The sequence below is a fragment of the Enterobacter cloacae complex sp. P47BA genome (assembly GCF_014930485.1).
Classification (GTDB): Bacteria; Pseudomonadota; Gammaproteobacteria; order Enterobacterales; family Enterobacteriaceae; genus Enterobacter; species Enterobacter bugandensis.
The window spans coordinates 286,105-342,230 of record NZ_JADBRF010000001.1 but is presented as its reverse complement, the minus strand read 5'-3'; the positions used below and the strand labels follow the sequence as shown (position 1 = coordinate 342,230).

At 56.4% G+C, this 56,126-nt stretch carries 57 protein-coding genes and 2 pseudogenes (2 of these 59 only partly in view); 32 read left to right on the top strand and 27 right to left on the bottom strand.

Going from position 1 to position 56,126, the window contains the following annotated elements; translation table 11 throughout:
- From IM299_RS01645 to IM299_RS01635, 3 genes and pseudogenes are all read right to left on the bottom strand, one after another.
- Positions 1-289: pseudogene (locus IM299_RS01645) on the bottom strand (GyrI-like domain-containing protein) (it extends 573 nt beyond the left edge of the window).
- A gap of 137 nt (positions 290-426) precedes the next feature.
- Positions 427-930, bottom strand: a complete 504-nt coding sequence (locus IM299_RS01640; protein WP_048958153.1) for a YbjP/YqhG family protein — start codon at positions 928-930, stop codon at positions 427-429.
- Positions 930-1,298, bottom strand: a pseudogene (locus IM299_RS01635) (hypothetical protein). The gene IM299_RS01640 and the pseudogene IM299_RS01635 overlap by 1 nt, the downstream one beginning before the upstream one ends.
- 603 nt (positions 1,299-1,901) lie before the next feature.
- Between IM299_RS01635 and IM299_RS01630 the strand changes: the two are divergent.
- The 4 genes from IM299_RS01630 to IM299_RS01615 all read left to right on the top strand — a co-directional run bounded on the left by IM299_RS01630 (position 1,902) and on the right by IM299_RS01615 (position 6,164).
- Positions 1,902-2,750: a hypothetical protein gene (locus IM299_RS01630; protein WP_193356913.1), complete on the top strand. Its 849-nt coding sequence runs from the start codon at positions 1,902-1,904 to the stop codon at positions 2,748-2,750.
- 133 nt (positions 2,751-2,883) lie between these two features.
- Entirely contained in the window at positions 2,884-3,159 is a 276-nt protein-coding gene (locus IM299_RS01625; RefSeq protein WP_028013093.1) for a metal/formaldehyde-sensitive transcriptional repressor, read from the top strand.
- A 31-nt stretch (positions 3,160-3,190) separates the two neighbouring features.
- A complete protein-coding gene (locus IM299_RS01620; RefSeq protein ID WP_041910069.1) occupies positions 3,191-4,309 on the top strand; it encodes an S-(hydroxymethyl)glutathione dehydrogenase/class III alcohol dehydrogenase in 1,119 nt (372 codons plus the stop codon).
- Between the two features lie 160 nt (positions 4,310-4,469).
- A complete protein-coding gene (locus IM299_RS01615; protein ID WP_047365213.1) occupies positions 4,470-6,164 on the top strand; it encodes a methyl-accepting chemotaxis protein in 1,695 nt (564 codons plus the stop codon).
- Between the two features lie 76 nt (positions 6,165-6,240).
- On the opposite strand, the gene IM299_RS01610 is transcribed toward IM299_RS01615, so the two are convergent.
- The 4 genes from IM299_RS01610 to IM299_RS01595 all read right to left on the bottom strand — a co-directional run bounded on the left by IM299_RS01610 (position 6,241) and on the right by IM299_RS01595 (position 11,322).
- Positions 6,241-8,622: a glucose/quinate/shikimate family membrane-bound PQQ-dependent dehydrogenase gene (locus IM299_RS01610; RefSeq protein ID WP_193356912.1), complete on the bottom strand. Its 2,382-nt coding sequence runs from the start codon at positions 8,620-8,622 to the stop codon at positions 6,241-6,243.
- A 255-nt stretch (positions 8,623-8,877) separates the two neighbouring features.
- A complete protein-coding gene (locus IM299_RS01605) occupies positions 8,878-9,801 on the bottom strand; it encodes a LysR substrate-binding domain-containing protein (RefSeq protein WP_048958165.1) in 924 nt (307 codons plus the stop codon).
- 182 nt (positions 9,802-9,983) lie between these two features.
- Positions 9,984-10,868 carry an SDR family oxidoreductase gene (locus IM299_RS01600; RefSeq protein ID WP_193356911.1) on the bottom strand — a complete coding sequence of 295 codons (885 nt, stop codon included), beginning with the start codon at positions 10,866-10,868 and terminating at the stop codon, positions 9,984-9,986.
- 64 nt (positions 10,869-10,932) lie between these two features.
- Positions 10,933-11,322: a YdeI family stress tolerance OB fold protein gene (locus IM299_RS01595; RefSeq protein ID WP_193356910.1), complete on the bottom strand. Its 390-nt coding sequence runs from the start codon at positions 11,320-11,322 to the stop codon at positions 10,933-10,935.
- 139 nt (positions 11,323-11,461) lie between these two features.
- On the opposite strand from IM299_RS01595, the gene IM299_RS01590 reads away from it, so the two are divergent.
- Genes IM299_RS01590 through IM299_RS01575 form a run of 4 tightly spaced genes read left to right on the top strand, consistent with a single transcriptional unit; the run spans position 11,462 to position 13,955 of the window.
- Positions 11,462-11,965, top strand: a complete 504-nt coding sequence (locus IM299_RS01590) for a hypothetical protein (protein WP_041912012.1) — start codon at positions 11,462-11,464, stop codon at positions 11,963-11,965.
- Positions 11,966-11,974: 9 nt separating this feature from the next.
- A complete protein-coding gene (locus IM299_RS01585; RefSeq protein WP_028013100.1) occupies positions 11,975-12,421 on the top strand; it encodes a DUF421 domain-containing protein in 447 nt (148 codons plus the stop codon).
- A gap of 11 nt (positions 12,422-12,432) precedes the next feature.
- On the top strand, positions 12,433-12,951 hold the full coding sequence (locus IM299_RS01580) for a 2-oxo-tetronate isomerase (protein ID WP_193356909.1): 519 nt from the start codon (positions 12,433-12,435) through the stop codon (positions 12,949-12,951).
- Positions 12,952-12,968: 17 nt separating this feature from the next.
- Positions 12,969-13,955 carry an SDR family oxidoreductase gene (locus IM299_RS01575; protein WP_028013102.1) on the top strand — a complete coding sequence of 329 codons (987 nt, stop codon included), beginning with the start codon at positions 12,969-12,971 and terminating at the stop codon, positions 13,953-13,955.
- Here IM299_RS01575 and IM299_RS01570 read toward each other — a convergent pair whose 3' ends face one another.
- The 8 genes from IM299_RS01570 to IM299_RS01535 all read right to left on the bottom strand — a co-directional run bounded on the left by IM299_RS01570 (position 13,956) and on the right by IM299_RS01535 (position 20,494).
- Positions 13,956-15,581 carry an alpha-amylase family protein gene (locus tag IM299_RS01570; RefSeq protein WP_193356908.1) on the bottom strand — a complete coding sequence of 542 codons (1,626 nt, stop codon included), beginning with the start codon at positions 15,579-15,581 and terminating at the stop codon, positions 13,956-13,958.
- Between the two features lie 8 nt (positions 15,582-15,589).
- Complete coding sequence (cydB, locus tag IM299_RS01565; protein ID WP_048958168.1) at positions 15,590-16,600, bottom strand: cytochrome d ubiquinol oxidase subunit II; 1,011 nt, start codon at positions 16,598-16,600, stop codon at positions 15,590-15,592.
- Positions 16,600-18,003: a cytochrome ubiquinol oxidase subunit I gene (locus tag IM299_RS01560; RefSeq protein ID WP_028013105.1), complete on the bottom strand. Its 1,404-nt coding sequence runs from the start codon at positions 18,001-18,003 to the stop codon at positions 16,600-16,602. The genes cydB and IM299_RS01560 overlap by 1 nt, the downstream gene beginning before the upstream one ends.
- Positions 18,004-18,070: 67 nt before the next feature.
- The gene (locus IM299_RS01555; RefSeq protein ID WP_193356907.1) at positions 18,071-18,943 is read right to left on the bottom strand and encodes a manganese catalase family protein; all 873 of its coding nucleotides are present in this window, start codon (positions 18,941-18,943) and stop codon (positions 18,071-18,073) included.
- A 17-nt stretch (positions 18,944-18,960) separates the two neighbouring features.
- A complete protein-coding gene (locus tag IM299_RS01550) occupies positions 18,961-19,467 on the bottom strand; it encodes a ferritin-like domain-containing protein (RefSeq protein ID WP_028013107.1) in 507 nt (168 codons plus the stop codon).
- A gap of 25 nt (positions 19,468-19,492) precedes the next feature.
- Complete coding sequence (locus tag IM299_RS01545; RefSeq protein ID WP_008502273.1) at positions 19,493-19,696, bottom strand: hypothetical protein; 204 nt, start codon at positions 19,694-19,696, stop codon at positions 19,493-19,495.
- Positions 19,697-19,719: 23 nt separating this feature from the next.
- On the bottom strand, positions 19,720-20,214 hold the full coding sequence (locus tag IM299_RS01540; RefSeq protein WP_008502272.1) for a ferritin-like domain-containing protein: 495 nt from the start codon (positions 20,212-20,214) through the stop codon (positions 19,720-19,722).
- 94 nt (positions 20,215-20,308) lie between these two features.
- Positions 20,309-20,494 carry a general stress protein gene (locus tag IM299_RS01535; RefSeq protein ID WP_004150795.1) on the bottom strand — a complete coding sequence of 62 codons (186 nt, stop codon included), beginning with the start codon at positions 20,492-20,494 and terminating at the stop codon, positions 20,309-20,311.
- 506 nt (positions 20,495-21,000) lie between these two features.
- Here IM299_RS01535 and IM299_RS01530 point away from each other — a divergent pair.
- Together IM299_RS01530 and IM299_RS01525 are read left to right on the top strand one after the other, a co-directional pair.
- Positions 21,001-22,344, top strand: a complete 1,344-nt coding sequence (locus IM299_RS01530) for a VOC family protein (protein ID WP_028013108.1) — start codon at positions 21,001-21,003, stop codon at positions 22,342-22,344.
- A gap of 43 nt (positions 22,345-22,387) precedes the next feature.
- On the top strand, positions 22,388-23,893 hold the full coding sequence (locus IM299_RS01525; RefSeq protein WP_193356906.1) for a carboxylesterase/lipase family protein: 1,506 nt from the start codon (positions 22,388-22,390) through the stop codon (positions 23,891-23,893).
- On the opposite strand, the gene IM299_RS01520 is transcribed toward IM299_RS01525, so the two are convergent.
- The gene (locus IM299_RS01520) at positions 23,880-24,722 is read right to left on the bottom strand and encodes a LysR family transcriptional regulator (protein ID WP_193356905.1); all 843 of its coding nucleotides are present in this window, start codon (positions 24,720-24,722) and stop codon (positions 23,880-23,882) included. The genes IM299_RS01525 and IM299_RS01520 overlap by 14 nt on opposite strands.
- A 114-nt stretch (positions 24,723-24,836) precedes the next feature.
- On the opposite strand from IM299_RS01520, the gene IM299_RS01515 reads away from it, so the two are divergent.
- The 4 genes from IM299_RS01515 to rimL all read left to right on the top strand — a co-directional run bounded on the left by IM299_RS01515 (position 24,837) and on the right by rimL (position 29,294).
- Entirely contained in the window at positions 24,837-26,006 is a 1,170-nt protein-coding gene (locus IM299_RS01515) for a pyridoxal phosphate-dependent aminotransferase (protein ID WP_193356904.1), read from the top strand.
- Positions 26,007-26,028: 22 nt separating this feature from the next.
- Positions 26,029-26,802, top strand: a complete 774-nt coding sequence (locus tag IM299_RS01510; protein ID WP_193356903.1) for a transporter substrate-binding domain-containing protein — start codon at positions 26,029-26,031, stop codon at positions 26,800-26,802.
- Between the two features lie 242 nt (positions 26,803-27,044).
- A complete protein-coding gene (locus IM299_RS01505; RefSeq protein ID WP_045260490.1) occupies positions 27,045-28,700 on the top strand; it encodes a glucan biosynthesis protein D in 1,656 nt (551 codons plus the stop codon).
- A gap of 54 nt (positions 28,701-28,754) precedes the next feature.
- Complete coding sequence (gene rimL / locus IM299_RS01500) at positions 28,755-29,294, top strand: 50S ribosomal protein L7/L12-serine acetyltransferase (RefSeq protein WP_048958342.1); 540 nt, start codon at positions 28,755-28,757, stop codon at positions 29,292-29,294.
- Here the strand turns inward: rimL and ydcK are convergent.
- Positions 29,289-30,269, bottom strand: coding sequence for a YdcK family protein (gene ydcK, locus IM299_RS01495; RefSeq protein WP_193356902.1), 981 nt, complete (start codon positions 30,267-30,269; stop codon positions 29,289-29,291). The genes rimL and ydcK overlap by 6 nt on opposite strands.
- A 122-nt stretch (positions 30,270-30,391) precedes the next feature.
- On the opposite strand from ydcK, the gene tehA reads away from it, so the two are divergent.
- Together tehA and tehB are read left to right on the top strand one after the other, a co-directional pair.
- Entirely contained in the window at positions 30,392-31,393 is a 1,002-nt protein-coding gene (gene tehA / locus IM299_RS01490) for a dicarboxylate transporter/tellurite-resistance protein TehA (protein ID WP_041910036.1), read from the top strand.
- Complete coding sequence (tehB, locus tag IM299_RS01485) at positions 31,393-31,986, top strand: tellurite resistance methyltransferase TehB (RefSeq protein ID WP_193356901.1); 594 nt, start codon at positions 31,393-31,395, stop codon at positions 31,984-31,986. The genes tehA and tehB overlap by 1 nt, the downstream gene beginning before the upstream one ends.
- Here the strand turns inward: tehB and pepT are convergent.
- Complete coding sequence (pepT, locus tag IM299_RS01480) at positions 31,983-33,212, bottom strand: peptidase T (protein ID WP_193356900.1); 1,230 nt, start codon at positions 33,210-33,212, stop codon at positions 31,983-31,985. The two genes, tehB and pepT, sit on opposite strands and share 4 nt — an antisense overlap.
- A 111-nt stretch (positions 33,213-33,323) precedes the next feature.
- On the opposite strand from pepT, the gene IM299_RS01475 reads away from it, so the two are divergent.
- Entirely contained in the window at positions 33,324-34,919 is a 1,596-nt protein-coding gene (locus IM299_RS01475) for an ABC transporter substrate-binding protein (RefSeq protein ID WP_047365197.1), read from the top strand.
- A 134-nt stretch (positions 34,920-35,053) separates the two neighbouring features.
- Positions 35,054-35,728, top strand: a complete 675-nt coding sequence (locus IM299_RS01470) for a DUF3313 domain-containing protein (RefSeq protein ID WP_041910029.1) — start codon at positions 35,054-35,056, stop codon at positions 35,726-35,728.
- A 34-nt stretch (positions 35,729-35,762) separates the two neighbouring features.
- Here IM299_RS01470 and IM299_RS01465 read toward each other — a convergent pair whose 3' ends face one another.
- The gene (locus IM299_RS01465) at positions 35,763-36,659 is read right to left on the bottom strand and encodes a DMT family transporter (protein WP_041910027.1); all 897 of its coding nucleotides are present in this window, start codon (positions 36,657-36,659) and stop codon (positions 35,763-35,765) included.
- Positions 36,660-36,833: 174 nt separating this feature from the next.
- Between IM299_RS01465 and IM299_RS01460 the strand changes: the two genes are divergently transcribed.
- Positions 36,834-37,706: a helix-turn-helix transcriptional regulator gene (locus IM299_RS01460; protein ID WP_047365191.1), complete on the top strand. Its 873-nt coding sequence runs from the start codon at positions 36,834-36,836 to the stop codon at positions 37,704-37,706.
- On the opposite strand, the gene IM299_RS01455 is transcribed toward IM299_RS01460, so the two are convergent.
- Positions 37,680-38,852 carry a benzoate/H(+) symporter BenE family transporter gene (locus tag IM299_RS01455; RefSeq protein ID WP_193356899.1) on the bottom strand — a complete coding sequence of 391 codons (1,173 nt, stop codon included), beginning with the start codon at positions 38,850-38,852 and terminating at the stop codon, positions 37,680-37,682. The two genes, IM299_RS01460 and IM299_RS01455, sit on opposite strands and share 27 nt — an antisense overlap.
- A 92-nt stretch (positions 38,853-38,944) precedes the next feature.
- Here IM299_RS01455 and IM299_RS01450 point away from each other — a divergent pair, with 92 nt between their 5' ends.
- Both IM299_RS01450 and IM299_RS01445 read left to right on the top strand, forming a co-directional pair.
- Entirely contained in the window at positions 38,945-39,472 is a 528-nt protein-coding gene (locus tag IM299_RS01450; protein WP_045260498.1) for a helix-turn-helix domain-containing protein, read from the top strand.
- Positions 39,473-39,552: 80 nt separating this feature from the next.
- Positions 39,553-41,517, top strand: a complete 1,965-nt coding sequence (locus tag IM299_RS01445) for a U32 family peptidase (RefSeq protein ID WP_193356898.1) — start codon at positions 39,553-39,555, stop codon at positions 41,515-41,517.
- Here the strand turns inward: IM299_RS01445 and IM299_RS01440 are convergent, their stop codons facing one another.
- Positions 41,518-41,748, bottom strand: coding sequence for a DUF2554 family protein (locus tag IM299_RS01440; RefSeq protein WP_193357054.1), 231 nt, complete (start codon positions 41,746-41,748; stop codon positions 41,518-41,520).
- Between the two features lie 243 nt (positions 41,749-41,991).
- Here IM299_RS01440 and IM299_RS01435 point away from each other — a divergent pair, with 243 nt between their 5' ends.
- Entirely contained in the window at positions 41,992-42,354 is a 363-nt protein-coding gene (locus tag IM299_RS01435; RefSeq protein WP_041910018.1) for a hypothetical protein, read from the top strand.
- A gap of 155 nt (positions 42,355-42,509) precedes the next feature.
- Here the strand turns inward: IM299_RS01435 and ftrA are convergent, their stop codons facing one another.
- Complete coding sequence (gene ftrA, locus IM299_RS01430) at positions 42,510-43,517, bottom strand: transcriptional regulator FtrA (protein WP_193356897.1); 1,008 nt, start codon at positions 43,515-43,517, stop codon at positions 42,510-42,512.
- A 73-nt stretch (positions 43,518-43,590) separates the two neighbouring features.
- On the opposite strand from ftrA, the gene IM299_RS01425 reads away from it, so the two are divergent.
- The 8 genes from IM299_RS01425 to zinT all read left to right on the top strand — a co-directional run bounded on the left by IM299_RS01425 (position 43,591) and on the right by zinT (position 51,609).
- Entirely contained in the window at positions 43,591-44,004 is a 414-nt protein-coding gene (locus tag IM299_RS01425) for a rhodanese-like domain-containing protein (protein ID WP_041910013.1), read from the top strand.
- 156 nt (positions 44,005-44,160) lie between these two features.
- Positions 44,161-45,264 (top strand): cobalamin-independent methionine synthase II family protein, encoded by a 1,104-nt coding sequence (locus IM299_RS01420; protein WP_041910011.1) that lies wholly within the window; start codon positions 44,161-44,163, stop codon positions 45,262-45,264.
- Positions 45,265-45,466: 202 nt separating this feature from the next.
- Entirely contained in the window at positions 45,467-46,738 is a 1,272-nt protein-coding gene (urtA, locus tag IM299_RS01415; protein WP_193356896.1) for an urea ABC transporter substrate-binding protein, read from the top strand.
- A 24-nt stretch (positions 46,739-46,762) separates the two neighbouring features.
- Positions 46,763-48,337, top strand: a complete 1,575-nt coding sequence (gene urtB, locus IM299_RS01410) for an urea ABC transporter permease subunit UrtB (protein WP_193356895.1) — start codon at positions 46,763-46,765, stop codon at positions 48,335-48,337.
- The gene (urtC, locus tag IM299_RS01405; protein WP_045630411.1) at positions 48,337-49,410 is read left to right on the top strand and encodes an urea ABC transporter permease subunit UrtC; all 1,074 of its coding nucleotides are present in this window, start codon (positions 48,337-48,339) and stop codon (positions 49,408-49,410) included. The genes urtB and urtC overlap by 1 nt, the downstream gene beginning before the upstream one ends.
- Positions 49,410-50,207, top strand: a complete 798-nt coding sequence (gene urtD / locus IM299_RS01400) for an urea ABC transporter ATP-binding protein UrtD (protein ID WP_041910005.1) — start codon at positions 49,410-49,412, stop codon at positions 50,205-50,207. Before urtC ends, urtD begins: the two co-directional genes overlap by 1 nt.
- A 9-nt stretch (positions 50,208-50,216) precedes the next feature.
- Positions 50,217-50,915: an urea ABC transporter ATP-binding subunit UrtE gene (gene urtE / locus IM299_RS01395; RefSeq protein ID WP_028013134.1), complete on the top strand. Its 699-nt coding sequence runs from the start codon at positions 50,217-50,219 to the stop codon at positions 50,913-50,915.
- A 52-nt stretch (positions 50,916-50,967) separates the two neighbouring features.
- On the top strand, positions 50,968-51,609 hold the full coding sequence (zinT, locus tag IM299_RS01390; RefSeq protein WP_041910003.1) for a metal-binding protein ZinT: 642 nt from the start codon (positions 50,968-50,970) through the stop codon (positions 51,607-51,609).
- Between the two features lie 46 nt (positions 51,610-51,655).
- Here zinT and ydeE read toward each other — a convergent pair whose 3' ends face one another.
- The gene (gene ydeE, locus IM299_RS01385; protein ID WP_048958199.1) at positions 51,656-52,849 is read right to left on the bottom strand and encodes an efflux MFS transporter YdeE; all 1,194 of its coding nucleotides are present in this window, start codon (positions 52,847-52,849) and stop codon (positions 51,656-51,658) included.
- Positions 52,850-53,043: 194 nt separating this feature from the next.
- On the opposite strand from ydeE, the gene eamA reads away from it, so the two are divergent.
- A complete protein-coding gene (gene eamA, locus IM299_RS01380; RefSeq protein ID WP_193356894.1) occupies positions 53,044-53,943 on the top strand; it encodes an O-acetylserine/cysteine exporter in 900 nt (299 codons plus the stop codon).
- Positions 53,944-53,981: 38 nt separating this feature from the next.
- Here eamA and marB read toward each other — a convergent pair whose 3' ends face one another.
- Genes marB through marR form a run of 3 tightly spaced genes read right to left on the bottom strand, consistent with a single transcriptional unit; the run spans position 53,982 to position 55,069 of the window.
- Complete coding sequence (marB, locus tag IM299_RS01375) at positions 53,982-54,200, bottom strand: multiple antibiotic resistance protein MarB (RefSeq protein ID WP_028013138.1); 219 nt, start codon at positions 54,198-54,200, stop codon at positions 53,982-53,984.
- A gap of 33 nt (positions 54,201-54,233) precedes the next feature.
- A complete protein-coding gene (gene marA, locus IM299_RS01370) occupies positions 54,234-54,614 on the bottom strand; it encodes an MDR efflux pump AcrAB transcriptional activator MarA (RefSeq protein ID WP_008502237.1) in 381 nt (126 codons plus the stop codon).
- A gap of 20 nt (positions 54,615-54,634) precedes the next feature.
- Positions 54,635-55,069 (bottom strand): multiple antibiotic resistance transcriptional regulator MarR, encoded by a 435-nt coding sequence (gene marR / locus IM299_RS01365; protein ID WP_028013139.1) that lies wholly within the window; start codon positions 55,067-55,069, stop codon positions 54,635-54,637.
- 256 nt (positions 55,070-55,325) lie between these two features.
- Here marR and IM299_RS01360 point away from each other — a divergent pair, with 256 nt between their 5' ends.
- On the top strand, positions 55,326-55,991 hold the full coding sequence (locus IM299_RS01360; RefSeq protein WP_041909999.1) for a MarC family NAAT transporter: 666 nt from the start codon (positions 55,326-55,328) through the stop codon (positions 55,989-55,991).
- Between the two features lie 46 nt (positions 55,992-56,037).
- Here IM299_RS01360 and IM299_RS01355 read toward each other — a convergent pair whose 3' ends face one another.
- Positions 56,038-56,126, bottom strand: partial view of a sugar transporter gene (locus tag IM299_RS01355; RefSeq protein ID WP_048958200.1) — the 3' end only. The gene runs 1,108 nt beyond the window's last position; 89 of the gene's 1,197 nt are visible here — the last part of the coding sequence; its start codon lies off the right edge, out of view; its stop codon occupies positions 56,038-56,040.

Genomic DNA, 56,126 nt, shown 5'->3' with positions numbered 1-56,126 from the left:
GGCTGAACGACTCAGGGCTCTGGAATCCAGCATCGAGCGTAATATCAATCACCTTATCCTGTGGATTAAACGCCAGTCGCCATGAAGCACGGCGCAGGCATAGCCACTGGATATAGCGATACAGCGGCAGGCCGCTGAACGCCAGAAACTGACGGTGAAAATGATAAGGTGAACAGCAGGCTAACGCGCTGAGCTTCTCCAGTGAGAGCGGTTCATCGAGATGGAGGGCGATATAGTCGCACACCATCGTGAAACGCACGCGGTACGCCATATTGTTTGTATCGTTCATTGCATCCTCCTGATGACCCACTTTGCCTGACCGGTCGGCCAGAATCCTGACCGATCTTGCTAATCAAATTCATTACAGGAAGGGCGGTATGATACAAATGCCAGGTCGATGCCCTGGCATTGCAGAAGGCAGAATGATTATGGGGAGGGTATACTGGCGGCATATCGTTGTGCGGCCGCAATAGCCTTCTCGTCAAAAATATTCTGTTCGAAATGATGGCTCGCATCGGTGACGCGATAAATTTTCCATTTACTGTCTTCATTGCGCAGAAACACTTTTAACTGCGTTTTCTCTCCGTTACCCGTACCCAGTTCAACGTTAACAACTTTTCCAGATGCATAATTTATCGCTTTACTTACGTTTAGGTCAGGGATCCACTCAGCTGCATAGTCCTGTGTATAGGTAAAATAGTCGGAATCGATAATTTCCTGCTCATAGAGAGAAAGAATTTTCTGTAGTCGGGAGAGGGTATCTCGCGCGATATACTCATGCATTTTTGGTGAATCGAGCTCATCTTCTTTGCTGTCAGTAACAAAGGCTGTGAGGTAGAAAGTATAGAAATCATGAGTACGTTTTTCCGGCGTATCCATCTGGGATGCACATCCTGTTAGTAACAGGCCTATCAAAAGAACATAACGCATCAGTTTTTCCTGTAAATTTTGTAAGCAGGGTGCGCAGAACGATATCCAGGACCAGACCACATATCTCGTTGTCTGAAATCAGAGTACCAGTTAATGCCGTCATAAATCGCCATGTGGCCTGCAGGGTTACCTCCTTCATAAGGCTGAATAACGACCACATCGCCTTCCTGTAATGTTTCGCCTTGCCCTAAGACACGAAATCCTGCCCGTTCAAGGTTATTGCCATAGTCTTTAGCGTGAGGTGCATTTCAGATATCAATTCCACCTGCCTGAATTGCCTTACGAGTAAATTCCCCACAGCGTTTTTGCGATGAAATGCCGGCATTCTGGCGTGCATGCACGGCTGCTGCGTGTTTGTTCCATGTCATGTGCTAACTCCTGTTGTAGATGAAAGCGTCAATAGACAACGAGAAATTTAATTCTGTTAGGCAATTAATGTTATTAAAAAATTATATATTTCAGCGGGTTATTGGTTGTTGTGTTTGATATATGTAGTTAATGAAATGCTGAAAATGATCTGTTGTTATCACAATCCAAAATGGAAGGTTTACATCGTCTGGTCAATGCAATAACGTCCTCATATGTTAGGTGAAAGTTATCAATCCAACTTGAATTTGATGACAAAATAAGAGCTTCTGATGGTGGGGGATATAAAAAACGACGTCCAAATCGAGCGTTTATTAATCATTTCCACATGCTCGCGGTAGAACTCTTTAACCCAAGTTAGATAAATGAGATACGCTCTATTGAAACTTTATCTGCTTAAACCGGATAGAAAAAGTAACTAGCACAAAAGCGAGTTGTGAGCTGGGCGAGGAAATTTTTATATGTTGCAGTCTGAATTATGTAAAGTATGTGACAGCAAAATTATTGGGCCTGCAAAAGCAGTTTTTCATTTTGTCCACAATTCCATTATGCCCGTTAGGATGTTATCTTAGTTCCTCATCATCATACAGACGTAAGGATAATCTATGTCTTGGCAAGGCGTACCATTCAAGCTTCTTGAAGCAGGCAGTGTTGAACAGCTTTTTTTGAAACTAACGTCTCTTCCTAAAATAACTATCGACACGCCTACTGACTACAGTCAACTCTGGTTAACGGTTGGAGCTACTTTCCTTGGCGGTATCATACCTGCACTGATTGCTTGGAGAACGTTTCACGTAAATGCAAAAAATGTAAGAAAAGAAAGAGATGAACAGCAGCGGTTCTTAAAATCTGAAAGGGCAAAGCAACAGTTGTTTATGATGGGAGAGCGTGCTTCTCAATTTGCCTCATTGAAAGAAGAACGTGAAATACAAAAAATGCTAACCCAAAAGACAATTAATGCACAAGTTGTTTCTGCTAACAGACAGAAATGGATTAATGATTTTCGTGATCATATTGCTGAGTTTTGTTTGTTAATGTTCAATCACTACGATGCCCGTTCAAGCTATCTGATTACTGAGCGTAAGTTGCGGGTAATAACTGATATATATAAAGGCACTAATTACTCAGAGGATTTAAGAGCTCGTTATCAGGATGCAAGTGATGAATTTGCAAGTTGCCTGGAGAGATCTCAATCAACTCACAATGGAATGGATAAAATGAAATTCCTTATACTGCTAAGTTTGAATCCTAAAGAAAAAGAAACTCATGAAATTAAACGATTGATGATTTTTTTAAAGACCTCAATAAATAGATTGGTTATTGATGAAGCTTCGGGTGGATTGGCTAATGTAACCGAAGTTTATACAGACTTATTAAACGGTTCAGAAGAATTAATGGAGGTAGTGGGGGGGATTCTTAAGAGAGAATGGGAAAGAGTGAAGTTATGTGAATAGACTAAAGCTTTTGTGAAGGCTAAATATTAGATTTAACAATTTCGAATTGATGCATGATAACCATGAAAAACGTAATGTTTACAGACGATTGTTTGTGATAGTACCATACCCCCCTATAGTATCAGGAGGGCATATGCCGCACTCACCCGAAGATAAAAAACGTATTCTTACCCGCGTCCGCCGCATTCGGGGTCAGGTTGATGCCCTTGAACGCGCGCTGGAGTCGGGCGACCCCTGTCTGGCCATCCTGCAGCAAATTGCCGCCGTGCGCGGCGCTGCCAATGGCCTGATGGGCGAAATGGTTGAAATACATCTCAAAGACGAGCTGGTGACGGGAGACACAACGCCGGATCAGCGAGCCGTACGCATGGCGGAAGTCGGCCATTTGCTGCGCTCTTATCTAAAATAAATCCACACACCTGACAAAAAGGGAAGACATGATGAAATCTCGCGCAGCTGTTGCATTTGGCCCCGGCCAGCCGCTGAAAATCGTCGACATCGACGTAGCGCCGCCGAAAAAAGGCGAAGTGCTGATCAAAATCACCCATACCGGCGTGTGCCATACCGATGCATTTACCCTCTCCGGTGACGATCCGGAAGGCGTCTTCCCGGCGGTGCTGGGTCATGAAGGCGGCGGGATTGTGGTGGAAGTGGGCGAGGGCGTGACCAGCCTGAAGCCAGGCGATCACGTTATCCCGCTGTACACGGCGGAATGCGGCGAGTGTAAGTTCTGTAAATCCGGCAAAACTAACCTCTGCCAGGCCGTGCGCGCTACTCAGGGGAAAGGGCTGATGCCGGACGGCACCACCCGTTTCTCCTACAACGGTGAGCCAATCTATCACTACATGGGTACCAGCACCTTCAGCGAATACACCGTTTGCGCGGAGATCTCGCTGGCGAAGGTCAACCCACAGGCGCCGCTGGATAAAGTCTGCCTGCTGGGCTGCGGCGTAACCACCGGCATTGGCGCGGTGCATAACACGGCAAAAGTCAAAGAGGGCGACACCGTGGCGGTGTTCGGTCTCGGCGGCATTGGTCTGGCAGTGATTCAGGGTGCGGTGCAGGCGAAGGCCGGGCGTATCATCGCGGTCGATACCAACCCGGAAAAATTCAAGCTGGCGGGTGAAATGGGCGCGACCGATTTCGTGAACCCGAAAGATCACGAGAAACCGATTCAGGACGTCATCGTTGAGATGACCGACGGCGGCGTGGACTTCAGCTTCGAGTGTATCGGCAACGTCAACGTAATGCGTTCTGCGCTGGAATGCTGCCACAAGGGCTGGGGTGAGAGCATCATCATCGGCGTGGCCGGGGCAGGACAGGAGATCAAAACCCGTCCATTCCAGCTGGTGACCGGACGCGTCTGGCGCGGCTCCGCCTTTGGCGGCGTGAAGGGGCGTACCCAGCTTCCCGGCATGGTGGAAGACGCGATGGTCGGTAAAATTCAGCTCGACCCGTTCATTACCCACCGTTTACCGCTGGAACAGATCAACGAGGCGTTCGATCTGATGCACGAAGGAAAATCCATCCGTACCGTCATTCATTTCGGCGACAAGTAACTCTTCTGCCAGCGGTTTTTAGCCGCTGGCATTTCTTTAATAATCTTCTCTAAAGTGTGACCAGTGCGGCGTTTTTAGCCGTAATCTAAATCTCTGCCGTGCCGATGACTATCTAACAGGCGTGTTTTTGCGCATCTTACCTATAAGAGAGTCGACGGTCATGGACAACACTTCTTCGATGCAGGCGCAGCGCAAGCTGAGCTTCCTGCATCACATCAGGCTGGTTCCGCTGTTTTCCTCCATTCTCGGTGGCATTATTCTGCTGTTTGCCTTGAGTTCGGGTCTGGCGGGGTATTTCCTGCTACAGGCCGACAACGATCAGCAGGACGTTACGTCCGAAATTCAGGTGCGTATGGGGCTGTCGAACAGCTCAAACCATCTGCGCACCGCGCGTATCAATATGATCCACGCCGGCGCGGCAAGCCGTATCGCGGAGATGGAGGCCATGAAGCAGAACATCCGTGAGGCGGAAACGCGCATTAAGCAGTCCCAGGATAGCTTTACCGCCTATATGCATCGTTCCGTCCGTAGCGCTGCGGACGAAGCGCTGGATGCAGACCTGAAGGCACGCTACGACGCCTATATCGCGGGCCTCCAGCCGATGGTCAAATTTGCCAAAAACGGCATGTTCGAGGCGATCATCAACCACGAAAATGAGACCGCGCGCCCGCTGGACGACGCTTACAACGCCGTTCTGCTGAAGGCGATTAAGATCCGCACCGACCGCGCCAATGCGCTGACGGCGCAGGCGCACAGCCGCACGCAGCTGGGTCTGATGTTTATGGTGGGCGCGTTTGCGCTGGCGCTGGTGCTGACCGCGATGACCTTCGTTGTGCTGCGCCGCACGGTCATTAATCCGCTGCAGCGTGCAGCGAAACGTATCGAGAATATCGCCAAAGGCGACCTGACGATGCCGGACGACGTGGCCGGACGCAGCGAAATTGGCCGCCTGACGCGCGATCTGCAAACCATGCAGCACTCCCTTGAAACAACGGTCGGCACCGTCCGTCAGGGGGCGGAGGAGATCTATCGGGGTACCAGCGAGATCTCTGCCGGTAACACCGATCTCTCATCACGCACCGAGCAGCAGGCCGCGGCGATTGAGCAGACTGCCGCCAGCATGGAGCAGCTGACCGCGACGGTGAAGCAGAACGCCGATAACGCCCATCATGCCAGCAAGCTGGCGGAAGATGCCTCCGGGAAAGCCAGCCGCGGCGGCCAGATGGTCTCCGGTGTGGTCAAAACTATGGGCAATATCTCAAGCAGTTCGAAGAAAATCTCTGAGATTACCGCGGTGATCAACAGCATCGCCTTCCAGACCAATATCCTGGCGCTTAACGCGGCGGTGGAAGCGGCGCGGGCGGGCGAGCAGGGACGCGGGTTCGCCGTGGTGGCCAGCGAAGTTCGTACCCTGGCAAGCCGCAGCGCCAACGCCGCAAAAGAGATCGAAAGCCTGATCAACGAATCGGTCTCGCTGATTGACCAGGGTTCCGGTGAGGTCGTTGCCGCAGGCAATACCATGAATGAGATCGTCGAGGCGGTGAAGCGCGTCACCGACATCATGCTGGAGATTGCCGCCGCGTCTGACGAGCAGAGCCGCGGTATCGTGCAGGTCAGCCAGGCTATTTCGGAGATGGATAAAGTGACCCAGCAGAACGCCTCGCTGGTGGAAGAGGCCTCCGCGGCGGCGGCGTCGCTGGAAGAACAGGGCGCGCGTCTGACCGAGGCGGTCGGGGCGTTTCGTCTGAGCGGCAAGGCTCAGGGGCGTACTCAACAGCAGAACTCTGCGGCAGTAAAACCTGCCGCACTACGTCCGGCGGTAGTGCATAACGGTGATAACTGGGAAACGTTCTGAGTCGCCGGCCGTGTCGGGTGGCGCTTCGCTTACCCGGCCGACAAAAAAGGGACCTTTCGGTCCCTTTTTTCATCCGTTACTGCTTATCAGGTAACGCGTACGCGATAACGTAATCACCGCGATCCGGCGACTGGCGAGCGCCCCCGGCGTTAATGACGATGTACTGCTTACCGGTTTTCGGCGAGACGTAGGTCATCGGGCCGGACTGGCTGCCGACCGGCAGGCGGTCCTTCCAGATCTCTTTCCCGGTGGCGGTATCAAACGCGCGCAGGTAGAAATCCTGGGTGCCGGCGAAGAACAGCAGGCCGGACTGGGTTGACAGCGACGCGCCCAGCGTTGGCATCCCGATTGGGATTGGCATGTGCATGCGAATGCCCAGCGGGCCGGTATCTTCTACGGTACCAACCGGTACCTGCCACACCAGCTTGCCGGTTTTCAGGTCAACAGCCGACATGGTTCCGAACGGCGGCTTCTGGCACGGAATGCCCAGCGGCGACAGGAAGCGCTCGCGCATTGCGCCGAACGGCGTGCCGTCCATCGGGACAATCCCCATCTCAATGCCGCTGGCGTTTTTCGCCACGTTCGCGCGCGGCACCATGTAGTTTGCCAGCCCCAGACGCATATCGTTGACGAACATCAGGCTGTTGTTCGGGTCAACGGAGACGCTGCCCCAGTTCATACCGCCGAGCGAGCCGGGGAACTGCAGGGAACGGTCGAGACCCGGCGGGGTGAAGACGCCCTGATGACGCATCTCTTTAAACTGAATGCGGCACAGAAGCAGGTCGACAGGCGTCGCCCCCCACATGTCGGACTCGGTCAACGTCTGGTTGCCAATCATCGGCATGCCCACGGAGTACGGCTGGGTCGGAGAGTAGCGTTCACCTTCAACGTTACCCGCCGGAACTGGACGTTCCTCCACCTTCGCCACCGGCTTGCCGGTTTCACGGTTGAGCATAAAGATCATGCCCTGCTTGCTGGTTTGCACCAGTACAGGCGTGGTGCCGCCTTTGCCGTCCGGCAGGTCGTACAGCAGCGGCTGGGAAGGCAGGTCGAAGTCCCACAGGTCGTGGTGGGTGGTCTGGAAATGCCAGCGCACCTGTCCGGTGGCAGCGTCAACGGCGACGATGGAGGAGCTGTATTTATCGTCCAGCGGGGTGCGCTCGCCCGCCCAGAAGTCGGGGGTGGCGTTGCCGGTTGGCAGGTAGATCAGGTTCAGCTTAGCGTCGTAAGACATCGCAGACCAGACGTTCGGCGTACCGCGGGTATAAGTCTGGCCTTCCGGCGGCAGGCCGGTCAGGTTCGGGTTACCCGGATCCCACGCCCAGGCCAGTTTACCGGTGTGAACGTCGTAGGCGCGCACCACGCCCGGCGGCTCGCCGGTAGAGTAGTTATCCGCGACGCGACCGCCGACGACGACAACGTTTCCGGCAACCAGCGGCGTGGAGGTCTGCTGATAATAGCCCGGCTTGATCTCACCCATGCCGATGCTCAGGTCAACGGTGCCATGGTTACCAAAGTCATCGCAAACCTTGCCGGTATCCGCGTTGATGGCAATCAGACGGGCGTCGGTGGTCGGCAGGAACAGGCGGCGAGGGCATGCCGCTGGCGATGTCCCGGTCTGTGACGCTGTCACGTTTGCATGATCTTCAAAGTAGCCCAGGCCACGACAACGCTGCCAGTTCGGGGCGGTGGCTTTCGAATCATAACGCCATTTTTCTTTACCTGAATCCACGTCCAGCGCCAGCACTTTACTGTACGGGGTACAGACATAGAGCGTGTCGCCAATCTGCAGCGGCGTGTTCTGATCTTCCGCACCGGAGCCGTTGCTCTGCGGAATATCCCCGGTGTGCGCCACCCAGGCGACTTTCAGATCGCTGATGTTTTGCTTGTTAATCTGGTCCAGCGCGGCGAAGCGGTCGCCGTGGGTGGTGTTGCCCCAGTGTTCCCAGTTTTTCTGCTGTTCGCCGGGAGCAACGGGTTTCACCGGAACGGGCTCGTTCGCCGCCACGAGGGTTTGCGGCTTAAACATCCAGCCGAGGCTGACCAGCATCGCCAGTGCGAGAACCGCCGCAACGCTATAAGCCGGGGCTTTATTCGCTGCGCCGCGGTTGGCCGCGCGCAGGAAAGGCCAGACGATGGCGCAGAGGAAGGCCAGTACGGCAAAGGTGAACAGGCGCGAGAAGAGCGGCCAGAAATCCCAGCCCGCATCGCTTACCGCCCAGAACAGCGAGGCAACAAACGCGATGCCGTAAAGCACGATCCCGCTGCTGCGATTGAGGAAAATCAGGAGCGCGGCAATGACCATCACCACGCCCATTATCACGAAGTAAAAACTTCCGCCTACGGCGGCGAGCTTGAAGCCCAACCCGCCGACCGCCAGACCGATGAGCAACATCAGTCCGGCAAGGAGCCACTGCAAAATACGAGGTATCCCGCGCGGCGCGCTGCCAAATGCCATTTCTGTCTCCTTTGAATCTCTCCGCATTGCCTGGTATGTACCATCTGGATAATAAATGCGGGGAGAGCAATGATTAAAACGAGTTAATTCTTGTTTATATAACGATTCGCGAACCAAATGGTGAATCCGCCGTTATGATAAAACTGTTAATTTGTTTTACGCAATTGTTAATGAATCATTCCGCATTATTTGATTAACGCACAGCCCAGTTCCCTCTCCCTGTGGGAGAGGGAACTGGGTGAGGGGTGAAGGGAATCAGACAGGCATTGATTTACGGATAGCGCTCAGCAGCGTTTGTGCGCCCGTGGAAAGGGGAGTATCCACCCGGGTCAAAATACCGATGGGTTCACCCGCACCCGGGGAGGCGATCGGCAGGGCGGTCAGCGTGCCCTGACGCAAATCATCTTTTACCGCACCGGAGGGGACGAACCAGACGTAGTCATAATCCAGGGTAAGCTGGCGCGAAAGAGAAGCCGAAAGCGTTTCGATGCACCCTGAGGGGAGCGTACACCCCTGCATCTGCAGCAAGGTTTCGGCGGCCTGGCGCGGGACGGTCCCTTTCGGGCAAACCACCACCGGCCACTCCATCACCCGGCTTAACGTCACCGTGTCCTGCAGCAGGGGATGATCGGGTCGAACCACCAGCTTCAGGGATTCCAGGAACAGCAGTTCATAATTGAGACCGCCCATCAGCTCGGGGTCGGACATTCGACCGATACCAAGATCAAGCTCACCCGATTTCAGCCCCGCGAGCAGCATGGTGTTATTCATGGTGGCAACCTGAATAGTGGTATTTCGCTGCTGCCTGTGGAACTGACCAATAACGGGCGGCAGGATCCCCAGCGCCGCGGTTGGCAGGGCGCCGACGCGCACCACCTCGCTGGTCTGCTCTTCTTTTCGGTGCAGGGACTGGCCTGCGGTGTTGAGCGCATCCAGCACCTTCACGGCGTGCGTCAGGAACTGTTCGCCCACCAGAGTCAGCTGTGCCCCCAGCCGACCGCGGTCAAATAGACGGGCGCCGGTCAGCTGTTCCAGCTCGTTAAGGGTTTTTGAGAGCGCGGGCTGGCTCAGGTTAAGAGTTTCAGCCGCGCGCCCCAGCGTTCCCTGTTGAGCGACGGCCACAAATGTATGCAAATGGCGCAAGCGTATGCGCTGACTGAACAGACCATTTTTTTCCATAGGCGATGTTAAAAACAGAGCGATGCGGGTGACAAGTTAAGTTGTTTAATTTTGATAACTTGATAGCAAAATATTTTTAACATTTGATCTGTTTGAGTTACAACATGTTTTTCAGGCGAGGTGGGTGATGAACGTCCTTGTTCATTTATTGCTCACTGCGGAGGGATAAACTGCAAACCGGTTTAGATCACGCCGTCGCCGCCGTCAGAGCACCATACCTGACCGGAGGTAAAGGAACACTCATCCGAGGCCAGCGTGACGTACAGCGGGGCAATCTCGACGGGCTGTCCTGGACGACCCAGCGGGGTATCACCCCCGAACTCCTTCACTTTCTCCATCGGCTGGCCGCCGCTGGACTGGAGTACCGTCCAGTACGGGCCGGGGGCGACCGCGTTGACGCGAATGCCTTTCGGACCCAGCTGTTTGGCTAAGGATTTAGTAAACACCGCCAGACAGGCCTTCGTCTGGGCATAGTCCAGCAGTACGGGGCTGGGCTTCACCGCCTGAACGGAGGAGGTGTTAATGATCACGGACGACGCTTTCAGGTGGCGCAAGGCGGCCTTGGTGATCCAGAAGGGGGCGTAAACGTTGGTTTTAAACGTCGCGTCAAAATCTTCGGTGGTCAGCTCTTCAAGGGATTCCCGGAACTGCTGACGGCCTGCGTTGTTGACCAGAATATCCAGCCCGCCCAGCTTCGAAACGGCTTCTTCGACCAGATTCTGGCAAAAGGTCTCGTCCCGGACGTCTCCTGGCAGCGCGATGGCCTTGCGGCCTTCCGCTTTGATCAGGTCGATGACCTCGGCGGCATCTTTCTCTTCTTCAGGCAGATAGTTGATGGCGACGTCTGCCCCTTCACGGGCGTAGGCGATAGCCACTGCGCGTCCAATCCCGGAGTCACCACCGGTGATCAGCGCTTTTTTGCCGGCAAGGCGGCCATGCCCTTTATAGCTTGTTTCACCGTGGTCGGGTACAGGCTGCATTTCAGACGCCAGTCCCGGCGGCGTTTGCGGCTGTTCCGGGAACGGGGGGGTCGGGTAAGCGTTCGTACGTTGTGTAGTATCACTCATAGCTGACTCCTTAAGCCAAGGGGTGAGATTTGATGGATAGTTGCAGCGTTAACGCTTCGCTGAATTATTTCTGCAAACGATCAACACGAACGACGGCAGGCGATGATTTTTTATCAAGCGAACCGTTGATACTGATCATCTGATCGGGTTTTACCGTTCTGCCGTCGAAGACTGCCTGGGGAATAATAACGTCGATTTTTCCGGTTTTATCCTGGAATACAAACTTATCGCCGCTACCGTCAATAAGATTACCGCGCAATGAAATTGTCGCGCCATCGTGCAAATGTTTTGCCTGATCGATGGTCATAATACGCGCGTCGTCGGTTCCACGATATCCGCTGTCCAGCGCGTGGGGCGGTGGCGGTGCTTCACCTTTTTGTAACCCGCCGTTATTATCGGCCCATGCAACTGGAACCAGAAATATCAAAAAAGCGGAAATAAGTGATAATTTCATCTGATATCCTTCATTTTTGAGTGTCTTGACTTATTAAGTATTGTTGCTATTCCTTTATGTGGCAAATGTGATAAGTCTTAAAAACATTCTCCTTGGAAATCAAATCTATCATGAAATAAGCGAAACGGTGACAACGACCATGAAGCATGAAAATGAAAAGTTACCCGGGATAGATGAGAGTTATCGCTTGTTGAGGTTTGAATATTCATTTCGCCAGGTGGGTTTTGTGGTCCTTCTGGCTATTATCATCGCAGCGGTTGCTGGTCTGTTTTCCAGCGGGATGGTGAGCGATACGGCCAAAACCAATTCCGCTAACTCATTGAGCATAAACTATGAACGCTTCGGCCGGCGGGAGACGGAGTCAAGAATGCAGGTCACCTTCCCGGTGAAGACGGAGGGCAGCTATACCCTCAGCCTGACCACCGACAGCAGCGACGTATACGAGCCCGGCAGCGTCTGGCCGCAGCCAGACAAAATGTATAGCCACGGCAAAACCCTCTATTTGGTCTACGATGACCTGCAAAAATCAGACAACTTCTCTGTTTTATACTTCACGACACCTTCCAGAGCCGGTAAATGGAACACCGTCATCCGCGTCAACAACGAGCCGGAGATTAACCTCTGGCAATTTATTTACCCCTAGGAGGCTGATATGGATATGGTCTTTCGCGCGCTGGCGATTTATCTGTTTCTCGTGGTGGTATTTAAAGTGGCAGGGCGACGGGCGCTGCTGCAGATGACCAGCTTTGATCTCATCCTCCTCTTAATTATTAGTGAGGCGACGCAACAGGCGCTTTTGGGGCAGGATTTCTCCGTTACCGGCGCAATGATTACCATTACCACGCTGGTGGTCGTTGACATTATATTTGGCCTGATGAAGAAATATTTTTCCCCGGTGGAGAATATTCTTGATGGGACCCCTGTGATTCTGGTTGAGAATGGCGTTCCATTAGCGGATAAGCTAAAAAAAGTCGACGTATCTTGTGATGATATTCTGGTGTCAGCGCGTCAAAATAATGGCATTACAGAACTTAGCGAAATTAAATATGCCATACTTGAGCGCAATGGACATATTTCAATCATTCCTGTTGAAAAATAAGAGGCGGCAAGATGAGCAATCTTTTACACGACAGTCATTATACCGTGAGTGAACTCACCAAAAATCTGGCGAGTAAATTAACCGATGCCGGGCTGCGCTTAACCACCGCGGAATCCTGCACGGGAGGAAAGCTCTCGGTGGCGCTGTGTGCAGAGGAAAACACGGCTGATTTTTATGACGTCGGGCTGGTTGTGTTCAGCGATGAGGCCAAATCGCGGATCCTCGGCGTGCGTCAGGAGACGCTGGCGCGCTATACCGCCGTCAGTGAACAGACGGTGACCGAGATGGCCGCCAGCATCCGCGACATTGCCCAGGCGGATATCAGCATCGCCATCAGCGGCTACGCGGGTCCGGAAGGGGGCGATGACGGCACGGCGGCGGGAACGGTCTGCTTTGCCTGGAATATCTGCGGTGAGACGAAAACCCGCACCGTCCTTTTCTCCGGCGACTGCCAGGATGTGGTGGAAAAAGCGGTGCAATTTTCGCTCGCTGAACTGGTGACAACATTGTCGGACGGCAATAACGGCTAAATTCACGCGGAGGTTCTATGGCGGTCATAGTGATTACCGGCGGGACGGCGGGCGTAGGAAAAGCCACGGCGCTGAAATTTGCAAAGGCAGGTTACGATGTGGGGCTTATCGCCCGCGATGAAGCCAGCCTGCACTCTACCCAGGAAGAGCTGCGCCGCTTCGGCGTTAATGCCCACGCGGTGCAGGCGGACGTCGCCGACAGCCAGGCGGTGGTGGATGCGGCTAACGAGATCGAGTATCGCCTCGGGGCGATTGATGTCTGGGTCAACAATGCGATGGGGGCCGTACTGGCGCCGTTTCGTACCCTGACGCCGGATGAGTTTCGTCGCGTGACTGATGTTACCTATCTCGGATTTGTTAACGGCACCCGCGCCGCGCTGGAGTTGATGGTGCCCCGCGACAGGGGGGTAATTATTCAGGTGGGGTCCGCGCTGGCCTACCGTTCCATCCCTTTGCAGTCGGCTTACTGCGGGGCCAAAGCGGCGATCCGCGGGTTCACCGATGCGGTGCGCACGGAGCTGATGCATGAGAACAGCCGGGTTCAGCTTTCCATGGTGCAGATGCCGGGGCTCAATACGCCGCAGTTCGAATGGGCAAGGAATAAGTTCGCCTGGGCGATGCGACCGGTGCCGCCGGTCTTTGAGCCTGAAGTGGCCGCCAGCGCCATCTTTAAGGTTGCGCAGAAACCGGTGCGCGAGCTGTGGGTGGGCAGCAGCACTATCCAGTCCATCGTCGGGCAATTCTTCTTTCCGGGCTACCTTGACCGTCTGATGGTAAAAAAAGCCTGGGAAGGCCAGATGACCGACGATCTGAACGCAGCGGATCGGCGGGACTATCTCGACCAGCCGATTGACGACCTGCACAAAATCCATGGTCGTTTTACCGACGAAGCGAAGAACCGCGCTACGTCCGTCACCTCCGGTATGCCTGGCAAGGTGGCGCTGGGGGCCCTCGCGGTGGCGGGGATTATGCTGACGCGTCTTATAACCCGCCGGAAACGCTAATCAGCGCAGCGCGCTGCGGTGCGTCCAGAACCAGCGGTAGCCGTAGGCGCCAATAGTGAGTTCGACGGTTTTGCCGCAAACCAGCGCGTCGTCGTAGCGTTTGTCCGCGAGGCAGGCGGTCCAGGTGGCGTTGCGGATCCCTCTGGCGGTGAACTGCACCGGCTGGTCGCTGAAGTTTACGAAGGTCAGAATGCTGCGCTCGTCGGTCTCGTAATAGATCCCCAGCACCGCGTCATGATTGAGGGTGATGAGGCGAAAGGGCGCCACGGCAATTTCGGGGAACTCCGAGCGGGTATTGGCAATATCAATAATCCGGTGCAGGAGCGAGTTGCGGTGGAGCAGCGAATCGGCGACGTTGATTTTTTGATAGCGGTAGGGCCCGTGGTCGATTATCGGCGCAATAAATTTTTCAGGATCGGCCGCCGAAAAACCACCGCCCTGTGAACCTGCCCACTGCATTGGGGTGCGAACGGCGTAGCGCTCCTCCAGTTCAAGGTCGTCACCCATGCCGATCTCATCCCCGTAGCGCATCACCGGGACGCCCGGCAGGGAAAAGAGCACCGCGTGGCAAAACGCCAGCCGCTTTGGATCGCCATTCAGCATCGGAGCCAGACGTCGGCGGATCCCACGCTGGTAGACGTTCATCTCCTTGTCAGGGGCGAAGGTGTCGAGCACGAACTGTTTATCTTTCTGGCTAATTCCTTCCAGATCCAGCTCGTCATGGTTGCGCAGCCAGTTGGCAAAACAGCATGAATCTGGCGGGACGATCATTTTCTTCACCGCGTTGCGCAGCGGGCGGGCGCTTTTTCTGGCCAGGCTGACGTAGAAATACTTGTTGAGCCAGAAGTTGAGCACCAGATGCAGGCGGTCGTTATTGCCGAAATAGTCTTTATAAACCTCAACGTCTACGTCCACTTCGCCGAGCAGGATCGCGTCCGGATTACGCTGTTCGATAAGACGGCGCATGTGCTCCAGGATCCACAGGCCCTTTTTCTCGTCACCGCTGCCCGCCTGCTTCGTGAGGTGTGATGCGGCATCCAGTCGAAATCCCGATACCCCCAGCTTGAGCCAGAAGAGGATAATATTCTCAATCTCCTTAAGCACGGCGGGCGAGGTCAGGTTCAGGTCCGGCTCGTGGCGGTAGAACATGTGCCGGTAATACTGTCCCGCTTCGTCGTCCCAGCTCCAGACGCTCTTTTCCACGCCGGGAAACATGGGGGGCGTATCGTCGTCGTCGTTATCCGACCAGATATAGTAATCGCGATAGGGCGAGGCGGGGCTGCGGCGGGCCTGCTGGAACCAGGGATGGGCGTCCGAGGTGTGCTGGATCAGCAGCTCAATAATGACCTGCATGCCCAGCTCCCGGGCCTGTTCGATAAAGGCGATGATATCGGCCAGTTTTCCGAAGCGGGGGTCCACCTGCAGATGGTCGCTGACGTCGTAGCCCTCATCGAGAAAGGGCGTGAGGTAAAACGGGGTGATCCAGATAACCGTTGCCCCCATGCGGCGAATATAGCGCAGCTTGGCCGCGATCCCGGCGATGTCCCCGCAGCCATCGCCGTTCATATCGTAAAAAAGCGCGGTATCAATCTGGTAAATAATGGCCCGTGTATGCCAGTCCGTCATAGCGTTCCTCAGTGATAGCCTTCAGTATCCGAAACTTTGCCCCGGAAGACGTAGTAGCTCCAGGCGGTGTACACCAGAATCACCGGAATTATCAGCAGGGTCCCGACCAGCATAAACAGCTGGCTGGCGGGGGGCGCCGCGGCTTCCCACAGGGTGATGCGCGGCGGAATAATGTTTGGCCACAGGCTGATACCCAGGCCGCTAAATCCGAGGAAGATCAGCCCCAGCGTCAGCAGGAAGGGGCGCGAGTGGCTGGCCGGATTGCGGGTCAGCCGCCAGATCAACACGCTAAACAGGCCAACCAGCAGGGGAACCGGCAGGAACCAGAAGAAGTTGGGCAGGGTAAACCAACGGTCGGCCACGTACTGCCAGCCGAGCGGCGTCCAGACGCTGACAACCGCGATCACCACCATCAGGGCCAGCAGCACGTGGCGGGTCAGCTCGCGCATGCGGTGTTGCAGGGCGCCTTCACTTTTCATGATAAGCCAGGTGGTGCCCAGCAGCGTGTAGGCGACCACCAGGCCGATACCGCAGAAAAGGTTAAAGGGCGTCAGCCAGTCAAGCGGCGAGCCCACAAAGCGTCTGCCCTCTACCTCAAAGCCGTTGATCACCGCCCCCACGACGATCCCCTGGCTGAAGGTGGCGAGCAAAGAGCCACCGGCGAAGGAGTAGTCCCAGAACTTGCGGTGCGAAGGCGTCGCTTTAAAACGAAACTCAAAGGCGACGCCGCGAAAGATGAGGCCGATCAGCATCGCGGTGAGGGGGATAGTGAGCGCATCAATGATCACCGCGTAAGCCAGCGGGAACGCGCCGAACAGTCCCGCACCGCCGAGCACCAGCCAGGTCTCGTTGCCGTCCCATACGGGCGCTACGCTGTTGACCATCACATCGCGCTCTTTCGCATCGCCCACGAAGTTAAACAGCAGGCCGATGCCCAAATCAAAGCCATCCATAATGATGTACATCAGGGTGGCAAAGACGATGATGGCAAACCAGATAACAGAGATATCGACGCCCATCAGTTTCTCTCCTGTTCCGGAACAGACTCCGCGGCAGACAGTGGACGGGCGGGGGTGCCCGACGTGTTTGACGTCAGCGTATCGACGGGCTGCGGGCCTTTCTTAATCAGCCGGATGAGGTACACATAGCCCACGCCAAACACCGACGAGTAGACAACGAAGAACGCCAGCAGGCTGATGCTCATCTGCAGGGTGCTGTGCAGGGAGACCGCGTCAATCGTGCGCAGATAACCGTAAACCACCCACGGCTGGCGGCCCACTTCGGTAGTCACCCAGCCGGCGAGCAGCGCCACCAGACCGGCGGGCCCCATGCAGAGGGCAAACCACTGGAACGGACGCGAGTGGTAGAGCCGGTGGCGATAGCGTAGCCAGAGGCTGACCAGACCGAGGGTAATCATCAGCAGGCCCATTCCGACCATGATGCGAAACGACCAGAAGACGATGGTCGAGTTTGGGCGATCCTCTTTCGGGAAGTCCTTCAGCGCCGGGACCTGCTTATCGAGGCTGTGCGTCAGGATAAGGCTGCCGAGCGCGGGGATTTCAAGACCGTATTTGGTGCGCTCCTCGTCCATATCGGGCAGGCCAAACAGCAGCAGCGGCGTGGCCTCGCCGGGCGGATTTTCCCAGTGCCCCTCTATGGCGGCAATTTTGGCTGGCTGATGCTCAAGCGTGTTCAGGCCGTGCATATCGCCCACGACGGCCTGAATGGGGGCAACCAGCAGCGCCATCCACATTGCCATGGAGAACATAGTGCGTATGGCAGGGGTATCGTTACCGCGCAGCAGGTGCCATGCGCCCGACGCGCCGACAAACAGCGCGCTGCTCAGAAATGCGGCGATGGCCATATGAATCAGGCGGTAAGGGAAGGAGGGGTTAAAGATAATCGCCAGCCAGTCCTGCGGAATGACCTGCCCGTTCTCGATAGTAAAACCCTGCGGGGTGTGCATCCAGCTGTTTGAGGCGAGGATCCAGAAGGTCGACATCAGCGTGCCGAGCGCCACCATGCAGGTTGAAAAGAAGTGCAGCCCAGGGCCAACCTTGTTCCAGCCGAACATCATTACGCCAAGAAAGCCGGCTTCCAGGAAGAAGGCGGTTAACACCTCGTAGGTCAGCAGGGGACCGGTAATACTGCCTGCGAACTGGGAGAACCCGCTCCAGTTGGTGCCGAACTGATACGCCATGACCAGCCCGGAAACGACACCCATCCCGAAGTTAACGGCAAATATCTTGAGCCAGAAGTGGTACAGCGAGCGCCAGACGTCGTTTTTGGTGCGCAGCCACATGCCTTCGAGCACGACCAGATAGCTGGCAAGACCGATGGTGATCGCCGGGAAAAGAATGTGAAACGAGACGGTAAAAGCGAACTGAATTCTGGCGAGATGAAATGCATCAAGTTCGAACATGGTCCGTACCTCTGAAGCGATGGGGCACGAGAATTGCCGGGCAGGTCAGTATGCCCGGCAAAACCGATTACGGTTTACTCTTTCCGGCACCCAGCTCGGCACCGGTCAGCGGGTCGGAATGGGGATCGGACTTGGTGCGGGCAGACATCGCCTTAACCAGGGTTGCCTGTTCAGCTGTGAGCGTCACGCTGGCGCTACCGTCTCCGCCATCAACCGCAGGCTGGGGGGACTCAACGTAATCAAAGTGCTTATCGCTGTTCCAGCTTCCGCGAACCTCTCCACCTTCAGACATATTGTAGTACTTGTTGGTGAATTCCTCGATTGGCGGCAGTTTTCCCGGCGGGAAATTATTACGAATGGACTGCAGCGCCTTCTCAAAGGAGAGCTGATGCGCCGCCTCACGCGTCATCAGAAACGCCAGCGCATCCTTCACTCCGGGATCGTCAGTGACGTTAATCAGCCGTTCATAAATGATTTTCGCCCTGGCCTCTGCCGCCACGTTCGAGCGCAGATCCGCCGTCGGCTCGCCGATGGTATCGACGTAGGCTGCCGTCCAGGGCACGCCCGCCGAGTTAGTGAGCGGGGTACCGCCGCCGTAGAGAAGGGAGGTGATGTGACTGTCGTTACCGTTTTCGGTCATGGACCGATACAGTTCAGCCTCATTTTCCACCCCTTCCGACAGCGCGCCTTTGGCACCTTTGTTCAGCATACCAACCAGCGTACCGATGATTTCGAGGTGGCTTAGCTCCTCGGTGGCGATATCCATCAGCATATCCTTGCGGCCCGGATCGTCATCGCTCAGGCCCTGAGTGAAGTAACGGCAGGCGGCAGCCAGTTCGCCCTGCGGCCCACCAAACTGTTCCAGTAAAAGGTTAGCGAGACCGGGGTTGGGTTCGGCGACGCGAACCGTATATTGCAGCTGTTTGACGTGTCGAAACATAGGCACTCTCCTGTGGATTATTTTTTCGCTTCGACACCGTCTGCGTCTGAACGCAGCAGGAACTGTTCCGTCGTTTGCGGGATATGGCGAATCAGCCAGTCGGCCATTTCGCGCTCTTCTGCGAGGATCGTCTCAATGGCAGGCACAGAGGCGGTATCGCCCGCTTTTTTCGCCGCAGCGAGCAGGGAGGTGTAGCAGGCGATTTCAAACTGTTCGAAGACATAGCCGCTGATCGAGCCCTTAACGATCTCATCGGACGGGAACATACCGCCGATGGATTGACCCAGGGCCGCCATTTTGCTCATCGAGTCTTTTAAGACCGAACGAGAAATATCATTACGGTCGAGGATTTCCTCCAGCAATGTAATTTGCCGTTTTGTCTCATTAATATGTTGCTCAATTCTGGCGCGAACATCAGGATAATTATCAATACGGCTGGCCATGGATTCCAGCATTGATTCGGCTTGCTTTTCCATCGCATGGGCATCGCGTAGCCAGTCATGGTAGTGTTCTACGTGATTCATCATTGTATCCTCATTAAGGGTTCGCTTATTTGGTCTCACTTTCAGCTGCCTGATCGGCACGTGCGGCACTATAGCCAGATAAGTGGCCGACAATATTGGCGTAAATGCTGATGATAATGACCCATAGTACGCTATTCTTCCACCATATTACGGAAGGGATAGCGAGAATGAACCATATTATTGCTGCCGCTAAATGGCACCGTTTAATTGTCCTGGGACTGATGCTCATTTTATTTAACCTGTCTTATCGCGTCATTTCTGCGCTTTTTGGTTAATATTGCCAACGGCCAGGTCGGTGAGTTTAAGGTCGGTCTCTTTCTCTTCTTCCAGCGTTTCGGCAAGAAGTTTAACGGCTTTTTTGTAGCCCAGTTGTTCTGCGAGGGTCGCAAGGGTACCGTAGCTGGCTATTTCGTAATGCTCCACTTTTTGCGCGGCGGCAATTAACGCGGCATCACGCACTTCATTTTTTTCCGTACTTTCGATAACTTCGTTGGCTTCTTCAATTAAGCCTTCCATTGCCACGCACTTCATGCGCTTGAGCTTAATACCGTCTTCCTGTTCGACGATCTGGTCAATACGTTCAATCTGGCCCTGCGTCTCCTCCAGGTGCGCGGTGAAGGCGGCGCTCAGCTTCTCGCTGGAGGCGGCGCGAGCGAGTTTGCTTAACGCTCGGGTAAGTTGTTTTTCAGCGCTGTAGGTATCGGACAGAAGATGAATAAATACATCCTCAACACTTTTCATATTCATATTAATTACGCTCCGGTAAAATAAGGAAAGGGTACTGCGAGCTTTTCAGCCCGCAGCATGCTCTCAGGTTTTATTAAAAGAGTACTAAATAAGATCAGGAGTTATCAGATTTACGGCCTCCGCCGTGACTGTTCTGTCCCCCTTTCTTACCCGCTTCAGATGCGCGTTGCGGATCGTTTTTGAAATTACCACCGCTGTGCTGGCCGCCTTTACGTCCAGCTTCTGATGCTTTTTCACGGTCTTCAGCGAAATTACCGGAACCACCACGATGCTCTGCCATATTAAACCTCATAGTCATATATTGGTTATGTCAGTACGATACGAAAATATTCCGTATCACTCGTCGTTCGAGTAATAACTCTAGTCGCTGTGAGGCATACGTCAAATTCGTTTCGCCATTAGCGGTTGCGTTATATTTAATTATTGCTGCGTTTGCGCTTCGCTTGGTTTGGAAATATGGAAGTGTGGGAAGGACTTGTAAACAAATGTTCAGATTAGTCCTAAGTTTCATTTAAAAATCGGAAGGTTGAGGCCAATAATAATGGCGTAGCAAAAACGAATAATTTGCAAGCGGTGATTTGGGGAAAATTACCCCTTTGGGGCTAGAAAAAATAGCCGCTACGAATCATAAGGAAAATCCTGGAAAAAGATGACGAGGCGCCTGACAGGGGCCGGTAGCACACGGTTTAACCACTGGCGTCTTAAGATCACAAATCGGAAATTCTTCCCCCCGGAAGGAACGGGTTTCTCTACACTCCAGGTAATATTCACTGGAGGCATGACATCATGGCGAACACCATCACGGCTGATGATATTCGGGAACATTTTTCGCAGGCTATGTCGGCGATGTACCAGCAGGAAGTTCCGCAGTACGGCACCTTGCTTGAGCTGGTCGCGGACGTAAACCTGGCGGTTCTGGAAAATAATCCGCTATTACATGAACAACTGGCGAACGCCGACGAGCTGGCACGCCTGAACGTGGAGCGTCACGGGGCGATCCGCGTCGGTACGGCACAAGAGCTTTCCACCCTGCGTCGTATGTTTGCCATCATGGGCATGTTCCCGGTCAGCTATTACGATCTTTCTCAGGCGGGGGTACCGGTCCACTCAACGGCGTTTCGTCCGGTTGACGATGCGGCGCTGTGCCGCAATCCGTTTCGTATCTTTACCTCACTGCTGCGCCTTGAGCTGATTGAAAACGTGGCGTTACGCGAGCGGGCGGCAGAAATTCTCTCTCAGCGGAACATCTTTACGCCGCGCTGTCTGGAACTTATTGACCTCCATGAGTCGGAAGGGCACTTTACCGAAGCGCAGGCGCACGAGTTTGTGCAGGAAGCGTTAGAAACCTTCCGCTGGCACCGTCATGCAACGGTCGACCAGGAGACCTACCTGGCGTTGAGTAACGAGCACCGCCTGATAGCTGACGTGGTCTGCTTCCCGGGGTGCCATATCAACCACCTCACGCCGCGCACGCTGGACATTGACCGGGTGCAGGAGCTGATGCCGAAGTACGGGATTGAGCCCAAAATTCTGATCGAAGGGCCGCCGCGTCGTGAAGTGCCGATCCTGCTGCGTCAGACCAGCTTTAAAGCCCTCGAAGAGCCGGTGCTTTTCGCCGGGGAACATAAAGGCACCCACACCGCGCGCTTCGGTGAAATTGAACAGCGCGGCGTGGCACTGACCCCGAAAGGCCGTGAACTGTACGATAGCCTGCTGGCCCAGGCCGGAACCGGAAAAGATAACCTCACGCACCAGCTGCATTTGCGGGAGATTTTCAGCGCCTTCCCGGACAGCGAAATGTTCCTGCGCCGTCAGGAGCTGGCGTATTTTCGCTATCGCCTGACCCCGGCGGGAGAGGCCCATCGTCACGCGTTTCGTCCGGGGGATGACCCGCAGCCTCTGATTGAGCGCGGGTGGGTGGTGGCCCAGCCGATAATTTACGAAGATTTCCTTCCGGTCAGTGCGGCGGGGATTTTCCAGTCCAATCTCGGGAATGAAACCCAGGCGCGCAGCCACGGGAATGCCAGCCGCAATGCGTTTGAAGCCGCGCTCGGCTGCCCGGTGTATGACGAATTTACGCTCTACGAGGAGGCGGAAACGCGCAGCAAACAGCGTTGCGGTTTGCTCTGAAATCGTTACTCTTCAGGGGTGTGATGGAAAAAATAAGGTCGTTATGCAAAATCCTTCCGCCCCTGTGGTTGAAACGCGCCAGGGCGCACTGTCTGGTTTAACCGATGAAAACGTTCACCTCTGGCGCGGTATTCCTTATGCCGCACCGCCCGTTGGCGACTGGCGCTGGCGCTCACCCCGGCCGCCGGAACGCTGGGATGGCGTGCGTGCAGCTACCGACTTTTCGCCCTCAAGCTGGCAAAGCAGTGAATATTGTCAGGAGCTGGGCGGGGGCGATCCCGGCCAGTTTTCTGAAGACTGCCTCTATCTGAACGTCTGGTCCCCTATCGACCGTACCGGGCCGCTGCCGGTCATGGTCTGGCTGCACGGCGGCGGGTTTACGATCGGCGCCGGAAGCCTGCCGCCGTATAACGGCAAAGCCCTGGCATCCCGCGGGGTGGTTGTCGTCACGATTAACTACCGTCTCGGCCATCTCGGCTTCTTCGCCCATCCCGCTCTGGAAGGTGAAGAGGAGCGGGTGGTGCATAATTTTGCCCTGCTGGACCAGATCGCCGCGCTCGAATGGGTGCGGGATAATATCGCCGCGTTTGGTGGCGACCCGAATAACGTGACCCTGTTTGGTGAATCCGCCGGCGCGCGCAGCGTGCTGTCTCTGCTGGCCTCGCCGCTGGCGGAAGGACTATTCCATAAGGCGATAGTGCAAAGCGGGTACACTTTGCCGGATACGCCGCGCGCGCAGGCCCTGCAAAAAGGGGAAGCGCTGGCCACCCACTTCGGGCTGGAAAATGCGACGGCCGAGCAGCTGCGCGCGATCCCGCCCGAGGCGTTCTGGCCGCTGACCGCGCCGCTGAACGTCGCCCCGGCCCCTATCGTTGGGGATTGCGTTCTGCCGGAGGCGATGCTGGACGTCTTTTTCGCCGCCCGCCAGTATCCCGTGCCGGTGATGATTGGCTCCAACAGCGATGAAGCCAGCGTGATGGCGGTGTTTGGTGTCGATCTCGCCGGGCAGATCCAGAAGCTTCGCCGGGAGCGCCGCTTCGGGCTGGGGCTCATCAAGCTGCTTTATCCGGGCGTGAAGGGCGACGAGGAGCTCGGCAGGCAGGTGTGCCGCGACATGGCCTTCACCACTATGGGCTACGTGGTGATGCAGGCCCAGCAGCGCGTCGGCGGGCTTTGCTGGCGCTACTGGTTTGACTATGTGGCCGAAGCGGAACACGCCACCTATATCAACGGTGCCTGGCACGGCAATGAGGTGCCGTACGCGTTCGATACCCTCGGGCTGGTGGAGCCTTCGCGCCAGTACGTTAACGAACGGGATCTGGCGTTTGCCGCCCAGGTGGCTGATTACTGGGTGAGCTTTGCGCGCGATGCCGGAACGCATGACAGCCTTCACGGGCCGACGCGCTGGCCCGCCTGCCGCAAAGGTCGGGACGTGCTGTTACGTATTGGTGTGAATAAACATGCAGGTTTCAGGCTTGAAAACCGCTTTATGCGCGCCCGCATGAGCCTCTTCAAGCGCGTAATGAAGCACCACGTCAGCCTCGATTAAGCAAACAGGCGCGAAACGCCGCCAGACCATTCTCCTGACAAGGCGTTTCGCGCAGCACCAGCCGGTAGCTCGCGCCGGTTTTAACGCTGGTCTCATAGGGCCGCATTAGCCTTCCGGCGCGGATATCTTCTGCCACCAGCGTTTCGTCGGCAATGGCTACGCCCAGCCCCTGAATGGCGGCGGTAATGGCGAGATCCATCGTATCGAAGTGTTGATTTTTGTGCATAGCAAAGCCCGGACCTTCCTGATTCGCCAGCCACAGTGACCAGTCTGTTTTATCCCTTGTCGGATGAAGAAACGTCAGCGAACCCAGCGCGGCACCCGTTCGCACGGGGCTGAACACCGGCGTCAGCGCCTCTTCGAACAGCAGATCGCCTGCGCTCATGTGCGTGCCGAAGACGATGGCGGCATCGTAAGATTCGGTTTTGAAATTGACGTTATGATCGGTCGTGGTGGTGAGCGCGATCTGCAGATCCGGCTGCTCGCGCTCCACTTCCAGCAGGCGCGGCACCAGCCAGCGCATCGCGCAGGTGGGGGCCTTGAGGCGGATCACCGTATGCTGGCTGCGGGCCTGGTCGGCCACGTTCAGCAGCTGTTCGAAGGAGGACTGCAGTTCGGGAAGCAGGGCGCTGCCCTGAGGGGAGAGGCGCAACCCGCGCGCGTGGCGCTCAAACAACGGAAAGCCAAACCAGGCTTCAAGGGAGGCAATCTTACGGCTCACGGCCCCCTGCGTCAGGCAGAGTTCCGCGGCGGCGTGGGTAAGATTCAGATGACGCGCGGTGACTAAAAATGCGTCGATGGCATTGAGCGGGAGCGAACGGCGTGACATTGAAACACCTCAGCTATGCATTTTTCTCATGGCTATTATGACAACAATTCGATTGTCCCGGCAACGAAGTTGTTGTTTGAATAGTTATGCAATATCCATGAGAAGGGAAAGAGGATGACTTTACGAACGCCGGTGCAAACGCGCTCCAAGCTGCCAGACGTGGGGACCACCATTTTTACCGTTATCGGCCAGCTTTCGGCCCAGCATAACGCCATCAACCTTTCTCAGGGGGCACCGAATTTTTCCTGCGACCCGAAGCTGATCGCCGGCGTTACCCGCGCGATGGAGGCAGGGCATAACCAGTATGCGTCGATGACCGGCCTGCAGCCGCTCAAAGAACGCATTGCCGATAAGATTGCCGCGCTCTACGGCACGCAGTATCACCCTGCCAGCGAGGTGCTGGTCACCGCCAGCGCCAGCGAAGGGCTCTATTCGGCGATAAGCGGGTTGGTGCACCCTGGGGATGAGGTGATCTACTTTGAGCCGTCGTTTGACAGCTACGCGCCGATTGTTCGTCTGCAGGGGGCAACGCCTGTCGCCATCAAGCTCACGGTGCCGGATTTTGCCGTCAACTGGGATGAGGTCCGTGCGGCAATCACCCCGCGCACGCGCATGATCATCATCAATACGCCGCACAACCCGAGCGGCCAGGTCTTCTCTGCTAATGACCTGCAGCAGCTGGCGGCGCTGACGCGCAATACCGACATCATTATTTTGTCTGACGAAGTGTACGAACACGTCGTGTTTGATGGGGAACCGCACCACGGGATGGCCACGCACCCGCAGCTGGCGGAGCGTAGCGTGATTATTTCTTCTTTCGGAAAAACCTATCACGTCACCGGCTGGCGCGTGGGTTATTGTGTGGCACCCGCAGAGCTGATGGACGAGATATGTAAAGTCCATCAATTTTTGATGTTCTCTGCCGATACGCCAATGCAATACGCGTTTGCAGAACACATGACCGATCCGCAAACCTGGCTGTCGCTGTCGGCGTTTTACCAGCGTAAGCGCGATCTGCTGCACGGCCTGCTGGCCGATTCGCCGTTTACCCTGCTGCCGAGCGCCGGGTCGTTCTTTATGCTGGCGGACTACAGCCAGTTCAGCGACGAGCGCGACAGCGAGCTGGTGAAGCGGCTGATTGTTGAGTACGGTGTTGCCACCATTCCGCTGTCGGCGTTTTATGCCGACGGCACGGATAATAAATTGATTCGCCTCTCTTTTGCGAAAGATGAGGCGACGTTACGGGCAGGTGCTCAAGCCCTGTGTCGGGTTAAACCACGCTGAGATAGGCTCTGAGGAGTTTGAGATGAAAATACGCGCGCTAGTTGTCGGCATGGGATTGCTGTGTACCTTTTCCTCCTTCGCGGCCACCGAGCTGCGTTATGGTCTGGAAGCGGAATACCCGCCGTTTGAGAGTCGCAACGCGGCAGGCGAGCTGGAAGGGTTTGACGTTGAGCTGGGAAATGCCATCTGCAAAGCGGCAGCGCTGAAGTGCAGCTGGGTCGAAACCTCGTTTGACGCGCTGATCCCGGGGCTGGTGGCGAAGAAGTTTGACGCCATCAATTCGGCGATGAACATTACCGAGCAGCGCCGCAAGAGCATCGATTTTACCCAGCCGATCTACCGCATTCCGTCTCAGCTGGTCGGCAAGGCCGGTACGGCGGTCGAAGCAACGCCTGAAGGGCTGAAGGGCAAAACCATCGGCGTGCTGCAGGGGTCTATTCAGGAAACCTATGCCAAAGAGCACTGGGAAAAGCAGGGTGTCACCGTGGTGTCGTATAAAGATCAGAATATGGCTTGGGGCGACCTGCTGAATGGCCGCATTGACGCCTCGCTGGTCATGTCCGCGGCCGGGCAGGCGGGTTTCCTCAGCAAGCCGCAGGGAAAAGGGTTTGGCTTCATCGGCAAACCGGTGTCTGACGACACTATCCTCGGCAGTGGGATCGGCTTTGGGTTGCGCAAAGGTGACGAGGACACCAAAAAGCAGCTTGATGCCGCCATTGATAAAGTACGTGCCGACGGCACGATCGCCAAACTCGCTGATAAGTACTTCCCGGGTATCGATGTCAGCGTAAAATAACCGCCTCATTGGCCCCGTCAGCTGATGTCCTGACGGGGCATTTTTCTACACATTTTCCAGGCTTTCTTTACACCACTTTCGGGCCGTTCTGGTCGACAGAAAATATTTCTCACTTTGTTCAGATAATCACCGGCCAACAATTGGATTCTTAACCATTTTTGTTTAGGCTGTGCGTTCTTTCTTGCCGTCATTTCGCCGAGCGCGAAACACATTCACACGACCATAAGGACGTTTTTCCAGGCATGAATCGCAGACGTTTTCTAAAAGGCTCGCTGGCTGTGGCAGCCCTGAGCGGCACCTCCGGCCTTGCTTCCCTGTTTTCCAAAGCGGCATATGCGGCTGACTCTGACATCGCTGACGGTCAGAGCCGTCGGTTTGACTTCTCCGTACTGCAATCCATGGCGCATGACCTGGCGAAAACCCCGTGGGGTGGCGCGCCGCGTCCGCTGCCGGAGACGCTGGCGACCATGACGCCGCAGGCGTATAACGCCATCCGCTACGATGAAAAACAGTCTCTGTGGAACAATATTGAAGGGCGTCAGCTGGACGTGCAGTTCTTCCATATGGGAATGGGGTTCCGCCGCCGCGTGCGGATGTTCTCGCTGGACCAGTCTACCTCTATGGCGCGCGAGATCCACTTCCGCCCTGAGCTGTTCAGCTACGGTGACACGGGTGTCGATACCAAACAGCTGGAAGGGCAAAGCGATCTCGGCTTCGCGGGCTTCCGCGCCTTTAAAGCGCCTGAGCTGGCGCGCCGCGATATCGTCTCTTTCCTCGGGGCGAGCTATTTCCGCGCGGTGGACGACACCTACCAGTACGGCCTTTCCGCGCGCGGTCTGGCGGTAGATACCTTTACCGACACCCCGGAAGAGTTCCCGGACTTCACCTCCTTCTGGTTTGAAACCGTCAAGCCTGGCGATACCACCTTTACCGTCTATACGCTGCTGGACAGCCCGAGCGTCACCGGTGCCTATAAATTCGTGATCCACTGCGAGAAGAGCCAGGTGATCATGGAGGTGGAAAACCATCTCTACGCGCGTAAGGACATTAAGCAGCTGGGCATCGCGCCGATGACCAGCATGTTCAGCTGCGGCAACAACGAACGCCGCATGTGCGACACCATTCACCCGCAAATCCACGACTCCGACCGCCTGGCAATGTGGCGCGGCAACGGGGAGTGGATCTGCCGTCCGCTCAATAACCCGCAGAAGCTGCAGTTTAATGCCTATCTGGACAAAAACCCGAAAGGGTTCGGCCTGCTGCAGCTCGATCGCGATTTCTCCCACTATCAGGACGTGATGGGCTGGTATAACAAGCGCCCGAGCCTGTGGGTTGAGCCGCGCAACGACTGGGGGAAAGGATCTATCGCGCTGATGGAGATCCCAACCACCGGTGAAACGCTGGATAACGTGGTCTGCTTCTGGCAGCCGGAAAAACCGGTGAAAGCGGGCGACGAGCTGGACTTTAAATATCGTCTCTACTGGAGCGCGCAGCCGCCGGTGCGTTCCCCGCTGGCCAACGTTTACGCGACCCGCACCGGCATGGGCGGATTCCCGGAGGGCTGGGCGCCGGGCGAACACTATCCGAAAGTGTGGGCCCGTCGCTTTGCTATCGACTTCGTCGGCGGCGACCTGAAGGCCGCTGCGCCAAAAGGCATTGAGCCGGTGATTACGCTCTCCAGCGGTGAAGCGAAGCAGGTTGAGATCCTTTACGTTGAGCCGTTTGACGGGTATCGCATTCTGTTTGACTGGTACCCAACGTCGGATTCGACGGAGCCGGTGGATATGCGCCTGTTCCTGCGCTGCCAGGGCGATGCCATCAGCGAAACCTGGCTGTATCAGTATTTCCCGCCAGCGCCGGATAAACGTCATTACGTTGATGACCGGGTAATGCGTTAACGATCGATTCCCTCTCCCACAGGGAGAGGGTTAGGGTGAGGGGCAATGACCGCAATACAATCCGAAACTATTCCCGTATCTAACGCGCTCGAGCTTCGCGCCGTCGAAGAGCGCTACACCGCCGAACTGCATAACCTCGTCGTCAAAAACAGAGCCTATCTGCAAACCGCCTTTGACTGGGCGCAGCACGTGGGCAGCGAGGACGATACCCGACGCAACGTGCAGAGTAACCAGATGCTGCACCAGCGCGGCTACGCCAAAATGTTTTTGATCTTCAGGGAGGATGCGCTGGTCGGCGTACTGTCGTTTAATGCGATTGAGCCTGCCAACAAAGCCGCGTACATCGGCTACTGGCTGGATGAAGCGCACCAGGGGCAGGGGATCCTCTCGCAGTCGCTGCAGGCGTTTATGCGCTACTACGCTGAGCGCGGTGAGATCCGCCGATTTGTGATCAAGTGTCGGGTGGCGAATCAGCACAGCAACAGCGTGGCCCTGCGCAACGGTTTTACGCTGGAAGGGTGCCTGCGGGAAGCGGAATATCTGAATGGCGCCTATGACGATGTGAACATCTACGGCAAAATTTATACCCTATAGCGCTCCCAGCAACGGCGTGCGGGTGATGCGCTGGTCGCCGTTGATCACCTTTTCACCGCGCAGGTGAATGCTCTCACCAGCAAAGGCCTCTATCACCGCATCGTCGGTGATTTCTACCCGATGCTCAATCAGCACGTCGCCGCTGATCCGCGCGCGTCCCTGAATCACCACTTTATCATCCAGCATGATCGGCCCGCCGCGCAGCCATGCCTGACCGCCGATCAGGACGTGGTGCTTGATGATGCAGTTTCCTTCTACCACGGCGTTCTCGGCAATCTGAGAGCTGTAGCGCAGGGTAGGGATGGCGTCATCGTCGAAACCGGCTATCACGCGGGCGTTGCCGTACACTTTGGCGCAGTCGCACACCCAGACGTTGTTGAGTTCGTTACCTTCGAGGATCGCACAGTCGAACACTTCGGCGCGGTGCTCAACAAACGCGTTATTCACCATCGCCTCGCCGTATATTTGTGCCTGATGCACAATGCGCGATCGGCTTACCGTCGCCTTGCCGTAGATTTGCAGGATCTGGTCGTGGTCCGGCGTGAGGCCTTTAGCGGCAATGATGACGCTGTTGTGCAGCACGCGCGCATCGCCGTAGAGATGGCACTCACCCCGCACGCAGGAGTGCTGAATAGTGACGTTGTCACTTATTCGCGCCCCGTGGCTGACCTCTGCGGCGTCAAGCCAACAGTTATCGCCGATATGCGCGTCATGGCTGACGGTGCACGGCAGGGTCAGGCGCGCGTTGCCGGACACGGTTGCGCCAGCGAATACCACGCTGTTTTCATCGTAGATCCAGCAGTCTCCGTCCTGCGCAAGGGCGCGCTCATCGTCAATCCAGCCGCCTTTCGTGCCGGCCTTCACATCGTTAAAGTCCACCGTAGCGATAATCTGCCGCAGCGTCGCTGAGTGGGATGTTTCGCCATTTTTCCATTGCCAGAGCCGGGTTTCATCGCTGAGCCGATACTTATTCATCGTGGGGTCCCTGATATGCGTCCTCACTAAACGTAGCAAACTTTTGGCTTTCCGTTGTGCTGGCATCCATCGCGGAAACCCCTTAAAATGGCATTTAAAATACATTTTAAAAATTCAAATTAATGGATAAATTAAACAAACCTGAACAGGCGCTTAACCTTCCCGCAGGCTATTTTGGCATGGTGCTGGGCATCATCGGCATGGGTTTCGCCTGGCGATACGCCAGCACCCTGTGGCCGGTGACGCGCTGGCCGGGTGAGATTCTGGTCGCTCTCGCAGTTGCCTGCTGGTTTTTACTGACGACGGCGTTTATTACCCGTGCGATCCGTTTCCCGCACAGCGTGCTGGCAGAGATGCGCCACCCGGTGATGAGCAGCTTCGTCAGCCTTTTTCCGGCCACCACCATGCTGGTCGCCATCGGTTTCGTGCCCTGGTTCCGCCCGGTATCGCTGGCGCTGTTCGGCGTGGGCGTGGTGTTACAGCTTGCTTATTCCGCCTGGCAAAGCGCCGGGCTCTGGCGAGGCAGGCACCCGCAGGAGGCCACCACGCCCGGATTGTATCTGCCGACGGTGGCGAATAATTTCATCAGCGCGATGGCGTGCGGTGCTCTGGGGTTCAACGATGCAGGGCTCGTTTTTCTCGGCGCGGGCGTCTTTTCCTGGCTCAGCCTGGAGCCGGTGATCCTCCAGCGTCTTCGCAGCGCCGGGGAGCTTCCCACCGCGCAGCGCACCGCTTTAGGCATTCAGCTGGCGCCCGCGCTGGTGGCGTGCAGCGCCTGGTTTAGCGTCAACGGTGGGGAAGCCGACACCTTCGCCAAAATGCTGTTCGGCTACGGCCTGTTGCAGTTGCTCTTTATGCTGCGCCTGCTGCCGTGGTATGTGTCTCAGCCGTTTAACGCCTCCTTCTGGAGTTTCTCGTTTGGCGTGTCGGCTCTGGCTACCACCGGGCTGCATCTGGGTCACGGCAGTTCGTCTGGATTCTTCCACGCCATTGCCGTGCCGCTGTTTATCTTTACCAATCTCATCATTGGGATGCTGTTGGTCCGTACGTTTATTCTGCTGATTCAGGGCAAACTTCTGGTGCGCACTGATAAGGCACTGCTTATGCAATCTGAGGAAAAATAATGGCTGTCGATGAAAATTACTTCACAGAGAAATATGGCTTAACCCGTACGCATTCAGAGGTGCTGTACAGCGCGGGGATCGTAAAGCCCGGCAAGACATTGGATCTGGGCTGCGGAAATGGCCGCAACAGCCTTTACCTGGCGGCCAACGGCCACGAGGTGACCGCCTGGGATAAAAACCCGATGAGCGTTGATAACATTGAGCGTATCAAGGCGGCAGAAGGAATTGAGAATCTGCACACTGCCGTCAAAGATCTTAACAGTCTGAGCTTTGACGGCGAGTACGACTTTATTCTCTCCACCGTGGTGCTGATGTTCCTGGAGGCGAAAACCATTCCGGGCCTTATCGCCAACATGCAGCGCTGCACCAAACCCGGCGGCTACAACCTGATCGTTGCCGCGATGGACACGGCGGATTACCCGTGCACTGTCGGCTTCCCGTTTGCGTTCAAAAGCGGTGAGCTGAGCAGCTACTACGAAGGCTGGGAGCTGCTCAAATACAAAGAAGAGGTTGGCGAACTGCACCGCACCGATGAAAACGGCAACCGCATCAAGCTGCGCTTTGCCACCATGCTGGCGCGCAAGCCCGCTTAACGGGCGGCCAGCAGGCAGATCTGCAGGGCAGTCTTGTAAGACGCCTCGAACGACGACAGCGGCAGGAACTCAAACTTCGAGTGGAAATTATGCGCGCCGGTGAAGAAGTTCGGGGTGAGTAGCCCTTTTGCCGACAGCGCCGCACCGTCCGTGCCGCCGCGCATAGGGATCGGTTTTGGGGTGATGCCGAGCGATTCCATAGCCTCAAACATCAGGTCGATGGCGCGCCGGTCTTCACCAATCGCATTGCTGATGTTGCTGTAGGTATCTTCAATGCGATAGTCGACCTTCGCCGTCGAGTGTTGGGCGGCAATCAGCGCGGCGACGTCCGCAATCTGCTGCTTGCGGGCGTCAAAGCTGGCTTTATCAAAATCGCGAATATTAGCCTTTAGCACGGCGTCGTTCTGTCCGGCCTGAATGCCGTTAAACCAGATATAGCCTTCGCGGCCCTCGGTGCACTCCGGGGTTTGCTGGCGGTCGAAATGGCTGATGAAGTCGGTCGCCATCAATAACGGGTTCACCAGTACCCCTTTGGCGGACATCGGGTGCGCCGTCACGCCGGTGAAGTGGATCTCTGCCGCTGCCGCGTTAAAATTCTCGTAAACAATTTCTCCCAGCTCACAGCAGTCGATGGTCCAGGCAAAGTCCACGTCGAAGCGTTTCAGATCCAGCGCCTTGGCGCCGTTCAGGCCAATCTCTTCGTCGGGCACAAACGCGACCACAATGTCGCCATGCTGATGCTCAGCGGTGAGGTTTTCCAGTACGGTCATTACCACCGTCACCGCCGCTTTATTGTCTGCGCCCAATACGCTGGTACCGTCGCTGAAAATAATCTCCTCATTTGGATAAGCCAGAATTTCCGGGTGCTCGTTCACGCGCAGCCAGATGTCTTTTTCCTTATTCAGACAGAGATCTTCACCATTAAACGTTAATATTTGCGGATGAATATTCGGTGATAAACCGACGTCTACGGTATCAATGTGGGTAATAAAGCCGATGCGCGGCGCGCCGGGCACGTTGCCTTTTTTCACTGCCGTCACGGTCGCGAATTCGTCAATCACGATGTCGTCTAACCCCAGCTGCGCCAGCTCCTGCGCCAGCTCTCGCGCCATGTCGTGCTGGCCCAGCGTCGAGGGCAGAGTTTTCACTTTCGGATCGCTCTGGCTGGTAATTGCAAGATAGCGGAAAAAACGGTGCGTTAATTGTCTGGAAAGCGGCGAGCCCATAGTGTTTTCTTCCTTATTTATTTTTCGGGTGTTTGCCACTTCACTTTAATGTTATTTATGAAATGGCAAAAGAATTAATTAGCCGTCGAATTAAAAAGACAGGAATAAATGATGACAAGCAAACGCACAACGTTAACGCTGGCACTCGCTGCGCTCACGGTCAGTTCCACCGTAGCCGCGAAAACGCTGGTGTATTGCTCCGAAGGGTCACCGGAAAACTTTAATCCCCAGTTATACACCTCGGGCACCAGCGTGGATGCCAGCGCAGTGCCGGTCTACAACCGGCTGGTCGATTTCAAACCCGGCACCACGGAGCTGGTGCCGAGCCTGGCAGAGCGCTGGGAGGTGAGCGACGACGGTAAGGTTTATACCTTCCATCTGCGTAAAGGGGTGAAGTTTCAGAGCAATAAATTCTTCACGCCGACCCGCGATTTTAACGCCGATGACGTGATCTTCTCGTTTATGCGCCAGAAGGACGTGAACCATCCCTATCACAACGTCTCTAACGGCAGCTATTCCAACTTCGAAAGTCTGGAGTTTGGCAGCCTGATTACCGCTATTGATAAAGTCGATGACCACACGGTGCGCTTTACCCTGGCGCACCCTGAAGCGCCGTTTGTTGCGGATCTGGCATGGTATTTTGCCTCGATCCTCTCCGCGGAGTATGCCGATGCAATGTTGAAAGCGGGCACGCCGGAGAAGGTGGATATGCAGCCCATTGGCACCGGGCCGTTTAAGCTGGCGCAGTATCAGAAGGATTCCCGCATTCTGTTTACGGCGTTTGCCGACTACTGGCAGGGGAAATCAAAGCTGGACAGGCTGGTCTTTACCATCACCCCGGATCCTTCCGTGCGTTTTGCCAAAATTGAGAAAAACGAATGCCAGGTGATGCCGTTCCCGAACCCGGCGGATCTGCCGCGCATGAAGGCCAATAAAGATATTACGCTGATGAGCAAGGCCGGGCTGAACACGGGTTTCCTGGCGTTTAATACCCAAAAGCCGCCGCTGGATAACGTGAAGGTTCGCCAGGCGCTGGCGATGGCGATCAATAAGCCGGCCATTATCGACGCGGTGTTCCACGGCACCGGCACCGCGGCGAAAAACCTGCTGCCGCCGGGCGTCTGGAGCGCTGACAGCGAGCTGAAGGATTACGACTACGATCCTGAAAAAGCCAAAGCGTTGCTGAAAGAGGCCGGCTTTGCCAGTGGCGTCAGCATCGATTTATGGGCGATGCCGGTCCAGCGGCCCTATAACCCGAACGCCAGACGGATGGCGGAGATGATTCAGGCTGACTGGGCGAAGGTGGGGGTGCAGACCAAAATTGTCACCTACGAATGGGGCGAATATCTCAAGCGCGTGAAGGACGGTGAACATCAGGCTGCCCTGATGGGCTGGACGACCGCAACGGGCGACCCGGATAACTTCTTTGGCCCGCTGTTTACCTGCACCTCGGCCAACGGCGGTTCGAATTCGGCGAAGTGGTGCTATAAGCCGTTTGATAAAATTATCGCGGAGGCAAAATCAACCACCGATCGCGACAAGCGCGTAGCGCTGTATAAAGAGGCGCAGCAGATCATGCATGACCAGATGCCGGCGGTCATGATTGCGCATTCAACGATCTTCGAACCGGTGCGCAAAGAGGTGACAGGTTACGAAATCGATCCGTTTGGCAAACATTTGTTCTGGCAGGTGGATATTAATCAGTAATTTTCTCTGCCCGGTACGCTGCCGGGCACTCTTTTCGCAATTTGTGCTCCGCACGTCATTTTTTGTCACAACAAACCCGCCGAACTTTTGCTATAACTTCAAATGCATACTTGCAGATTACATGGAAAACTATCATGCGTACTCAAACTTTTTTTAAAGTTGCAGTGCTTACTGGTTTATTGGCAGTGGCGGGCTGTTCTTCAAAAGTCGCGGCTCCAGAACAATATTCAGGCTTTTTAAAAGATTATTCCGGCTTGCAGCAGACGACGTCTGCAACGGGTAAACCAACGCTGCGTTGGGTTGACCCTTCTTATAACGAAGCCAACTATGACAGCATTATCTGGACGCCGATTACCTATTATCCAGCGCCAAAACCAACCACTCAGATTGGTAAAAGAACGCTTGATGAGCTGCTGGATTACACCAATAACAAAATGAAAACGGCTATTGGTACCCGTAAGCCGATTGTGACCACACCGGGTAAACACAGCCTGATTTTCCGCGGTGCTATTACCGGGGTGAGTTCGCAGAAAGAAGGCCTGCAGTTCTATGAAGTGGTGCCGGTCGCGCTGGTGGTAGCAGGTACGCAGATGGCAACCGGCCATCGCACCATGGATACCCATCTCTACTTTGAAGGTGAGCTGATCGACGCGGCCACCAATAAACCGGTGATGAAGGTGGTTCGTAAAGGTGAAGGTAAAGAGCTGAATAACGAAAGTACGCCGATGACCTTTGCGACGCTGAAGCAGGTTGTTGACGACATGGCGACGGACGCCACCATGTTTGACGTGCATAAAACAGCGAAATAACGTTAAGCGGCCTGCATTGCGCAGGCCGTTTTTTTTACGCCGTACGCAGGCGCCTGAACCAGGTCTCTGGTTTCGTGAACATCACCATATTCCCGCCCAGAATCAGCAGCAAACCGACGATACCGTTGATGTGCCAGACGTAGCCTTCATACACCGTTGAGATAGAGAGCGCCACCAGCGGGAAGAGCAGCGTACTGTAGGCCGCTTTCCCGGGGCCGATACGTCCCACCAGCGTGAAGTAGGCGCCAAAGGCAATCACCGAGCCGAAGAGGGCCAGATAGAGCAGCGCGCCCATGTAGGTGACCGTCCATTCCGGGGTAAAACTGTCGCCTCTGAAGAGCGCAATAACCCCCATCACCAGCGTGCCGTAAAGCATAGCCCAGGCGTTGGTGGTCATGGTTTCCAGACCTCTGCGCTGATGGCGCATGCTGATCATATTGCCCAGTGAGAAGCCGTACGTGCCGAGGGCGGAAAGGCCAATGCCCGTCAGGAGCGATACGCTCCAGCCGCTGGCCAGCAGGTCGTCCCAGAAAAGGGTCACGATCCCCACAAGACCCAGCGCCGCCGCCGTCCAGAAACGCGCGGGCGGGCGCTGTCCAAAGAAAATAAAACAGTTAATGGCGTTGTAGAGCACCGCCATGGAGAAGATCACCGATTCCAGCCCGGTGTTGATGTGTGCCGCCGCGGTATAAAAACACCAGAAGTTAAAGCAGAAGACGCAGCATCCCTGAAGCATGCAGAACAGATGATCCCGCAGCGCCAGCTTACGCAACCGGCGCAGGGCAAGTAACACCACCATCATCGTGGCGCTGGCCACCGCGAAACGCCAGAAAATAGAGACGGGGGCGGGTACGGGACCCTGCTGCAGGAAAATGGCAATCCAGGTGGTTCCCCAGATGATCACCACCAGTCCGTATAATAACGCGTTCATATTTTTTCTCTTCTCAAACCACGGAAGCCCGCAGTATGGCGCTGTCCTCAGTCTGGGGCTTTCACCGGCTTGCGCTAGACTTGCAAAATCTTGCGCTTTTTTCTTTTCCGGGGGCTGGCAACGGGGGACAACAGTTCTTAGACTGACAGTTCACTCAATAACGCGCTAACGGTTATGTCTCACGCTTACGATACCTTTGAAACGCTTCGCCAGCAGAATGCGGTCCTGCGGGAAACGGTCGCGCTCAATTCCGGCATTCAGCTGGCGGCGTGGTACAACAAGCACGATACGATAACGGTTAAAAGCAATCATCATACCCTTAGTCTGTACGTCGCCGACGGTTACGAGAGCTATCAAAAGACGCCGGGCGGCTGGAAGAACGGCGGGGGACCGGACCGTTTCTGTCTGATGCCGAAAGAGAGCGAATCGACGTGGGACATCCGCGATGACCTGTCGTTTGTCCATCTCTACTGCACCGATGAACACCTGCGTGATGTGGGCGAAAAAATCTGGGACAAGCGGCCCCTGTCGCTGACTCTGGATGAGCGCATTTTTGGCAGCGACCCGAAGATCACCGCGCTGTACCGCCAGTTTCTGCTCGGCTGCGACTGGCAGCAGCAGGCCAACCAGCTCACCCTGAGCACGGCCTCTACGCTGCTGTTGACCCACCTGCTGCAAAACTACGCCAACGTTCAGTGGAAGCTCCCGGTCGTTACCGGCGGGCTATCGCCGTTTGTTCTGCGCAACGTGCTGGCATTTATTGAAGAAAACCTCGGACAGCCCCTGACGCTGGCCGATCTGGCGGCGCAGGCCGCACTCAGCGAATACCATTTTGCCCGCATGTTCCGCCAGTCGACGGGGCTGGCGCCGCATCAGTACGTTATGCAACGGCGCATGGAAAAAGCGAAAAACCTGGTGCAGCATACCTCGACGCCGCTGACGGATATCGCGCTGGCCTGCGGGTTTAACTCCGCCAGCCACTTCAGTAACCGTTTTCGCAGCGTCATGGGCATCACGCCGTCACAGCTGCGCGCGGCGAGCGCGTGAAAACAGGGCATAGCTTAAGCCGCCCAGCACCAGCCCCCAGAATGCCGAGCCGATGCCCAGGATCGTGACGCCGCTTGCGGTCATCAGAAACGTGACGATAGCCGCGTCGCGCTCCGCTTCATGATTCAGCGCCTGATATAAACTCCCGCTGATGGTACCCAGCAGCGCCAGACCGGCCAGCGTCTGGATCCAGCTGAGCGGCAGCGCAGCCATTATCCCGGTGATGGATCCGCCGAACACTCCCGCCAGCAGATAAAACCCGCCGGCCGCGATGGCCGCCAGCCAGCGTTTACCGGCATCGGGGTGGGCATCCGGGCTTTGACAGATAGCGGCGGTAATGGCGGCTATGCAGATGGAAAAGACGCCGAAGGGGGACAGCAGCAGCGCCAGCCCGCCCGTAAAAATAATGAGCGGTGAGACCGCCAGCGGATAGCCGGACGCTTTCATGGTCGCGAAACCGGGCGCATTTTGCGAGGCCATGGTTACCAGGAAGAAGGGCAAGCCGATGCTCACCAGGCTGGTGAAGGTGAACGTGGGCGCAATAAACTCAGGTGTGACGAAGGAAATGGTGATTTTATCGGTGACAACGTCACCTCCCGCCCACGCCACGATCCCGCCCACCAGCAGCGTAACGACGATCGCATAGCGCGGTGCCAGCGCTTTCGCCAGCAGCCACGCGGCAATCATGCTGCCGCACAGCAGAAAGTGCCTGTACAGATGGGCAAACGCATGCAGCCCAAACTGCAGGAGTACGCCTGCCAGCATGGCCGCAGCCAGTGAGTGTGGGATCAGCTTCATCAGACGGGCGAAAAGCCCGGTCATGCCGCAGAGTAAAATGAGCGCGTTGGCGAAGATAAACACGCCGATTGTCTCGGCCAGCGTTAAGCCGTGCAGGCTGGTGGCGAGCAGCGCCGCGCCGGGCGTAGACCAGGCGGTCAGCACCGGAGCTTTATACCACCAGGAGAGCGCCAGCGTGCTGACGCCCATCCCAACCCCCAGCGCGGTCATCCAGCCCGCAATCTGCTGCGCGCTGGCGCCTGCCGCCGCGGCGGCCTGCCAGATGATAGCTGCTGAACTGGCGTAACCGACCAGAACGGCGACAAATCCAGCCAGTACGACTAGAACGAGATGAGAGGTAGGGCGCATAGAAACTCCGCTGTGCGTTATAACGTCCGCGATAAGGTAACACTGTGCGCTATAGCGTACAAGTGGTATGCTCAGGGCCATCAGGAGGGAGCATGGACATTACACAACATCTTGCAGCAACGCTGAAAACGCTGCGCCAGGCGCGCGGCTGGAGTTTGTCGAAGCTGGCGGACGAAACGGGCGTGTCGAAAGCGATGCTCGGGCAAATCGAGCGCAATGAGTCCAGCCCGACGGTGTCGACGCTGTGGAAAATTGCCACCGGGCTGAACGTCCCGTTTTCCGCTTTCATTACGCCTGAGGCGGACAGGCCGGCTGTGTTTGATTCACAGCAGCAGGCGATGGTGGTCAAACCGCTCTTTCCCTGGGATGAGACGCTCCGGTTCGATCATTTCTCCATCACGCTGGCACCGGGTGCCCTGAGCGAGTCCACGCCGCATGAGGCAGGCGTGATTGAACATGTGGTGGTCATCAGCGGCGAGCTGGAGATGAACATCAACGACGAGTGGCAGACGGTGCATGCCGATTCTGGCGTCCGTTTTGCCGGCGATAAACCGCACGCCTACCGCAACAGCAGCGACAGGCCGGTGCATTTTCACTCTCTGATCCATTATCCCCGCTGAGGCTACGCAAAACTGTTTCGCTGGCGCATACTTCTGACTACAATAGCCGCCATTTTGACCATAACGGATAACGACGAAGTATGCGCCTGCAATCCCATCATCTTGAACTTTTAAGCCCGGCCCGCGACGCCGCCATTGCCCGTGAAGCGATACTTCATGGCGCTGACGCCGTCTACATCGGCGGCCCTGGCTTCGGTGCCCGCCATAACGCCAGCAACAGCCTGCGCGATATTGCCGATCTGGTGCCGTTCGCCCACCGTTTCGGGGCGAAAGTGTTCGTGACCCTGAACACCATTCTTCATGATGATGAGCTGGAGCCCGCGCAGCGTCTGATTACCGATCTCTACCAGACCGGCGTCGATGCCCTGATTGTTCAGGATATGGGCGTGCTTGAGCTGGATATTCCGCCTATCGAACTGCATGCCAGCACCCAGTGTGATATCCGCACGGTTGAGAAGGCGAAGTTTCTCTCCGACGTGGGCTTTTCGCAGATCGTTCTGGCCCGCGAGCTGAACCTCAATCAGATCCGCGATATTCACCAGTCAACCGACGCGACGATCGAATTCTTTATCCACGGCGCGCTGTGCGTGGCCTATTCCGGCCAGTGCAACATTTCCCACGCCCAGACGGGCCGCAGCGCCAATCGCGGCGACTGCTCGCAGGCCTGCCGTCTGCCGTATACCCTGAAAGACGACCAGGGCCGCGTGGTGGCGTTCGAAAAACACCTGCTTTCCATGAAGGATAACGATCAGACCGCCAACCTGGGCGCGCTGATCGACGCGGGCGTGCGTTCCTTTAAGATTGAAGGGCGCTACAAAGATATGAGCTACGTGAAGAACATCACCGCGCACTATCGCCAGATGCTGGACGCCATCATCGAAGATCGCGGTGACCTGGCGCGCGCCTCGGCCGGTCGTACCGAACATTTCTTTATTCCGTCAACGGACAAAACCTTCCACCGCGGCAGCACGGACTATTTCGTGAACGCCCGCAAAGGGGATATCGGCGCGTTTGACTCACCGAAGTTTATCGGTTTACCGGTCGGTGAAGTGTTGAAAGTGGCGAAAGATTACCTGGACGTTGAAGTGACCGAGCCGCTGGCGAACGGCGACGGCCTTAACGTAATGATTAAGCGTGAAGTGGTGGGCTTCCGCGCCAACACGGTCGAAAAAACCGGCGAGAACCGCTACCGCGTCTGGCCGAATGAAATGCCTGCCGATCTCTACAAGGCAAGGCCGAACGCGCCGCTCAACCGTAACCTGGATCATAACTGGCAGCAGGCGTTGCTGAAAACCTCCAGCGAGCGTCGCATCGCGGTGGACATTGAGCTGGGCGGCTGGGAAGAGCAGCTGATCCTGACCATGACCTGCGAAGACGGCATCAGCGTAACGCATACGCTTGATGGTCTGTTCGAGGTGGCAAACAACGCGGATAAAGCGCTTAACAGCCTGAAGGACGGCGTAGCGAAGCTGGGCCAGACGATTTACTACGCGCGCGCCATCGAGGTTAATCTGCCGGACGCGCTGTTCGTGCCGAACAGCCTGCTGAACCAGTTCCGCCGCGAAACGGCAGAGATGCTGGATGCCGCACGCCTGGCGCAGTATCCGCGCGGCAGCCGTAAGGCCGAATCCGTTCCTGCGCCTGTGTATCCGGACACCCATTTATCGTTCCTGGCCAACGTTTACAACCATAAAGCGCGTGAATTTTATCATCGCCACGGCGTGCAGCTTATCGACGCGGCCTATGAAGCGCACGAAGAGAAGGGCGATGTGCCGGTGATGATCACCAAGCACTGCCTGCGCTTTGCTTTTAACCTGTGCCCGAAACAGGCGAAAGGGAATATTAAAAGCTGGAAGGCCACCCCCATGCAGCTGGTCAACGGTGACGAAGTCCTGACCCTGAAGTTTGACTGCCGTCCTTGTGAAATGCATGTTATCGGCAAAATGAAAAACCACATTTTCAAAATGCCACCGCCGGGCAGCATCGTTGCGTCCGTGAGCCCGGACGATCTGATGAAAACCCTTCCGAAACGCAAGGGCAGTTAATTACCTTACGTGCGTGTCCGGTTTGCGCGATTTCTGCCACAGGTGGTGTTCGCGCAAACCCTCCGCTGACTCTTCCGCTGCACTGCGTAACTCGTCACTGTCGGCCTCATGCCGCAGCTGATGTTCCACATTCTTTACCCAAACATATTCATGCCCTTTGTGCCCGGCCATCAGCTGGCCGGAAAACAGCGCACAAATAAGCATGACGAGAGATAACCCTTTTTTCACCATGGTTTCACCGCTGAATAACATTGCGGGAATAAGCATGCCGATTATTTCTTCTCGTTATTATTCAATAATTCAAAGTACGGCAAAGAAAGTGTCAAATACTGTAGGATCGGAATTCTTCTTAAGAAATATCCTAAATACGAATTACGCGTTGTAAACTACCTGTTCTGGTACGGAAACAGACATTTACTTTAAGGATAATCCTATATAATAGAGGTTCTCTGGCTAAGGAATGAGTCTAAATAAATGAAAAAAATAATCGCACTTGCGCTCCTCGTGGCTGCCGTTGGGGCTACCGCAGGATTTCGCTATATCGGTAATGACGAACCAGAATATATTCAGTCCGCTGAAATTCGCGTTGGTTCCTATTTAACCAGCGACTATGGACGCGTAGCCTGCACTAGTAAAAGAGTAAATGAACAGCGCTGGGAATTAGACTGCACCCATCCGGCACGGGGAAAAACATTCCAGTTTGCGGTATATCCCTCTGAAAAGGCTCCCTATGGCGTATCGCGATCGTTTTATCTCGAGGCCCTTAACGATGATGCCAGGCAGAGCGCTGAGCAGGGCCTGATGCGCTATTTACAAATCAACACCAGCGCGAGTTAATCAGGCTGTTTAGCTTTCGTTGAGACAGCCAGTGTTAGTTTGTATGAGATCCGCTGCCCGACCATGGAGCGTCGGGGACGTAGAGACCAAAATACAAATCTATCCATGCAAGCATTTACCGCCAGATAATGGCGGTTTTTTTTGCGCTTTTGCCGCTAGCGGGCAGTATCAGAACGTGAAAATTGTTTGCGATACTGAGCCGGGGAAAGCGCGAACTGCTGACGAAAATGATGACGCAGCGTCGACGCCTGACCAAACCCGGTCTGTTCCGCGATGCTGTCGATGCTTAAACGGCTGCTCTCCAGATAATCTTTTGCTCTCAGCAGGCGTTCATTAAGCAGCCAGCGTGCGGGCGTCGTGCCCGTTGCCGCCTCGAAGCGACGAAGAAAGGTGCGCTGGCTCATGCCGACCCGACGCGCCAGCGAGTCGACGCTGTGCGGCTCGACAAGGTGCGTGTGCAGAAAATCAAACAGCTGGCCCAGGCGCTGGCTCTCACGCAGCTGCGCCACCGGGCGGCTCAGCTGCTGCGGCTGTGAACCATCCCGGTGAGGGGGGATCACCAGCCGACGCGCCACGCTGTTGGCGGTTTCCATGCCATAGTCCCGCCGGACGACGTGCAGACAGAGATCGATTCCCGCCGCGCTGCCCGCGGACGTCAGGATATCGCCCTCGTCCTGGTAGAGCACATCCTCAACCACCTCGATGTCAGGGTAGCGGACCTTAAGCGCGTCAATGTAGCGCCAGTGCGTCGTGGCTTTACGTCCGTTCAGCAGCCCCGTAGCGGCCAGCACGAACACGCCCGAACAGATGGACAGCAGCTGACATCCGCGCGCGCTGGCCTGGCGCAGCGCCTCGCAGAGCGCCGGAGGAACCGGTGAGTCCAGCCCCCGCCAGCCGGGAACCACGATCAGGTCCGCCGACGCAAGCAGGCTCAAGTCCCCATCGGTAACGATGCGGATCCCGCCGGTCGCCCGCAGTTCTCCGCTATCCACGCTCGCCACCGCAAAACGATACCAGTTGTCGCCCAGCTCCGGACGCGGCAGGCCAAAAATCTCAACCGCCACGCCAAACTCAAAGGTACATAGCCCGTCATACGCCAGCACCACCACCTGTGGGCGAGTAACCTGTCTTAAGTTTGTCATCTTTTTGCTGTTTTCTGGCATAAGCGAGCGCATTCACGGGCTGAATTTGTGGATAGAGTAGTGTTAACACAAACGCCAAAGATGAGGAAGGATCATGAGCTATGTTACTGAATTTCCGGCTGCCGAGCCGCAGGAAGCCGTTACCCATTTTCTGCGTCGCCTGAGCGTCGAAACCGACTGCGCCGACGTGCATCACGCCATCGCCAATAATGAGCAGGACTTCGTGTTGCTGCACGTGGTGGGGAGCCCGGAACAGTTTGCCCGCCGCCATGTGCCGGGCGCACTGCATATGCCCTGGAGCCAGATGACCGCTGAGCGCATGGCCCAATGGCCGGAAGGTACGCTGTTTGTCGTCTACTGTGCGGGACCACACTGTAACGGCGCGGACAGGGCGGCGCTGAAGCTGGCGCGTCTCGGGCTGCCGGTCAAAATCATGCTCGGCGGCATCACCGGCTGGGAAGATGAACGCTACGCCTTTGCCAGCCAGGCCCACGCTGACGCGCTGTGAAGATGAATTTTTCTCAACACCCGTGAAATTTTCTCGTTTGCCGGAAACGGTAAGGTATGACATCTTTTTTGGACATTTAGACATCCAGAAGTCTAAAGATTCAAATGATGAATTATCACTGCGGGCAATTAATACCGGCAGACTGAGGAGATTTCCATGCAACGACAGCACGCCCCATACCGCGCCGACGTAGTCGGCAGCTTTTTACGCCCGGATGCCATCAAGCAGGCTCGCCTGAAGTTCGCCAGCGGCGAGATTGATGCCGGACAGCTTCGCGCGGTGGAGGACGAGGCTATTCGCCACGTCGTCGAGCAGCAGTGCGCGTGCGGCCTGCATGTGGTGACCGACGGTGAATTTCGCCGTGCCTGGTGGCACTTCGATTTCTTCGACGGTCTTCAGGGCGTTGAGCGTTACGATTCACAGCAGGGGATTCAGTTCAACGGAGTACAAACCAAAGCCCACGGCGTGCGCGTGACCGGCAAGCTGGGCTTTGGCGACCACCCGATGCTGGAAGACTTCCGCTATCTGAAAAGCATCAGCGGCAATGCCCAGCCGAAGATGACCATTCCCAGCCCAAGCGTGCTCCATTTCCGCGGCGGGCGCAAAGACATCGACGCGACGGTGTACCCGGATCTGAACGACTATTTCGACGATCTGGCAACCACCTGGCGCGACGCGATACGCGCATTCTACGACGCAGGCTGCCGTTATCTGCAGTTGGACGACACCGTCTGGGCCTACCTCTGCTCGGACGACCAGCGCCGTCAGATCCGCGAGCGCGGCGACGATGCCGATGAGTTGGCGCAAATCTATGCCCGCGTACTGAACAAGGCCCTGGAAGGAAAGCCGGAGGATCTGACCATCGGGCTGCACGTCTGCCGCGGTAACTTCCGTTCAACCTGGATTTCCGAAGGCGGCTACGAGCCGGTGGCGGAAGTGCTGTTCGGGACGGTCAACGTTGACGCATTCTTCCTGGAATACGATAACGACCGCAGCGGGGATTTCGCGCCGCTGCGCTTCGTTCGCCCGGGCAAGCAGCAGGTGGTGCTGGGCCTGATCACCACGAAAAACGGTGAGCTGGAGAACCCGGAAGGCGTGAAGGCCCGTCTGGAAGAGGCGGCGAAATACGTGGCGAAAGAGCAAATCTGCCTCAGCCCGCAGTGCGGTTTTGCCTCCACCGAAGAGGGCAACAGCCTGAGCGAGTCCCAGCAGTGGGATAAGGTCCGTCTGGTGACGCAGATCGCCAGCGAAGTCTGGTAAAAGCGCTTCCTCAGCGCTGCATTATAAAAGTGCAGCGCTGTGCCATTCTGAGTCGTTCTCTTTACATCCTGCCGTCTGTCTCCTGCAATAGCGCTTCCTCCATTCTGGCATCCTTTTTGCTCCTGCTTCGCTGACACCTTTATTTCCGCGTCCATGCCGTAACGGGCGTTTTCGCACAGCGTTCTTTTTCAGGAGTGAAAATATGCAGCGTCGTACCTTATTAAAAGCCTTTGCGTTATCCGCGTCCGTCGTGGCGATGGGAATGAGTTTTGGCGTGCAGGCGGCCGACACCATCAAAGTGGGGATCATGCACTCTCTGTCCGGCACGATGGCCATCTCCGAAACCCCGCTGAAGGACGTCGCCCTGATGACCATCGACGAGATCAACGCCAAAGGCGGCGTGCTGGGTAAGAAACTGGAGCCGGTGGTGGTGGATCCGGCCTCAAACTGGCCGCTGTTTGCCGAGAAGGCGCGCCATCTGCTGAGCCAGGATAAAGTGGCGGTGGTGTTCGGCTGCTGGACGTCGGTTTCGCGCAAATCCGTACTGCCGGTTTTCGAGGAGCTGAACGGCCTGCTGTTCTATCCGGTGCAGTATGAGGGCGAGGAAATGTCGCCAAACGTCTTCTATACCGGCGCGGCGCCGAACCAGCAGGCTATCCCGGCGGTGGAATACCTGATGAGCGAAGACGGCGGCGGGGCGAAGCGCTTCTTCCTGCTGGGGACCGACTACGTTTACCCGCGCACCACCAATAAGATCCTGCGCGCGTTCCTGCATTCGAAAGGGGTGGAGGATAAGGACATCGAAGAGGTTTACACCCCGTTTGGTCACAGCGACTACCAGACCATCGTCGCCAGCATCAAGAAATTCTCCGCCGGCGGCAAAACCGCCGTGGTGTCGACCATCAACGGCGACTCCAATGTGCCGTTCTACAAAGAGCTGGCTAACCAGGGGCTGAAGGCCACCGACGTGCCGGTGGTGGCGTTCTCTGTCGGCGAAGAAGAGCTGCGCGGAATCGACACCAAACCGCTGGTGGGTAACCTGGCGGCGTGGAACTACTTTGAGTCCGTGGATAATCCAACCAACCAGGCGTTCGTCGCGGATTACAAAGCCTATGCGAAGGCGCACAAGCTGCCGAATGCCGATACCGTGGTGACCAACGACCCGATGGAAGCGACTTACGTGGGGATCCATATGTGGGCACAGGCGGTTGAAAAAGCGGGCACCACCGACGTGGATAAGGTGCGCGCGGCGATGGCCGGTCAGTCATTTAAGGCGCCGTCTGGCTTTACGCTCACCATGGATGCTACCAACCATCATCTGCATAAGCCGGTCATGATCGGTGAAATTGAAGGCAACGGGCAGTTCAACGTGGTCTGGCAGACGGAACAGCCGGTACGCGCCCAGCCGTGGAGTCCATTCATCGCCGGGAATGACAAAAAGCCCGACCAGCCGATGAAAACCGCCAGCAACTAGGCCATTGCCTCAGGGAGAAACGTCATGAACGCCATGCGCATGTTCATCGCTCTTGTATGGCTTTCCGGACTGCTGCCAGGGATGGCGCAGGCATCGGATGCCGATCGTTTTGTTGCCGCCAGCCGCGGCCAGCAGGCGGAGCTCCTCACGCAGTGGGCCGCCGCGCCGGATGCCGCCAGGCTTCCGCTGCTTCAGTCTCTGCAAAAGGAAAACCTGTATACCGACAGCCAAAAGCACGCCTTTGCGAAGCGTAATGGCGAAATGGTTTCGCTCGGTGAGGCCCGCGCGGCAGTAGGGCAAACCAAAGCCGTACGCCTGACAAACCGGCTGCGCGTGCTGGCTGCAACGGCCAATGCCACGCATCAGCTTGTTAGTGACAGTGTCACCGAAAGGCGGGCGGCAGCCCGTCAGCTGCAGCGAGATGCTCAGCCCGACATGCTCGCTTTTCTGGAAAAGCGCGCCGGGGATGAAGCGGACGCTGTGGCGCGTCAGGCGCTGCTGCTGGCGGTGGCAAACCTCCAGCTGGCGAGCCCGCAGCCGGAGGTGCGCCGCAGGGCCGTCGAACTGCTGGGCCAGTCAGACGATCCGGACGTACAGTCCAGACTCACTCCGTTTACCCAGGCGCAGACCGAGCCGGATGCCGGCGTGCGCGCGGCCGCAGAAGAGAGCCTTAGCCAGATTACGCATCGCCTGATGTGGGGCGATCTGCTGGGCCAGGCGTTTATGGGGCTTTCTCTGGGGTCGGTGTTGCTGCTGGCCGCGCTGGGGCTCGCGATCACCTACGGCCTGCTGGGCGTCATTAACATGGCCCACGGCGAGATGCTGATGCTGGGGGCGTACGCTACGTGGATGGTGCAGCAGGCAATGGCCGGGATTGCCCCTCAGTGGCTGGCGCTCTATCCCGTTATCGCCTTGCCGGTAGCGTTCTGCCTGACGGCGGGCATTGGAATGGTGCTGGAGCGCACCGTGATCCGTCACCTGTACGGTCGTCCGCTGGAAACGCTGTTGGCGACATGGGGGATCAGCCTGATGCTCATCCAACTGGTGCGGATGACCTTTGGTGCCCAGAACCTGGAGGTGGCAAACCCGGCATGGCTTTCCGGCGGGGTACAGGTTTTTGCCAACCTGACCCTGCCGTGGAACCGCATTGTGGTGCTGGGCTTCGGGCTGCTGGTGCTGTTCTTCACCTGGCTGATTCTGAATAAAACCCGTCTTGGTCTGAACGTGCGCGCGGTGACGCAAAACCGCAGCATGGCCGCCTGCTGCGGGGTACCGACCGGGCGCGTCGATATGCTGGCGTTTGGGCTGGGCTCAGGGATCGCCGGGTTAGGCGGCGTGGCGTTATCCCAGCTTGGTAACGTCGGGCCGGAGCTTGGTCAGGGGTACATCATCGACTCGTTCCTCGTAGTCGTTCTCGGTGGCGTAGGCCAGCTGGCAGGCAGCGTGGCCGCCGCGTTCGGGCTGGGCATTTTCAATAAAATCCTTGAGCCGCAGATGGGTGCGGTGCTGGGCAAGATCGTGATTCTGGTGGCGATCGTCCTGTTTATCCAGAAGCGTCCTCAGGGGCTGTTTGCGCTGAAAGGGAGGGTGATTGACTGATGAGCCAGCCGCTGACCTTAACGCTGGCGCGTAAAGCGCCGCGCACGACACAGATTGCAGGCAGCCTGCTGGTGGCGTGTCTGCTGATATTACCGTTTTTCGCCTTGCTGCCCGCCACGCATCCGCTGGCGCTGTCGACCTGGATGCTGACGCTCATCGGCAAGATCCTCTGCTATGCCATCGTTGCGGTGGCGCTGGATCTGGTGTGGGGCTACGCCGGCATGCTCTCTCTTGGACACGGCATCTTCTTCGCCCTGGGCGGCTATGCGATGGGCATGTACCTGATGCGCCAGGCGTCAGGCGACGGCCTGCCCGCGTTTATGTCGTTTCTCTCCTGGAGCGAGCTGCCGTGGTTCTGGTGGGGCACCCAGCACTTTGCCTGGGCGCTGGTGCTGATCGTGATGGTGCCGGGTTTGCTGGCGCTGGTGTTTGGCTGGTTTGCCTTCCGCTCGAAGATCAAAGGGGTTTACTTCTCGATTATGACCCAGGCGCTGACCTACGCGGGCATGCTGCTGTTCTTTCGCAACGAAACCGGCTTTGGCGGCAATAACGGCTTTACCGGTTTTACCACGCTGCTTGGGTTTTCGGTGACGGAAACGACCACCCGCATCGCGCTGTTCCTGGCGACGGTGCTGTTGCTGCTTCTGGCGTTGGGCACCGGATTTGCGCTGGCGAAGAGCAAGTTTGGCCGCATCCTGACCGCCGTGCGCGACGCGGAAAACCGCCTGACGTTCTGCGGGTACGATCCGCGCGGGTTCAAGCTGCTGGTATGGACGCTCTCCGCCGTGCTGTGCGGCCTGGCGGGGGCGCTGTACGTTCCGCAGGTGGGCATCATTAACCCCGGTGAAATGTCGCCGACCAACTCGATAGAAGCCGCCATCTGGGTGGCGCTGGGCGGGCGCGGCACCCTGGTGGGGCCGGTGATTGGCGCGGCGCTGGTGAACGGGGCGAAAAGCTTCTTTACCGTTGCCATGCCGGAGTACTGGCAGCTGTTTCTGGGGCTGATTTTTATCGCCGTCACGCTGTTCCTGCCGCGCGGCGTCTACGGTCTGTTGCGTAAGGGAGAGAAATAATGCAGCCAACGGAAGAGTTATTTACCCGCCAGTTGCCCGGCGATCGCTACCGGGACCAGACTGACCCGGTGCTTCAACTTGAGGCCATTAACGTCAGTTTCGACGGCTTCCAGGCGCTGACCGATCTCTCCCTGAATATCGGCGTGGGCGAGTTGCGCTGCGTGATTGGCCCCAACGGGGCGGGTAAAACCACGCTGATGGACGTGATCACCGGCAAAACCCGACCCAAAAGCGGGAGAGCGATTTACGACCAGTCCATCGACCTGACCGGGCTGGAGCCTGCGGCCATTGCTCGCCAGGGGATTGGCCGAAAATTCCAGAAACCCACGGTCTTTGAAGCGCTGACGGTGTGGGAGAACCTTGAGATCGCCATGAAAACCGATAAATCCGTCTGGGCGAGCCTGCGGGCAAAACTCAACGGCGAGCAGCGGGACCGCATTGACGAGATGCTGGTTCTTCTGCGCCTTGGCAGCGAGCGGGACCGTCGCGCCGGGCTGCTTTCGCACGGGCAGAAACAGTTCCTGGAGATCGGCATGCTGCTGGTGCAGGACCCGCACCTGCTGCTGCTGGATGAACCCGCCGCCGGGATGACCGATGCGGAAACGGAATACACCGCCGAGCTGTTCAAAACCCTGGCGGGCAAGCATTCGCTGATGGTGGTGGAGCACGACATGGGCTTTGTTGAAACGATTGCCGACCACGTCACGGTGCTGCATCAGGGGCGCGTGCTGGCGGAAGGCTCGCTTCGCGAGGTGCAGGCCAACGAACAGGTGATTGAGGTCTATCTGGGCCGCTAAGGAGCGATGATGTTACAGGTTAACGAACTGAATCAGTACTACGGCGGCAGCCATATCCTGCGCGGCGTGAGCTTCGAAGCCGCTCCCGGTGAAGTCACCTGTCTGCTGGGGCGCAACGGCGTCGGGAAAACCACGCTGCTGAAGTGCCTGATGGGGCTGATCCCGGCGAAAACCGGGGAGGTCATCTGGCAGGGTAAAACGATCACCCACAGCAGGCCGCACCAGCGGGTGCAGTCCGGCGTGGCGTATGTCCCGCAGGGCCGCGAGATTTTCCCGCGCCTGACCGTGGAAGAGAACCTTTTGCTTGGGCTGTCGCGTTTTTCCGCCCGCGAGGCAAAGCAGGTTCCTGACGAGATCTGGCAGCTGTTCCCGGTTCTCAAAGAGATGAAGCACCGCCGCGGGGGCGATCTCTCCGGCGGGCAGCAGCAACAGCTGGCGATTGGTCGCGCGCTGGCGAGCCGTCCGCAGCTGCTGATTCTGGACGAACCGACGGAAGGCATACAGCCTTCCGTCATCAAAGAGATTGGCCAGGTGATCCGCACCCTGGCAAACAGAGGCGACATGGCAATCCTGCTCGTCGAGCAGTTTTACGACTTTGCCGCCGAGCTGGCCGACAGCTATCTCCTGATGTCCCGCGGCACTATCATTCAGCGCGGGAGGGGCGAAAATATGGAGCAGGAGGGTGTTCGCGGGCTGGTTGCGATCTGAAATGTTATAATATAACATCCTCATTCTTATAAAACGGAATGAGGGTGTTACTTTGGCTGCACATATTGGAAAATTTGCCATGACTCTGGGGGCGCTGCTGGTCAGTGGCCAGCTGTTTGCTCACTCGCACGGCCATCAGATGACCGAAGCGGAACAGAAGGCGGCAAACGGCGTGTTTGAGGATAAAGACGTAAAGGACAGAGCGCTGTCCGACTGGGATGGCACCTGGCAGTCGGTGTATCCGTTCCTGCTGGACGGTTCGCTGGATCCGGTCTTCAAACAGAAAGCGCAGAAGGATAAAAGCAAAACCTTTGACGAGGTGAAAGCGTATTACCGCAAGGGATATGCCACGGACGTGGATGCCATCGGCATTGAAAATAACGTAATGGAATTCCACAGAGGCAAGGCGGTCAGCAGCTGTCAGTATGACTACAGTGGCTACAAAATTCTGACCTACGCATCGGGCAAAAAAGGCGTTCGCTATCTGTTTGAGTGTAAGGATGCCGACAGCAAGGCGCCGAAGTTCGTGCAGTTCAGCGACCACATCATCGGGCCGAAAGCCTCATCGCACTTCCATATTTTTATGGGCAATACCTCCCACGAGGCGCTGCTGAAAGAGATGGACAACTGGCCGACCTATTATCCAAACGAGATGTACAAAGAGCAGGTGGTGGAGGAGATGCTGCACCACTGATGCGTTATTGCCGGGGGGCGGCTTCGCCTTACCCGGCCACTATTTTTTACGCCGCTTTGGGGGATTCGTTCCACGCCTTCACGCTCATTCCCCGCAAAATCATCAGCCAGGCAACGACGATGGCAACCATCATGATTGCAAACAGCGACCAGTGCGGCAGGTTGGTCAGGATAATGCCGGTGATCATCGGGTTTGCCGCCGCGCCGAGCCAGCCCAGCGCCTGCGCGGAAAAATAGCTCGCCTTCATCCCCGGCGGGGCGATGTTGTCGATCAGCATGTATTCACCCGGTGCGTAGATAATCTCACCCAGCGTAAAGATGGCGGCGGCGATGCCCCAGTAAATCAGGTTCTCCCCGGAGAGCATAAAGCCTCCCAGCCCCAGGATAAAAAACAGCGTTGCGGCGGTCATTAAAGGCCGAATATTGCTGGCGGAGATCTTCCGCCCCAGCGCGTACTGCAGCGTCACCACCACGGCGGCGTTAACGGGCAGCACCACGGCGACCACCTTCTGGGCAAAATCGCTGTCGGCATTGGCGGCCAGTACGTATTGCGAAATGCAGCTGGCGAACGATCCGCCCACGTAAGACGCGAGCAGGCCGGAGAGGGTGAACCAGAACAGGGCGCGATCTTTCAGCAGCACCGACGGCTGCCAGGGCATCTTCTCCTCGGCGGTATCCAGCGCGACGCTTTTTTGCACGAAGAAATGAATAAACCCGAGCGGCAGCGCGGCGCAGAAGGCCGCCAGCCAGAACGGCAGCTGCAGGCTGTACAACACCAGCAGGGTGCCAATCGGCGGCCCAATCGTCCAGCCAATGTTCAGAAAGCTGTAGTTGAGCGAGAAGACGCGCGCTTTCTGGCTGGAGGTCAGCACGTCCGAGAACCAGGCTTTCAACACCGTCGAAAAGACTGAATAGGCGCAGTTAATCAGGGAAAAGAACAGCACTACCAGGGTGACGTTATCCACCAGCGGAATCGCGACAAAACCGGCGATAAAAGCCACGATCGCGATCAGCATGTAGCGTTTTTTATCAAACTTATCGGCCAGAATACCAAATCCCAGGCTGAACACCACGCCAACGGTCAGCGCAATCGTCAGGGCATAACCAATATTCTCGACGCTCATATTAAACACGCGCGTGAGATAAATGGTCATGAACGGCAGCGTTGCCCCCCGACCGATGGTTAATAACAATGACGATGCCAGCAGCGCTGCGGTTGAGCGCCTGAGAGATGGTTTCATATTCCTTCCCGACGGTTGCTTATGCTTTTTTTAGACGAGTGTTAACAGGATTACCATGACATAAGGGGCTTGTATAGCACCCGATTTATCCCTAAGTGCTTCAGCTGCCTGCCAGAAATAATGATCTTCTCGCGGCACACTTTTTTCTGTTACCTTGAAGTGTTAACAAATTATTAATAATTCAGGGGCAGGGTATGACGCGTAAAGACGGACTGCTGGCGTTGCTGGTGGTCGTGGTATGGGGGCTCAATTTTGTGGTCATCAAGCTGGGATTGCACAACATGCCCCCGCTGATGCTGGCCGGTTTGCGTTTTATGCTGGTGGCGTTCCCGGCGCTCTTTTTCGTCGCCCGTCCGAAAATCCCGTTAAAACTGCTGCTGGGCTACGGTCTGACTATCAGCTTTGGCCAGTTCGCGTTTCTCTTCTGCGCCATCAAGTTCGGCATGCCGGCCGGTCTGGCCTCGCTGGTGTTACAGGCGCAGGCGTTCTTTACCATTATTCTCGGCGCATTTGTGTTTGGCGAACGCCTGCAGGGCAAGCAGCTGGCGGGGATCACCCTGGCGGTATTTGGCGTGCTGGTGCTGATTGAAGCCAGCCTGAACGGTCAGGATGTGGCGCTGCTCGGGTTTATGCTCACGCTGGCGGCGGGGCTGAGCTGGGCGTGCGGCAATATTTTCAACAAGCTGATTATGCAGCACGTGGCGAGGCCTCAGGTGATGTCCCTGGTGGTCTGGAGCGCATTGATTCCGATAATCCCGTTTCTGGTGGCGTCGTTTATTCTGGATGGCCCGGAGGTGATGCTGAACAGCCTGGTCGAGATCGATCTGACCACGATCCTTTCTCTTATCTATCTGGCGTTTGTCGCCACCATCGTGGGCTACGGGATCTGGGGTTCGCTGCTGGGACGCTATGAGACCTGGCGCGTCGCGCCGCTGTCTTTGCTGGTTCCGGTAGTGGGGCTTGCCAGTGCGGCGATACTGCTGGATGAAACGCTGAGCGCGCTGCAGCTGCTCGGTGCCGTGCTGATTATGGCCGGGCTGTACATCAACGTGTTTGGCCTGCGGGTTCGCCGGGCGGCGCGGGTAAGGGGATAGGGCATAAAAAAGCCCCGCGGCTGCGGGGCAAAAACGAATCAGAGGCCGTGCTGATTATAATAAGGCACGCCTAATTCGTCGGATTTGTCGCTACCAGCACCCATGTGGTTGAAATCATAAGGCGACTGGTCATGTGCTGACGGCAAAATCATCGTGTCATGATTATTTTGCTGCGTTGCACCTGGGGTTTGCTCCGCGAAGGTCTGGCTGGAAAACAGCACCAGCAAGGCGAGGGCGGCGGAGGCGGTAACTTTCATTTTTTCCTCGGTTACGTCTTTTACAGGCGATGATTAACTACAGTGTTTTAACGGATACAGGTAACGGGATTCACCCGGCACGCTGGTGATTCGGTACTTATGAGGCGGCACGTCAAAATAGTTCTTGAACGTACGCGTGAGGGTTTGCTGTGATTCAAATCCGTAACGCTCCGCCAGATAAAGGATCGGTTCATTGCTTTCTTTCAGTTTCTGGGCAATTTCCGTCAGCTTGCGGCTGCGAATATATTGACCTAATGAATGACCGGTCTCTTTTTTGAACATCCGTTGCAGGTGCCATTTGGAGTAACCTGAACGCTCAGACACTTTTTCAAGGGAGAGCGGCGATTCCAGGTTATCTTCGATCCAGTCCAAAATGCTATGAATAGTGATAGCGTCAGTATTGCGTCTGGACATCGTCATACCTCTTTTTCTGTTTACGGCAGTATTTTCTTCAGCAAAAGCTCAAGGGTAGCCACTTCATCTGCCGTTAAGTTTTTTGTTAGTTCCTGATGCAGTGTTTGTCCTACTAATTGATGACATTGCTCGCACATAGCCGCACCATCGCTGGTGAGCCTGACCAGTACGCCGCGTTTGTCATTCGGGTTAGGGCTTCGTTCTACCCATCCTTTGCAGACGAGACGATCGAGCATGCGAGTTAACGCACCCAGATCGACAGAGAGCACCTTTTTCAGCTCAACCGGCGTGATACACACTTCGCAGCGAATGGAACACAGCACTTTGAACTGTGTTGCGGTGATATCCAGCGGTGACAGGTAGTCATTGAGCAGGCGATCTTTTTTCTGGTTAACCATATGAATAAGACGACCCAGCGGAACAACGTCGTTAAAGATATCACTGGTGCTTTTCACAATGGTTGCCCTGGCAAGTAGTTTAATCACGGCAGATATTATTGCTCAGGCAAGTATAAGTCAACTGAATGAATCAGCCGATGCCACGAATTGCTAAAACGTTTCATGAACGATTTTTGCAACCTTTCAAATCAGGAAGATAACAAACGGGTATCGTTCCCAAAGGAAAACTATCGTTACGTTGCGCCGATGGCTGAACGTCACACTTTCACCCTATAATTGCGATGTTAAATATGGATAAGGACAACGACGCACTATGTTGGATTTGATTAAAGCAATTGGTCTCGGGCTGGTGGTACTGCTGCCGTTAGCTAACCCGTTAACGACGGTGGCGCTGTTCCTGGGGCTGGCAGGGAATATGAACAGCGCCGAGCGCAACCATCAGTCGATGATGGCTTCGGTGTATGTGTTTGCCATTATGATGGTGGCCTACTACGCCGGACAGCTGGTGATGAACACCTTCGGGATTTCAATTCCCGGGCTGCGTATTGCGGGCGGGCTGATTGTGGCCTTCATCGGCTTCCGCATGCTGTTCCCGGCGCAGAAAGCGCACGAGTCTCCGGAGGCAACCAGCAAATCTGAAGAGCTGGAGTCCGAACCGAGCGCGAATATTGCTTTTGTACCGCTGGCCATGCCGAGTACGGCCGGGCCGGGTACCATCGCGATGATCATCAGTTCTGCATCGACGGTGCGCGACAGCTCTACCTTCCCGGACTGGGTACTGACCGTTGCGCCACCGCTAATTTTTGCGCTTATTGGGGTTATCGTGTGGGCGTCTCTGCGCAGTTCCGGTGCGATCATGCGCTGGGTGGGCAAGGGCGGTATCGAGGCGATTTCCCGTCTGATGGGCTTCTTACTGGTCTGTATGGGCGTGCAGTTTATTATTAACGGCGTGCTGGAGATTATTAAGACTTACCACTGATGTCATTGCCGGGCGGCGGCTACGCCTTGCCCGGCACAAGCGCACCTCACCCGTGTTGCCCCTGTTCCTCCAGCGCCACCGGCCACTTGCGGAAGATGAGTACCGACCAGACGAGCGCGACGAGCGCCGGAATCG

Coding starts and splice junctions, on each gene's coding strand:
- IM299_RS01640 (WP_048958153.1), bottom strand. CDS start 930: ATGCGTTATGTTCTTTTGATAGGCCTGTTACTAACAGGATGTGCATCC.
- IM299_RS01630 (WP_193356913.1), top strand. CDS start 1,902: ATGTCTTGGCAAGGCGTACCATTCAAGCTTCTTGAAGCAGGCAGTGTT.
- IM299_RS01625 (WP_028013093.1), top strand. CDS start 2,884: ATGCCGCACTCACCCGAAGATAAAAAACGTATTCTTACCCGCGTCCGC.
- IM299_RS01620 (WP_041910069.1), top strand. CDS start 3,191: ATGAAATCTCGCGCAGCTGTTGCATTTGGCCCCGGCCAGCCGCTGAAA.
- IM299_RS01615 (WP_047365213.1), top strand. CDS start 4,470: ATGGACAACACTTCTTCGATGCAGGCGCAGCGCAAGCTGAGCTTCCTG.
- IM299_RS01610 (WP_193356912.1), bottom strand. CDS start 8,622: ATGGCATTTGGCAGCGCGCCGCGCGGGATACCTCGTATTTTGCAGTGG.
- IM299_RS01605 (WP_048958165.1), bottom strand. CDS start 9,801: ATGGAAAAAAATGGTCTGTTCAGTCAGCGCATACGCTTGCGCCATTTG.
- IM299_RS01600 (WP_193356911.1), bottom strand. CDS start 10,868: ATGAGTGATACTACACAACGTACGAACGCTTACCCGACCCCCCCGTTC.
- IM299_RS01595 (WP_193356910.1), bottom strand. CDS start 11,322: ATGAAATTATCACTTATTTCCGCTTTTTTGATATTTCTGGTTCCAGTT.
- IM299_RS01590 (WP_041912012.1), top strand. CDS start 11,462: ATGAAGCATGAAAATGAAAAGTTACCCGGGATAGATGAGAGTTATCGC.
- IM299_RS01585 (WP_028013100.1), top strand. CDS start 11,975: ATGGATATGGTCTTTCGCGCGCTGGCGATTTATCTGTTTCTCGTGGTG.
- IM299_RS01580 (WP_193356909.1), top strand. CDS start 12,433: ATGAGCAATCTTTTACACGACAGTCATTATACCGTGAGTGAACTCACC.
- IM299_RS01575 (WP_028013102.1), top strand. CDS start 12,969: ATGGCGGTCATAGTGATTACCGGCGGGACGGCGGGCGTAGGAAAAGCC.
- IM299_RS01570 (WP_193356908.1), bottom strand. CDS start 15,581: ATGACGGACTGGCATACACGGGCCATTATTTACCAGATTGATACCGCG.
- cydB (WP_048958168.1), bottom strand. CDS start 16,600: ATGGGCGTCGATATCTCTGTTATCTGGTTTGCCATCATCGTCTTTGCC.
- IM299_RS01560 (WP_028013105.1), bottom strand. CDS start 18,003: ATGTTCGAACTTGATGCATTTCATCTCGCCAGAATTCAGTTCGCTTTT.
- IM299_RS01555 (WP_193356907.1), bottom strand. CDS start 18,943: ATGTTTCGACACGTCAAACAGCTGCAATATACGGTTCGCGTCGCCGAA.
- IM299_RS01550 (WP_028013107.1), bottom strand. CDS start 19,467: ATGAATCACGTAGAACACTACCATGACTGGCTACGCGATGCCCATGCG.
- IM299_RS01545 (WP_008502273.1), bottom strand. CDS start 19,696: ATGAGCATCAGTCCCAGGACAATTAAACGGTGCCATTTAGCGGCAGCA.
- IM299_RS01540 (WP_008502272.1), bottom strand. CDS start 20,214: ATGAATATGAAAAGTGTTGAGGATGTATTTATTCATCTTCTGTCCGAT.
- IM299_RS01535 (WP_004150795.1), bottom strand. CDS start 20,494: ATGGCAGAGCATCGTGGTGGTTCCGGTAATTTCGCTGAAGACCGTGAA.
- IM299_RS01530 (WP_028013108.1), top strand. CDS start 21,001: ATGGCGAACACCATCACGGCTGATGATATTCGGGAACATTTTTCGCAG.
- IM299_RS01525 (WP_193356906.1), top strand. CDS start 22,388: ATGCAAAATCCTTCCGCCCCTGTGGTTGAAACGCGCCAGGGCGCACTG.
- IM299_RS01520 (WP_193356905.1), bottom strand. CDS start 24,722: ATGTCACGCCGTTCGCTCCCGCTCAATGCCATCGACGCATTTTTAGTC.
- IM299_RS01515 (WP_193356904.1), top strand. CDS start 24,837: ATGACTTTACGAACGCCGGTGCAAACGCGCTCCAAGCTGCCAGACGTG.
- IM299_RS01510 (WP_193356903.1), top strand. CDS start 26,029: ATGAAAATACGCGCGCTAGTTGTCGGCATGGGATTGCTGTGTACCTTT.
- IM299_RS01505 (WP_045260490.1), top strand. CDS start 27,045: ATGAATCGCAGACGTTTTCTAAAAGGCTCGCTGGCTGTGGCAGCCCTG.
- ydcK (WP_193356902.1), bottom strand. CDS start 30,269: ATGAATAAGTATCGGCTCAGCGATGAAACCCGGCTCTGGCAATGGAAA.
- tehA (WP_041910036.1), top strand. CDS start 30,392: ATGGATAAATTAAACAAACCTGAACAGGCGCTTAACCTTCCCGCAGGC.
- tehB (WP_193356901.1), top strand. CDS start 31,393: ATGGCTGTCGATGAAAATTACTTCACAGAGAAATATGGCTTAACCCGT.
- pepT (WP_193356900.1), bottom strand. CDS start 33,212: ATGGGCTCGCCGCTTTCCAGACAATTAACGCACCGTTTTTTCCGCTAT.
- IM299_RS01475 (WP_047365197.1), top strand. CDS start 33,324: ATGACAAGCAAACGCACAACGTTAACGCTGGCACTCGCTGCGCTCACG.
- IM299_RS01470 (WP_041910029.1), top strand. CDS start 35,054: ATGCGTACTCAAACTTTTTTTAAAGTTGCAGTGCTTACTGGTTTATTG.
- IM299_RS01465 (WP_041910027.1), bottom strand. CDS start 36,659: ATGAACGCGTTATTATACGGACTGGTGGTGATCATCTGGGGAACCACC.
- IM299_RS01460 (WP_047365191.1), top strand. CDS start 36,834: ATGTCTCACGCTTACGATACCTTTGAAACGCTTCGCCAGCAGAATGCG.
- IM299_RS01455 (WP_193356899.1), bottom strand. CDS start 38,852: ATGCGCCCTACCTCTCATCTCGTTCTAGTCGTACTGGCTGGATTTGTC.
- IM299_RS01450 (WP_045260498.1), top strand. CDS start 38,945: ATGGACATTACACAACATCTTGCAGCAACGCTGAAAACGCTGCGCCAG.
- IM299_RS01445 (WP_193356898.1), top strand. CDS start 39,553: ATGCGCCTGCAATCCCATCATCTTGAACTTTTAAGCCCGGCCCGCGAC.
- IM299_RS01440 (WP_193357054.1), bottom strand. CDS start 41,748: ATGGTGAAAAAAGGGTTATCTCTCGTCATGCTTATTTGTGCGCTGTTT.
- IM299_RS01435 (WP_041910018.1), top strand. CDS start 41,992: ATGAAAAAAATAATCGCACTTGCGCTCCTCGTGGCTGCCGTTGGGGCT.
- ftrA (WP_193356897.1), bottom strand. CDS start 43,517: ATGCCAGAAAACAGCAAAAAGATGACAAACTTAAGACAGGTTACTCGC.
- IM299_RS01425 (WP_041910013.1), top strand. CDS start 43,591: ATGAGCTATGTTACTGAATTTCCGGCTGCCGAGCCGCAGGAAGCCGTT.
- IM299_RS01420 (WP_041910011.1), top strand. CDS start 44,161: ATGCAACGACAGCACGCCCCATACCGCGCCGACGTAGTCGGCAGCTTT.
- urtA (WP_193356896.1), top strand. CDS start 45,467: ATGCAGCGTCGTACCTTATTAAAAGCCTTTGCGTTATCCGCGTCCGTC.
- urtB (WP_193356895.1), top strand. CDS start 46,763: ATGAACGCCATGCGCATGTTCATCGCTCTTGTATGGCTTTCCGGACTG.
- urtC (WP_045630411.1), top strand. CDS start 48,337: ATGAGCCAGCCGCTGACCTTAACGCTGGCGCGTAAAGCGCCGCGCACG.
- urtD (WP_041910005.1), top strand. CDS start 49,410: ATGCAGCCAACGGAAGAGTTATTTACCCGCCAGTTGCCCGGCGATCGC.
- urtE (WP_028013134.1), top strand. CDS start 50,217: ATGTTACAGGTTAACGAACTGAATCAGTACTACGGCGGCAGCCATATC.
- ydeE (WP_048958199.1), bottom strand. CDS start 52,849: ATGAAACCATCTCTCAGGCGCTCAACCGCAGCGCTGCTGGCATCGTCA.
- eamA (WP_193356894.1), top strand. CDS start 53,044: ATGACGCGTAAAGACGGACTGCTGGCGTTGCTGGTGGTCGTGGTATGG.
- marB (WP_028013138.1), bottom strand. CDS start 54,200: ATGAAAGTTACCGCCTCCGCCGCCCTCGCCTTGCTGGTGCTGTTTTCC.
- marA (WP_008502237.1), bottom strand. CDS start 54,614: ATGTCCAGACGCAATACTGACGCTATCACTATTCATAGCATTTTGGAC.
- IM299_RS01360 (WP_041909999.1), top strand. CDS start 55,326: ATGTTGGATTTGATTAAAGCAATTGGTCTCGGGCTGGTGGTACTGCTG.